This window comes from Ruficoccus amylovorans, from assembly GCF_014230085.1.
Classification (GTDB): Bacteria; Verrucomicrobiota; Verrucomicrobiia; order Opitutales; family Cerasicoccaceae; genus Ruficoccus; species Ruficoccus amylovorans.
On the sequence record NZ_JACHVB010000043.1, the window covers coordinates 1 to 56831 of the forward strand.

Annotated in this window: 53 protein-coding genes (1 of these 53 running past the window's edge); 29 read left to right on the plus strand and 24 right to left on the minus strand. The window is 61.9% G+C overall.

The features are described from left to right. Positions 1 to 48: 48 nt before the first annotated feature. From H5P28_RS14590 to H5P28_RS14610, 5 genes are all read right to left on the minus strand, one after another. Complete coding sequence (locus H5P28_RS14590; RefSeq protein ID WP_281398168.1) at positions 49 to 1005, minus strand: IS30 family transposase; 957 nt, start codon at positions 1003 to 1005, stop codon at positions 49 to 51. A 99-nt stretch (positions 1006 to 1104) separates the two neighbouring features. Continuing rightward, positions 1105 to 1914, minus strand: a complete 810-nt coding sequence (locus H5P28_RS14595; protein WP_185676447.1) for a rhomboid family protein — start codon at positions 1912 to 1914, stop codon at positions 1105 to 1107. Between the two features lie 173 nt (positions 1915 to 2087). Further along, a complete protein-coding gene (locus H5P28_RS14600; protein WP_185676448.1) occupies positions 2088 to 3347 on the minus strand; it encodes a diphosphate--fructose-6-phosphate 1-phosphotransferase in 1260 nt (419 codons plus the stop codon). A gap of 99 nt (positions 3348 to 3446) precedes the next feature. Continuing rightward, complete coding sequence (locus tag H5P28_RS14605) at positions 3447 to 5075, minus strand: Na/Pi symporter (protein WP_185676449.1); 1629 nt, start codon at positions 5073 to 5075, stop codon at positions 3447 to 3449. Between the two features lie 140 nt (positions 5076 to 5215). Continuing rightward, the gene (locus H5P28_RS14610) at positions 5216 to 6562 is read right to left on the minus strand and encodes an FAD-dependent oxidoreductase (RefSeq protein ID WP_185676450.1); all 1347 of its coding nucleotides are present in this window, start codon (positions 6560 to 6562) and stop codon (positions 5216 to 5218) included. A 108-nt stretch (positions 6563 to 6670) separates the two neighbouring features. Here H5P28_RS14610 and H5P28_RS14615 point away from each other — a divergent pair, with 108 nt between their 5' ends. Then, entirely contained in the window at positions 6671 to 7549 is an 879-nt protein-coding gene (locus H5P28_RS14615; protein WP_185676451.1) for an AraC family transcriptional regulator, read from the plus strand. Positions 7550 to 7589: 40 nt separating this feature from the next. On the opposite strand, the gene H5P28_RS14620 is transcribed toward H5P28_RS14615, so the two are convergent. After that, positions 7590 to 7763 carry a hypothetical protein gene (locus H5P28_RS14620; RefSeq protein ID WP_185676452.1) on the minus strand — a complete coding sequence of 58 codons (174 nt, stop codon included), beginning with the start codon at positions 7761 to 7763 and terminating at the stop codon, positions 7590 to 7592. Between the two features lie 419 nt (positions 7764 to 8182). Further along, on the minus strand, positions 8183 to 9607 hold the full coding sequence (purB, locus tag H5P28_RS14625) for an adenylosuccinate lyase (protein ID WP_185676453.1): 1425 nt from the start codon (positions 9605 to 9607) through the stop codon (positions 8183 to 8185). Between the two features lie 132 nt (positions 9608 to 9739). Here purB and H5P28_RS14630 point away from each other — a divergent pair, with 132 nt between their 5' ends. Beyond that, positions 9740 to 10243 carry a hypothetical protein gene (locus tag H5P28_RS14630; RefSeq protein ID WP_185676454.1) on the plus strand — a complete coding sequence of 168 codons (504 nt, stop codon included), beginning with the start codon at positions 9740 to 9742 and terminating at the stop codon, positions 10241 to 10243. A gap of 259 nt (positions 10244 to 10502) precedes the next feature. Here the strand turns inward: H5P28_RS14630 and H5P28_RS14635 are convergent, their stop codons facing one another. After that, positions 10503 to 11465, minus strand: coding sequence for an endonuclease/exonuclease/phosphatase family protein (locus H5P28_RS14635; RefSeq protein WP_185676455.1), 963 nt, complete (start codon positions 11463 to 11465; stop codon positions 10503 to 10505). A gap of 137 nt (positions 11466 to 11602) precedes the next feature. On the opposite strand from H5P28_RS14635, the gene H5P28_RS14640 reads away from it, so the two are divergent. The 4 genes from H5P28_RS14640 to H5P28_RS14655 all read left to right on the plus strand — a co-directional run bounded on the left by H5P28_RS14640 (position 11603) and on the right by H5P28_RS14655 (position 18941). Continuing rightward, positions 11603 to 12013, plus strand: coding sequence for an OsmC family protein (locus H5P28_RS14640; RefSeq protein WP_185676540.1), 411 nt, complete (start codon positions 11603 to 11605; stop codon positions 12011 to 12013). 226 nt (positions 12014 to 12239) lie between these two features. After that, entirely contained in the window at positions 12240 to 15116 is a 2877-nt protein-coding gene (locus H5P28_RS14645) for a PD-(D/E)XK nuclease family protein (RefSeq protein WP_185676456.1), read from the plus strand. Beyond that, entirely contained in the window at positions 15113 to 18226 is a 3114-nt protein-coding gene (locus H5P28_RS14650; RefSeq protein WP_185676457.1) for a UvrD-helicase domain-containing protein, read from the plus strand. Before H5P28_RS14645 ends, H5P28_RS14650 begins: the two co-directional genes overlap by 4 nt. A gap of 76 nt (positions 18227 to 18302) precedes the next feature. Beyond that, on the plus strand, positions 18303 to 18941 hold the full coding sequence (locus H5P28_RS14655) for an HAD family hydrolase (protein ID WP_185676458.1): 639 nt from the start codon (positions 18303 to 18305) through the stop codon (positions 18939 to 18941). Between the two features lie 37 nt (positions 18942 to 18978). Here H5P28_RS14655 and H5P28_RS14660 read toward each other — a convergent pair whose 3' ends face one another. Continuing rightward, a complete protein-coding gene (locus H5P28_RS14660) occupies positions 18979 to 19614 on the minus strand; it encodes an HAD family hydrolase (RefSeq protein ID WP_185676459.1) in 636 nt (211 codons plus the stop codon). A 164-nt stretch (positions 19615 to 19778) separates the two neighbouring features. On the opposite strand from H5P28_RS14660, the gene recA reads away from it, so the two are divergent. The 6 genes from recA to trmB all read left to right on the plus strand — a co-directional run bounded on the left by recA (position 19779) and on the right by trmB (position 27604). Continuing rightward, positions 19779 to 20840, plus strand: coding sequence for a recombinase RecA (recA, locus tag H5P28_RS14665; RefSeq protein WP_185676460.1), 1062 nt, complete (start codon positions 19779 to 19781; stop codon positions 20838 to 20840). A gap of 207 nt (positions 20841 to 21047) precedes the next feature. Then, complete coding sequence (gene mnmE / locus H5P28_RS14670; RefSeq protein ID WP_185676461.1) at positions 21048 to 22406, plus strand: tRNA uridine-5-carboxymethylaminomethyl(34) synthesis GTPase MnmE; 1359 nt, start codon at positions 21048 to 21050, stop codon at positions 22404 to 22406. Beyond that, positions 22403 to 24340: a tRNA uridine-5-carboxymethylaminomethyl modification enzyme MnmG/GidA gene (locus H5P28_RS14675; protein ID WP_185676462.1), complete on the plus strand. Its 1938-nt coding sequence runs from the start codon at positions 22403 to 22405 to the stop codon at positions 24338 to 24340. Before mnmE ends, H5P28_RS14675 begins: the two co-directional genes overlap by 4 nt. Positions 24341 to 24899: 559 nt before the next feature. After that, a complete protein-coding gene (locus H5P28_RS20030; RefSeq protein ID WP_343075483.1) occupies positions 24900 to 25595 on the plus strand; it encodes a response regulator in 696 nt (231 codons plus the stop codon). 34 nt (positions 25596 to 25629) lie between these two features. Further along, positions 25630 to 26943, plus strand: a complete 1314-nt coding sequence (locus H5P28_RS14685) for an ATP-binding protein (protein WP_185676463.1) — start codon at positions 25630 to 25632, stop codon at positions 26941 to 26943. A 4-nt stretch (positions 26944 to 26947) separates the two neighbouring features. Continuing rightward, positions 26948 to 27604, plus strand: coding sequence for a tRNA (guanosine(46)-N7)-methyltransferase TrmB (gene trmB / locus H5P28_RS14690; protein ID WP_185676464.1), 657 nt, complete (start codon positions 26948 to 26950; stop codon positions 27602 to 27604). A 307-nt stretch (positions 27605 to 27911) separates the two neighbouring features. Here trmB and H5P28_RS14695 read toward each other — a convergent pair whose 3' ends face one another. Next, positions 27912 to 28412: a methylated-DNA--[protein]-cysteine S-methyltransferase gene (locus tag H5P28_RS14695; RefSeq protein ID WP_185676465.1), complete on the minus strand. Its 501-nt coding sequence runs from the start codon at positions 28410 to 28412 to the stop codon at positions 27912 to 27914. Beyond that, positions 28409 to 28690, minus strand: a complete 282-nt coding sequence (locus H5P28_RS14700; protein ID WP_185676466.1) for a hypothetical protein — start codon at positions 28688 to 28690, stop codon at positions 28409 to 28411. The genes H5P28_RS14695 and H5P28_RS14700 overlap by 4 nt, the downstream gene beginning before the upstream one ends. Before the next feature lie 165 nt (positions 28691 to 28855). Here H5P28_RS14700 and H5P28_RS14705 point away from each other — a divergent pair, with 165 nt between their 5' ends. The 11 genes from H5P28_RS14705 to H5P28_RS14755 all read left to right on the plus strand — a co-directional run bounded on the left by H5P28_RS14705 (position 28856) and on the right by H5P28_RS14755 (position 37773). After that, positions 28856 to 29806 (plus strand): F0F1 ATP synthase subunit A, encoded by a 951-nt coding sequence (locus H5P28_RS14705; protein ID WP_221773437.1) that lies wholly within the window; start codon positions 28856 to 28858, stop codon positions 29804 to 29806. An 88-nt stretch (positions 29807 to 29894) separates the two neighbouring features. After that, on the plus strand, positions 29895 to 30113 hold the full coding sequence (locus tag H5P28_RS14710) for an ATP synthase F0 subunit C (RefSeq protein ID WP_185676467.1): 219 nt from the start codon (positions 29895 to 29897) through the stop codon (positions 30111 to 30113). A gap of 55 nt (positions 30114 to 30168) precedes the next feature. Next, a complete protein-coding gene (gene atpF, locus H5P28_RS14715; RefSeq protein WP_185676468.1) occupies positions 30169 to 30750 on the plus strand; it encodes a F0F1 ATP synthase subunit B in 582 nt (193 codons plus the stop codon). 17 nt (positions 30751 to 30767) lie between these two features. Further along, a complete protein-coding gene (locus H5P28_RS14720; protein WP_185676469.1) occupies positions 30768 to 31181 on the plus strand; it encodes a F0F1 ATP synthase subunit delta in 414 nt (137 codons plus the stop codon). A 48-nt stretch (positions 31182 to 31229) separates the two neighbouring features. Continuing rightward, on the plus strand, positions 31230 to 32774 hold the full coding sequence (gene atpA / locus H5P28_RS14725) for a F0F1 ATP synthase subunit alpha (RefSeq protein ID WP_185676470.1): 1545 nt from the start codon (positions 31230 to 31232) through the stop codon (positions 32772 to 32774). 4 nt (positions 32775 to 32778) lie between these two features. Continuing rightward, positions 32779 to 33654: an ATP synthase F1 subunit gamma gene (gene atpG, locus H5P28_RS14730; protein ID WP_185676471.1), complete on the plus strand. Its 876-nt coding sequence runs from the start codon at positions 32779 to 32781 to the stop codon at positions 33652 to 33654. A gap of 27 nt (positions 33655 to 33681) precedes the next feature. Beyond that, the gene (gene atpD / locus H5P28_RS14735) at positions 33682 to 35100 is read left to right on the plus strand and encodes a F0F1 ATP synthase subunit beta (protein ID WP_185676472.1); all 1419 of its coding nucleotides are present in this window, start codon (positions 33682 to 33684) and stop codon (positions 35098 to 35100) included. 12 nt (positions 35101 to 35112) lie between these two features. Continuing rightward, positions 35113 to 35526, plus strand: coding sequence for an ATP synthase F1 subunit epsilon (atpC, locus tag H5P28_RS14740; RefSeq protein ID WP_185676473.1), 414 nt, complete (start codon positions 35113 to 35115; stop codon positions 35524 to 35526). 356 nt (positions 35527 to 35882) lie between these two features. After that, entirely contained in the window at positions 35883 to 36452 is a 570-nt protein-coding gene (locus H5P28_RS14745; protein WP_221773438.1) for a hypothetical protein, read from the plus strand. Positions 36453 to 36465: 13 nt separating this feature from the next. Then, a complete protein-coding gene (gene gmk, locus H5P28_RS14750; protein ID WP_185676474.1) occupies positions 36466 to 37074 on the plus strand; it encodes a guanylate kinase in 609 nt (202 codons plus the stop codon). Between the two features lie 84 nt (positions 37075 to 37158). Next, a complete protein-coding gene (locus H5P28_RS14755; RefSeq protein WP_185676475.1) occupies positions 37159 to 37773 on the plus strand; it encodes a hypothetical protein in 615 nt (204 codons plus the stop codon). 110 nt (positions 37774 to 37883) lie between these two features. Here H5P28_RS14755 and scpB read toward each other — a convergent pair whose 3' ends face one another. The 4 genes from scpB to gnd form a co-directional block, all read right to left on the minus strand. Continuing rightward, positions 37884 to 38663 carry a methylmalonyl-CoA decarboxylase gene (gene scpB / locus H5P28_RS14760; protein ID WP_185676476.1) on the minus strand — a complete coding sequence of 260 codons (780 nt, stop codon included), beginning with the start codon at positions 38661 to 38663 and terminating at the stop codon, positions 37884 to 37886. 335 nt (positions 38664 to 38998) lie between these two features. Then, positions 38999 to 40501, minus strand: a complete 1503-nt coding sequence (gene gndA, locus H5P28_RS14765; RefSeq protein ID WP_185676477.1) for an NADP-dependent phosphogluconate dehydrogenase — start codon at positions 40499 to 40501, stop codon at positions 38999 to 39001. A gap of 137 nt (positions 40502 to 40638) precedes the next feature. Next, the gene (locus H5P28_RS14770) at positions 40639 to 41151 is read right to left on the minus strand and encodes a hypothetical protein (protein WP_185676478.1); all 513 of its coding nucleotides are present in this window, start codon (positions 41149 to 41151) and stop codon (positions 40639 to 40641) included. A gap of 146 nt (positions 41152 to 41297) precedes the next feature. After that, complete coding sequence (gene gnd / locus H5P28_RS14775) at positions 41298 to 42323, minus strand: phosphogluconate dehydrogenase (NAD(+)-dependent, decarboxylating) (protein ID WP_185676479.1); 1026 nt, start codon at positions 42321 to 42323, stop codon at positions 41298 to 41300. Positions 42324 to 42645: 322 nt separating this feature from the next. Here gnd and H5P28_RS14780 point away from each other — a divergent pair, with 322 nt between their 5' ends. Then, positions 42646 to 43296 (plus strand): GOLPH3/VPS74 family protein, encoded by a 651-nt coding sequence (locus H5P28_RS14780; protein ID WP_185676480.1) that lies wholly within the window; start codon positions 42646 to 42648, stop codon positions 43294 to 43296. Positions 43297 to 43354: 58 nt separating this feature from the next. On the opposite strand, the gene H5P28_RS14785 is transcribed toward H5P28_RS14780, so the two are convergent. From H5P28_RS14785 to dnaN, 4 genes are all read right to left on the minus strand, one after another. Beyond that, on the minus strand, positions 43355 to 43657 hold the full coding sequence (locus H5P28_RS14785) for a hypothetical protein (protein WP_185676481.1): 303 nt from the start codon (positions 43655 to 43657) through the stop codon (positions 43355 to 43357). Continuing rightward, complete coding sequence (locus H5P28_RS14790) at positions 43650 to 44018, minus strand: cupin domain-containing protein (protein ID WP_185676482.1); 369 nt, start codon at positions 44016 to 44018, stop codon at positions 43650 to 43652. Before H5P28_RS14790 ends, H5P28_RS14785 begins: the two co-directional genes overlap by 8 nt. Before the next feature lie 73 nt (positions 44019 to 44091). Then, positions 44092 to 44988: a hypothetical protein gene (locus tag H5P28_RS14795; RefSeq protein WP_185676483.1), complete on the minus strand. Its 897-nt coding sequence runs from the start codon at positions 44986 to 44988 to the stop codon at positions 44092 to 44094. 64 nt (positions 44989 to 45052) lie between these two features. Then, positions 45053 to 46192, minus strand: coding sequence for a DNA polymerase III subunit beta (dnaN, locus tag H5P28_RS14800; RefSeq protein ID WP_185676484.1), 1140 nt, complete (start codon positions 46190 to 46192; stop codon positions 45053 to 45055). Positions 46193 to 46561: 369 nt separating this feature from the next. Between dnaN and H5P28_RS14805 the strand changes: the two genes are divergently transcribed. Beyond that, complete coding sequence (locus H5P28_RS14805) at positions 46562 to 48019, plus strand: hypothetical protein (protein ID WP_185676485.1); 1458 nt, start codon at positions 46562 to 46564, stop codon at positions 48017 to 48019. 132 nt (positions 48020 to 48151) lie between these two features. On the opposite strand, the gene H5P28_RS14810 is transcribed toward H5P28_RS14805, so the two are convergent. Next, positions 48152 to 49438: a competence/damage-inducible protein A gene (locus H5P28_RS14810; RefSeq protein ID WP_185676486.1), complete on the minus strand. Its 1287-nt coding sequence runs from the start codon at positions 49436 to 49438 to the stop codon at positions 48152 to 48154. Positions 49439 to 49669: 231 nt separating this feature from the next. Between H5P28_RS14810 and H5P28_RS14815 the strand changes: the two genes are divergently transcribed. Next, positions 49670 to 51202 (plus strand): helix-hairpin-helix domain-containing protein, encoded by a 1533-nt coding sequence (locus H5P28_RS14815; protein ID WP_185676487.1) that lies wholly within the window; start codon positions 49670 to 49672, stop codon positions 51200 to 51202. A 21-nt stretch (positions 51203 to 51223) separates the two neighbouring features. Here the strand turns inward: H5P28_RS14815 and H5P28_RS14820 are convergent, their stop codons facing one another. Continuing rightward, positions 51224 to 51952 carry a hypothetical protein gene (locus H5P28_RS14820; RefSeq protein WP_185676488.1) on the minus strand — a complete coding sequence of 243 codons (729 nt, stop codon included), beginning with the start codon at positions 51950 to 51952 and terminating at the stop codon, positions 51224 to 51226. Positions 51953 to 52366: 414 nt separating this feature from the next. Between H5P28_RS14820 and H5P28_RS14825 the strand changes: the two genes are divergently transcribed. Next, complete coding sequence (locus H5P28_RS14825) at positions 52367 to 52558, plus strand: hypothetical protein (RefSeq protein ID WP_185676489.1); 192 nt, start codon at positions 52367 to 52369, stop codon at positions 52556 to 52558. A 169-nt stretch (positions 52559 to 52727) separates the two neighbouring features. Next, positions 52728 to 53234: a peroxiredoxin gene (locus H5P28_RS14830; RefSeq protein ID WP_185676490.1), complete on the plus strand. Its 507-nt coding sequence runs from the start codon at positions 52728 to 52730 to the stop codon at positions 53232 to 53234. A gap of 126 nt (positions 53235 to 53360) precedes the next feature. On the opposite strand, the gene H5P28_RS14835 is transcribed toward H5P28_RS14830, so the two are convergent. The 3 genes from H5P28_RS14835 to H5P28_RS14845 all read right to left on the minus strand — a co-directional run bounded on the left by H5P28_RS14835 (position 53361) and on the right by H5P28_RS14845 (position 55627). Continuing rightward, entirely contained in the window at positions 53361 to 53639 is a 279-nt protein-coding gene (locus H5P28_RS14835) for a hypothetical protein (RefSeq protein ID WP_185676491.1), read from the minus strand. 171 nt (positions 53640 to 53810) lie between these two features. Continuing rightward, on the minus strand, positions 53811 to 54062 hold the full coding sequence (locus tag H5P28_RS14840) for a hypothetical protein (RefSeq protein WP_185676492.1): 252 nt from the start codon (positions 54060 to 54062) through the stop codon (positions 53811 to 53813). 569 nt (positions 54063 to 54631) lie between these two features. Beyond that, a complete protein-coding gene (locus H5P28_RS14845) occupies positions 54632 to 55627 on the minus strand; it encodes a DnaJ C-terminal domain-containing protein (RefSeq protein ID WP_185676493.1) in 996 nt (331 codons plus the stop codon). Positions 55628 to 55914: 287 nt separating this feature from the next. Between H5P28_RS14845 and holA the strand changes: the two genes are divergently transcribed. Next, positions 55915 to 56831: the 5' portion of a DNA polymerase III subunit delta gene (gene holA / locus H5P28_RS14850; RefSeq protein ID WP_185676494.1), read on the plus strand. Its footprint extends 178 nt past the window's final position; only the first 917 of its 1095 coding nucleotides appear in the window; it begins with the start codon at positions 55915 to 55917; its stop codon lies off the right edge, out of view.

Genomic DNA, 56831 nt, shown 5'->3' on the forward strand with positions numbered 1-56831 from the left:
CGCGGATTCCAACTTCTAAGGAATCATTTTTGTGCTGGGTTGAGGTGGTCAAGCGGCGAAGTGTAGTTTGAGGTTGTTGGGAGAAAGGAAGTGTAGGGTTTTGCGTGGGCGTTGGTTGAGTTGGGCTTCGATGTGGGCGAGCCTAGGCTCGCCCACATCGAGGAAGTTTGTGCCCTTGGGGAAGTATTGTCGGACGAGTCCGTTGAAGTTCTCGACGCCGCCTTTTTCCCATGAGTGGTAGGGCTTGCAAAAGAATCCGGCTGCGCCGAGGGCCTCACTGACGCGCCGGTGTCCGGCGAACTCCAGCCCGTTGTCATAGGTGATGGTGTGCACGCGGTAGCCTTGCAGGACGCCGATAATGGCCTCAGCGGTCTCGTTGGCATCTTTGCTTTGCAGCAGCGCCAGCCGCCCATAGCGGCTCTTGCGCTCGTAAAGACTCAGCAGGTAGCCTCCACCCCGGCAACCGGCGATGAGGTCCGCCTCCCAGTCGCCGTAACGCTCGCGCCGCTGCACGATCGCAGGCCGCAGCTCAATGTCCACGCGGGCCGGGAGCTTGTGGCGGCTGGCTTTGTTCTTGTGCCGGTAGCGGCGTTTGCCGTTGATGCGCAGGTGCCGGTAAAGCGTGCCCCCGCGATCACGGTCAGCCTGGATAAACGTGTAGATGCTCGTACGCGAAGGCGCCGGACGCCCCTGCCGCCGCAGAGCTCCGCTGATCTGCTCGGGGCTGTGCTTGCACTCAATCCGCTCCCGCACGAGGGCCTCCAACTCTCCCTCGATCACGCGGTGACGACGACGCTTGCACTGCTGACGCCCAAGCGCCTTGGCATGCGCTTGTCCAGGACGATACCCGCGCAGCCCCCGATTACGACTCAGCTCCTTGCTGATGCTCGATTGAGAAAACCCCAGAAAATGGGCGATCTCGCGCTGACTCTTTCCGGCTTTACGCATGCGATAAATAATGGGACGATCCTCCACGCGGAGGCGACGGTAGCTTCTTGTTGACATGTTGGTTCTCGCAAACCGCCATGCTTAAGCACCCTCTCGCGCTCTCCCCAAAAAACTTTTGAGACGGAACTTCGTTCCTTCGCAAGAACGTGGCCTAGGCTATTCCTTAAAGGTTCCGCCGGCGGCGGAGAGCTGGTCGGCTTCGGGCTGGTCCATGAGGGTGACGTGGGATTCGCAGTAGCCGCGCCCGTCACGGTAGTAGAACTGGTCGTCGGGCTTGGTCTTGTCCGTCGCACCGCAGATGCAGCACAGGTGGAAGGGCTTCTCGGCCTCGACGCGCTGCTTTTGCTCATAGACCTGGCGGCGTTTGGCCGCCTTGCCCCGGCGCAGGATTTCGCCGCCGAAGAAGAGGAAGAAGTTCGCCGTGGCCGCAAGCACCATCAGGCGGTTGGAGGCGGTGCCCCCGATGAACTCAAACGCGTAGAGCGCCCAGGTCAGCGCCGCCAGCCACTTGACCTTCACCGGCAGGACAAAAAAGAGCAGGAACTCGAAGTTCGGAAACAGGTAAGCGAAGGCGAGAAAGACCGAGGTGGCCAGAAAGGCGTTGGTCGCGACCTGATCGGGGGCGGCGAAGGAGGCCGCGATGGTGGCCAGCGCCCCGACGAAAATGAAAAGGTTGAACCGAAACTCCCCCCAAGTCCCCTCCAGCGCGCGCCCGAGCATGAAAAACACGTACCAGGCGATGAGCAGGAAGATCGGGCTGCTTGAGGGCGGGAAAAACAGGAACGTAAACACCCGCCAGACCTCGCCCTGGAGCACGAGTCCGGGGATGAGCGTCAACCGCTCCGGGGGAAAGTTGCCCAGCGAGATCAGTCCATAGACCACGACCTGCCCGATGATAATCCACAGGGTGAGGTTTTTGATGGCCAGTCCGCCAAAGCGGCGTTCCAGCCTGTCCAGTACGGTCATGTGTGTCGGGTCTCCTGAAAAAAATGCCGTCCGGTTCGGGGCGGCGGGCGTAAATGCGGCTCCCCGTACCTTGGGGATACGGGGAGCACAGCGGTGTTGAAAAAGAGTCAGTCAGGCGTTGGCGGCCTGAGTTCCCTTGGAATCAGTCAAGGCGGGCGAAACGCCCACCCGGCTCAGGCCATGGAATAGGCTTCCAGGTGCTTGTCCACGCGGTTGGCGGCCAGCGCGAAAAACACCGGGGTGCCGTTTTCGTAGGGCACGGAGACCTCACCGGCGGCCAGCGGGCTGGCGTACTTGTAGTACTGGTAGCTGATGCTCAGGCCGTCTTCGTTGATCCAGTTGGCGGGGAAAGCCTTGGTGCTGTCGGCGATGTCGGCCAGCGAAGCCAGGCCGGTTTCGCAGCTGTAGGTGTCGGTATCGCCACGGGACAGGGTGATGACCTTGCCGGACTGGCCGTCCACCACGGCCTCGACGGCAGCCTGGCCGCACAGGAACGCCTCGTTCGAGTCGGCCTGGGAGGCGGCGCGGGCGCCACAGCGCTGGGTCGCCCCGAGGACGGAGCACTGGACCTTGACCGCGAGGTGCTGCTCCAGCAACTGGCGCAGGAAAAGCGACGGCGAGCTGATGTTCGGCAGCGAGGCCATTTCCGCCGGGATGGAGGTGGCCAGGTAATTGCCGTCCGAGTCAACCAGCCCCTGCCCGACCACGATCTGGCAGTAGGTATGGGTCTTGAGCACGTTGCTCACCTGCTCGACAAAGGCGTCGGCGCTGAAGGCAACCTCGGGCATCAGAATGAGGTGGGGCGGGTCGGAGGGCTCGTTGCGGCGCTTGGCCAGCGAGGAGGCCGCCGCCAGCCAGCCGGTGTGGCCGCCGCCGACTTCGAGGATGGAGACGAGGTCGTGGTTGCCCTGGCAGCACGCGTCCACGGCCAGTTCCTTGACGGTGGAGGCGATCTGCTTGACCACGCTGCCGTAGCCGGGGCAATGGTCGGTGAGGGAAAGCTCGTTCGTCAGGGACTTGGGCAGGCCGATCACGCGCAGGCTGACACCCTTGGCCTCGGCCAGCTCGCTCAGGCGGGCACCGGCCTCCAGGGTCTCACGGTCGCCGATGAGCAGGAAAAAGCGGACGTTGTGGGCTTCGAGGACGGCGAGCACGCGCTCCAGCTCCTCGGGGCGGCGGACAGAGCCGCGGCTGATTCCCAGAGCGGCACCGGGGGTGACGCGTAGCCCGCGAATGACTTGCTGGGACTCCTCGGCCAGGTCGATGATGTCCTCGTTCATGAGGCCGCGCAGGCCGTTGAGCCCACCGTAGATCTCCTCGATGCAGTCGTGGTTCAGTGCTTCAGTGACAGCGCCCGCCAGCGTGGAGTTTACAGTGGGGGTAGGTTCGCCGTCCTGGACGATCAAAATGTTACCGGTGAGTTCTTCGGACATGTCTGTCTGGGTGTTTGGATGTTTAAAAGAGGACAAAATTTGAGGATGGGCACTGGGCTTGGCAATGAAAAACGCGCTCCCCGGCCCCAGCGGGCGGCATCAATCGTCCGCCTCCCGGTCCACAGGGCGGGCCGAGGCGTGCTCCAGCGAACGCGCCAGCGAGTTGAGCAGCCAGATCAGGCGCTCGACGGCGGCCACCACCTGAAGCAGCTCAGCCTGCTCGCGGGGGGCGGCTTCGCGGGCCGTCTCGATGAAGCCCTGCCGAAGCCGCGAAAGCGTCTCGCTGCCGTCACCGGTGATGAGCAGCGCCAGCGCGATGTCGTCGGGCTCCCCCGTTTCCACCGCGTCGAGCACGGTCAGGGCCGCCGCCTCGAAGCCCTCGTAGAGCCGCCCCGCGCTGGTGTCGCGACGGCGGGCGAGCAGTTTGGCCCGGGGGATGTTTTTATAAAACTCCTCCTCCAGCGAGGCGTAGATGTCGAGCCGCTCGCTGAGAGTTCCAACGCGATGCGTGGTGTCCGCGGCAAGCGATTGGTGGACAAGTAGTTCAAGATACCCGTCAATCGCCCGGCGCAGCCCCTGCGAACTCTCGTGGATGCCCCGGGCCTCCTCGGCGAGGAAGTTCGAGTGCGGGTCCATCCGCAGGTAGCGGGCCAGTTGCTCGCCGAGGCGGGTCTGTTCCATCCCGATCAGGTCGAGGCAGGTTTCCGGCTGCGCCTCGCAGCGCGGGTAAAGGAACTTCGGGCGGCTGGCGTCCTCGTCCAGCGGCGGCGGGTAAGCGCGGTTGAGCCAACGGGCCAGCGGCCCCTCCAGCGGCATGATAACCGCCGTCGTGACCACGCAGTACAGCAGGTTGGCCACTGCCATTTCGGTTGAAAGCGAGGTCGAAAGCGTTTCCAGGAACGCCGCCACCAACGGCACCCCGCCCCAGACTTCCACGAAAAACAGCGGCACCAGAATGGCCGTCCCGATCCACCCGTAGTAAACCTGGAACATCGCCATCTGCTTGGGCGTGCCCTTGAGCCGGAGCGTCAGCAGGTGCGTAATCAGGCTCGCCCCGAGGTTGACGCCGTAGATCGCCATGAGCGCTTCCAGCCGCCCCATCAGCCCGGCCTGCGCCAGCACGATGGTGACGAGGATCACGGCGTTGCCGGACTGGGCCACCACCGTCAGCAGGCACCCGGCGATGAACACCAGCAGGTATTGTCCGGCGGTCGCCTCCATGATGTGCCGGAACCAGGTGAAATTCTGAAAATCCTCCCCATAGTCCTGCAAGGTCAGCAGCCCCGTGAACAACAACCCCATCCCGAACAGAAACCCGAGCAGGTCTCGCCCCCGGCGCGGCACCCCGAAAGCGTAGAGGATGCCCGCCACCCCCACGAGGTAGGCGATGAAGAGGTTCAGCGGCAGGACGAGGAAAAAAATCAGCAGGCAAGTGCCGGGGTTGGACCAGTTGAGCAGGGAAATCGCCCGCTGGCGCTTCATCAGGCCGCTGGAGACCACGCTGATGGTCAGAAAGGTGATGGCGGCGGCGGTCTGCGTGATCGCCCCGATCCAGAACCCCCACCAGGCGGCCCGCCAGCGGGTCGAAGTCAGCCGCAGAAAAATCCCGTGCAGGCGGCAGCCGGTCAGGCGCTTGAGGTGCTGGTCGATAATCTGGATACCGACGAAAAACAGCCCCAGTCCGGCCAGGATGTATCCGATGATGAAAAATAGGCTGTCGGCTTCCACGTGTGCGGGTATCTACTAGCCAGCCCCAGCGGCCAGACTCAAGCCTGCATTCTGCCCATCGGTAATGACTGACGACCGGCAATGAACCGGCAGCCCCCCCTTTCTTTCCGCGAAGGAGCAGTTCCCCGACGATCCCCCCCTTACAAAATAACCGACCCGCCTTCGCGCAGCGTTGCCCGCAATTGGCGCGGATCGACGGCGGCGGCGGCCACCCCTCCCCGCAGGGCCAGCGCGGCGGCGACCCCGGCGGCTTCGCCGGTCTGGTTCATGTTGACCATGACCCGGATGGCGGCGTGGGCCTGCTCGTCGGCATCGATGAAGCGACCCGCTGCCAGCAGGTTTCCATATGGCCCCTGCGGAATCAGACAGCGGTACGGAATCTGGTAATAAGTCGGGTCCACCGCCTGCGCGGCCCGCCAGCGCCCCTCGACCGGGGGCTGGTCGTGCCGGGTATAGGTCTCGCGTCCGTCCAGGTAGCGGAAGGTGATCCCGGGCTTGTCCCGGTGGTGGATGTCCACCCGGTACGAGCCGTTGGCGATGGCGTCGTCGAAGCGTTTGCCGTGGAGGACTTCCTCGCCGCTGAGCCGGTGCAGGCAGTCGATGTGCCGCGTCTCGCGAATCCCGATCCGGGCCGGAAGCCCGGCCAGCCCCACCCGCGAACCGGGCACGTGCTCCCTTAAAATATCCTGAATGGCGCGGATCTGGCGGCGGCCCTCGATCTCGGCCCGGGTCAGGCCGCGCGCGTCGGAGCAATCCTCCCCCACCCGCGTCCCGGCCAGCATCCGCAGGTCCGTCCCCGGCACCGGAGCCGACCAGATAAAGCCCTTGGGCATGCGGTGCGCGTCGGCCTGACGGGCGACGATCTCCCGCCACGGTGCCTGCCCGACACTTTCCCAGCCACTCACCAGCGCGCAGGCCGTGCCCGGCTGGAAATGCGCGGCCACGCGCCCCGCCAGCCCGAGCCGGTGGCAGAGGTCGCCGTCGCCGGTGGCGTCGATAAAGAACCGGGCCCGCAAGGCGCAGCGGCCGGATTTGTTCTCGACGATGACAGCGGCCAGCCGCCCGTCCTCGACCCACGGCGCGCAAAAAGCCGTGTGCAGCCACGGGTCGATCCCCGCCTCAGTCACAACCTCGTCCAGCTCGATCTGCATTTCTGCGCTGTTAAAAATCCACCGCGCCGCGCCACTGCGCAAGCTGTCCTGCACCGCGTCGCGCCGGCGCAGACGCTCGACCATTTCCAGCGAAAGCCCGGCGAAGATGCGTTTTTCAAAAGCCTCGTCCAGGTCGCTGTGCCAGATATTGACCAGCGAGAGCGTGGCCACCCCGCCAAAGCTCCCCATGCGCTCGACCAGCGCGACGGACAAGCCGAGCCGGGCCGCCCGGATCGCGGCGAAGACGCCCGTGCAGGAGCCCCCGAGGACGCAAAGGTCGTAGTCGCCCGCCACCGGAAGCTCCCGGGCAGGCTCGCGGATCGTTTTTTCTGCCATGCGCCAATCCTCCGTCACCCCCACCGGCAACACCAGTCCGGACCGATGGTCACCGCCCCCAATAACATGGACAAAACATCTGATTTTTACATAAATATCCAAACAAACATGAATCTCCCCCAACGGCAGACAGCGGAAAACCTGCTGGCCCGCGTCCTGCGCTCACCGGTCGCGGTCACGCGGGTCGGGCAGCGCCACTACACCGCCGGGCCGGGTGCGCACGACGAGGTTGTCACCACCTGCCGCCTGATCCTGCTCCTGGCCGGAAGCATGCGCTACACGGTCGAGGGGCGTTCGTTTGTGCTGGAGGCCGGGACGCAGATTTTCGTGCCCGCGTGGACCCGGCGCATGTGGTCTACCCCGCTGGAGCACGGGTGCGAAATCGCCTGGTGCGAGTTTGACGACGATCCGGTTGAGTTCGGCCCCGGCCACTGCTTCTGCCGCACGCCGGGACGGGCCGCCTTCGCCCGCGAGAAACGCGCCCTGGCCGAGCTGGCCCGACTCTGGCAGGCCCACACGCGTTCCGCGGACGACCCACTCCTGCGTCTTGGGCTGGAAGCCGCGCTCAAGCCGATGCTGGCCCGTTTCTGGCAAGAGGCCGCGCCAGTCCTCGCCCAAGACGGGATCGAACAAGCCCGTCCCCCGCATCCGCAGGTACGCCAGGCCCTGCGCTGGCTGGAGGAGCATTTTTGCGAGCCCGACGCGCTCGCCCGCCTGGAAGCCGCCTGCGGCCTGACCCCGAACTACTTCCGCGAACGCTTTCGCGAAGCCATGATGTGCACGCCCGGCGAGTACCTGCAACGCCTCCGCCTGCGCCGCGCCCGCTATCTGATCCACGCCACCGGCTGGCAGCACAAACGCATCGCCGCCGAGGTCGGTTACGCCGATCCGCTGTATTTTTCCCGACTCTATCGACGTTTTTGGGGACACCCGCCCAGCGCGGAGCTTTCCGCTAAAGACAGCCCACCCACGAGCGGCCCGGACTGACACCGGACCGTTTCCATGCAAGCCCGCGGACGGGCGGACCTCAGAAGCCGACGGCTACGATGATGAAGAGAAACAGCAGGGCGAGCCCCGCGAGCATCCCGATCAGGACCATTTTGTCCTTCTTCGAGGGCTTGGGGTAATCGTCGTAATCTTCGCGCTCGTAAACACCGGGGCCAGCCGAGTGGTCCTGAGGCTTCACAGTTTCGTCGCTCATACAGAGATCCTTGGGTTGGGGTTACACCATAATGTAAGCTTATTCCCTAAATAAACTCAACCCGAAACCACAGCAGGGCATGCCCTGCACCCTCGGTGCTTCGCACCGTGATGGGGCTCTGCCCCATCGGAGCCAGAAAGGCTCCTGCCCCGTAAGCGTACTGACCGCCCCGGCAGGGAGCGAGTGCCAGCTCATCCACGCGCCCCCCGTCCGGCAACCGCGCAGGATGCCGTCATGTGCAGCTTCCCGCATCGTCCAGCTCCGCCACGCCCTCCCCGCGACAGGGGGAGGGCAGCGACCATTCTGGCCGTGCAGGGGAGCAGTTCCTCAGAGTCCAGCCCGCCAACGCACAGGGGGTAGGAGCCTTTCTGGCTCCGTAGGGGGATTTATCCCCCTCAATGCCAGCGGGGGCACCCCGCCTAGAGGATGTCTTCGGGGATGTACTCGACGGCGGTGCGAAAGAGTTCGGCGATAGGGACGACCTTTTCGGCGAAGCGGCCCACCTGCTTGACGGCGGAGCCGGTTTCCTCCTTCGCCTTGTCGATAATGGCCTTGATCTTGTCCTCCCCGAGCTTGAGTCGCGAGTCGGCGCCGAGGCGCTCGGCCAGGTCGTTGCGGGAAATCTTTCCGGCCTTGAGGTCGCGGGCGGTGGCCAGCGCGTGCTCCTTGATCACCTCGTGGGCCTCTTCGCGCCCGACCCCGGCCTTAACCGCTTCCATCAGGACGGCGGTGGTCGAAAGGAAGGGCAGGTAATGGGCGTTTTCCTTGGCCGTCATTTCCGGGTAAACCTCCATCTGGCGCAGCACGGTGAGGAAGGTCTCCAGCAGCCCGTCGAGCGCGAAGAACGCGTCCGGCAGGACCACCCGGCGCACGACCGAGCAGGAGACATCGCCCTCGTTCCACTGGTCGCCGCCCAGCTCCGAGGCCATGGTGACGTGGCCGCGCAGGATGTGGTGGAAGCCGTTGATGCGCTCGCAACTGCGGGAGTTCATCTTGTGCGGCATGGCGGAGGAGCCGGTCTGCCCCGGCGCGAAGCCCTCCGAGGCCAGTTCGTGCCCGGCCATCAGGCGCAGGGTCTTGGCCAGCGAAGCCGGGCCGCAGGCGAGCTGGTAGAGCGCGCTCACCACGTCGAAGTCCAGGCTGCGCGGGTAAACCTGCCCCACGCAGTCGAAGGCGGCGGGCAGGCCCAGGTGCTTGCCCACGGCCTGATCGAGTGCGGCGGCCTTGTCGGTGTCGCCGTCGAAGAGGCGGAGCTGGTCGGTCTGGGTGCCGACAGCGCCCTTGAGCCCGCGGACCGGGTAGCCCTTCATCAGGCTGTCGAGGCGGTTAAAGGCCAGCAGCAAGTCCTCGCCGAACATGGTCAGGCGCTTGCCGAAAGTGGTCAATTGCGCGGCCACATTGTGAGTGCGCGCGGTGATGGGGAGCTCCTGCGTCTCAACCGCCTTGCGGCTCAGGGCGATGAGGGCGGCAGCGACTTTTCCGCGCACCAGTTCCAGCGAACGGTAAACCTGGAGCTGCTCGACGTTTTCAGTTAAGTCGCGGCTGGTCAGTCCCTTGTGAAGCTGCTGGTGTCCAGCCAGATCGCAAAATTCCTCCAGCCGCGCCTTCACGTCGTGCCGGGTGATCTTTTCGCGCTTTTTGATCGCTTCGAGGTTCACCTGGTCGCGGACGGCCTCGTAGGCTTCGACCGCGCCGGCGGGCACGCTCAGCCCGAGGTCGGCCTGCGCCTTGAGCACGGCGATCCAGAACTCGCGCTCCAGCACAATACGGCCGCTGGGCGACCAGATTTTCTTCATCGGCCCGCTGGCGTAACGGTCGGCCAGGACATTGGGAATGCTCTCCATCCCCAACGATAAAAAGGGGATTCGCGCGAATTGCACGGATAATCCTCACCCGGTTTTCGGGCGCGTGCCCGAAGGAGAAAAATCCTGAGACCCACTTGCATAAAACCTGCCTTGGGGGCACATTATGGTGCGATGGCAAAACCACGTCCGCAACTGATCCGCGCCCTGCGGGAAACCGCCCGGCAGATCGAGGAAGGGGCGGATTACCACTGGGCGCACGCGGGCAAATGCAACTGCGGCCACCTCGCCCGGGTAATCACCGGCCTGTCCCCGACCGAGATTTTCCAGCGTGCGCAAAAGCACGAGCTATCCGAGTGGTCGGAGTACGCCAATGACTACTGCCCGGCCAGCGGGCTGCCCATCGACGACATCATCGAGCACATGATGCAGGCCGGGCTGGAACGCCGCGACCTGCACCGGCTCGAATACCTCAGCGACGTGCGCATCCTCATGGCCCTGCCCGGCGGCATGCGCTACCTGCGCCGCAACCAGCCCGCCGACGTGGCGCTCTACCTGCGCACCTGGGCCGGGCTGCTCGAAGCCGAGGCCAAAGCCAAGACCGCCCGCAGCCACGGCCGCTCACGGCCCACGCCGTGCGATTGCCCCTCCCCGTTTCAGGGGTACTACTTGGCGTAGCGCACAGTAGCAGCGGTTCGGGGGAGAGGGTTTTCACCGCAGAGGCGCAAAGACGCAGAGGTTTTTCAAGGGGTAAGCCTCGCCGTATTTACTCTATTCGGAGGAGTCTATGCCCCTGCCATCAGCGCCCGCCAACAGCGCCCATTGACCCAAAAACTCCCTCTCTCTCCCTCTGCGTCTTTGCGCCTCTGCGGTGAATAAAAAAACGACCCCCCCCAAGCGCACACTCCGCCGCACCGTCAACCCACGATCCCCGCGCTCACGGCTCGAACTGAAAAGTCATCACGATCGGGTAGTGGTCTGAGCCCAGTTCGGGGCCGGTCCATTCGGCCACCGGGCGGATCTGCGCCGAGACGAAAAACTGGTCGATCTGCGTCCAGATGAGCGGCATCCCGGCGGGCCAGGTCCGGCGCGGCAGCCAGCGCACATTGGGCGAGCGCAGGCCGCTTTCCCGCTCGAATTTCTGGAAAAACGGCGACCACGGGGAGCAATTCATGTCCCCCAACGCGATGACGGCACCGGTTTGCGAGGCGCAGAGCTTGGCCAGGTCGCCCAGTGCGTGGTTGCGCCAGCCCCAGGCGTCCTTGCTGTCGGGAGCGGGCGGGTGCATCACCACCAGCGTCACCGTCCCCTCCGGCAGTTCCACCCGCGCGGGCACTGTCCCCACGCCGCCCCAGGCGAATTTCTCGTCGACCACCGGGTAGCGGCTGTAAATAACCGCCCCCAGCCCGCTGCGGCCCATGCTGCGACGCTTTTTCTGCGGGTAGAGCCGGTCCAGCTCGTTGTAAAGCGGCAGCATCGAGTCCGTCGCCTCGACCATGACAAAGATGTCGGGGTCTTCCTGTTTCACCCACTCCACGATCCGGTCGAAGTCCCGGTTCTGCGTGTGGATGTTGAACGACGCGGCCTTATAGACCGAGCGCCCCGGCGCGGCCCCGCCCTTGGGAATCCTAAAAACCTCCACCCCGTTCCAACCGAGGAAGACCAGCGTCAGCACCAGCAGGACGGGGCGGCGCGTGACCAGTAAAAACAGCCCCAGCAGCCCGAGCCCGGCGAAGTACTCCATCCGGAAATGGCTCAGCCCGTCGAGCCGCCAGTCCTTCTGCGCCCAGAGCGGGGCCACCGTCGCCGCCGCCAGCAACACCAGCAGCACAAAGCAAAAGACCGTGACGAGCGTGCGCACGGAGAGCAGTCCGGGGGAATGATGAGAGGCCCTGTCCATACCTGAAAAAAGTGTCGCCTGAACTGCCTCGGAGGACGGGCGCGAACCGACGAATCCAAACTACTTTGGCGGACTCGGACGAGGTTTCAAGGCAGGAAAGGGTTGTCTTGCGCCGGGGAGGCGTTTTCATCGGCGGCATGGTCCAGCTCACCGCTTCCTACGAAGGCGACCTGCACTGCACGGTCACCCACGGCCCCTCGGGCCAAACGCTCGCCACCGACGCGCCGGTGGACAACCAGGGACGGGGCGAGACGTTTTCGCCCACCGACCTGTGCGCTTCCGCTCTGGCCACCTGCGTGGCCACCATCATGGGCATCAAGGCCCGCTCGCTCGGCCTCGACCTCAAGGGCATGACCCTGACGGTGGAAAAACACATGTCCTCCAACAGCCCGCGCCGCATCGCCGCCCTGCCGCTGACGATCGACGTTCCCACGCCGACCACCCCCGAGCAACGCGCCGCCCTCGAACGCGCCGCCTACGGCTGCCCCGTCCACAACAGCCTTCACCCCGACATCGAAAAACCCATCACTTTCACCTGGCAGGACTAGTCCTGCACCTGTGATCCTCCGGATCACTGACACCCGCGCCAACGCGCGGGTGTGGCCTCCCCCCAGAGCCTGTTTTGAAATATCCTTGGGCCCCGTTGTCCGCGTCAATTTCAATGCATTGCTCTTCAACACGATGCAAAGGCATCGAAAGTGCAGGGTCCGGTTGGACCAGCAATCCACCAGCTTCAGGGTCCGGGGGCGCACAACCTCCGGTTAAGCAATCTCCATGACCACCGTTCGCCATCTGACCTGTTCCCGCCCCGGCGCCGCCTGGGAGGAGGCCGCGCGTCCGTGGTTCGAGCTGTTAGGGAAGACCGCCTGGCAGGCGGAGAGGCCCGTGGCCGCGCTGGTGCCGGACGGGGTGGCCGCCTCTGTCCTCAAGCGCCAACTGGCCGAGGCCGGGGTGCCGCTGGTCGGGATCGACATCTTTACTCCCGGTCGTCTGCGCCACCGGTTGACCGCCAGCACCGAGCAGGACAAGCCCGTCGCCGTGCGCGAGGAGCTGATCCTTTTCCTCCGGCTGGCCGCCCGCAGCCTGCCCGACAACGTCTTCGCCCGCGCCGTGTTGGCCGACCCGCAGCCCTTTTTGCGCGACTTCGACGCGCTCGACGCCGCCGGGTGGACCGACAACGTCTTCCGCTTCGAACCCGCCAACGAGCTTTTAGCCGCACTGCGCCACCAACTCGACCAGGCCGGGATGCAGACCGCCAACGCCGCCGCCCGCCCGCAGGATCGCCCCGAACCGGTTTTTTCCCACCTGCTCGTGCTGGGCTTCGGACCGGGGCAAATGGGGCACTTTTTTCTTCTCCGGTCCGCTCTCGCAGCCAGTGAAGCGGCCACCGTGGTCTTCAGCCAGCCCATCTCGGACTCGCCGCTGGACTTCGCCTTCACCGAGGTCTGGGAGAGCATCCTCGGGCCAACCGCCCCCGCCCCCGGCATGATGGAGTTCCCGCCCGCTGAAGGCCCGGAGGCGGACTTCCTGCTCGCCCCCGATCCCTGCGTGGAGGCGCAACTTATCACCGACCAGGCCGAGCGTTGGCTGGCCGATTCCGACGCCCCGCGCATCGGGATCGTCTTCCCGCACGGCGGGCTTTCCCTGCTGCGCGAAACCGCCCTCGCCCTCGAAGCCGCCCGCCTCCCCCACTACGACGCCGGAGGCCACGCCGCTGCCCGGCCCGCCGGCTTCCAACTGCTGGAAGCCTGGCGCGCCATGCAGGAGAGCCAGCGCCTGCCCGAGGCGGTGGACTTCATCAACGCCCTGCGCGCCCACCGCGAACTCGCCCCCGAACCAGCCGAGAAGCTTTTAAAAGCCCTGCGCGAAACCTTCTCCGAGGCCATGACCGACGACCTCGCCGTACTCCGGGCCGCCGGTTCACACCGCCCGGAGGCAGCTGACTTTTTCACCCAATGGCCCACCCTGCCCGCGCAGGCAACTCTGAGCGGGTTCACCGAGGCCGCGCGGCCCGTGCTGGAACGTTTCGCCTGGCCCGAGCGCCTGGACTTCCTCACCGACCGCGTCGCCCTGCTGGCTCCCCGCATCGGCGAGGAGCTTGACCGCGCCGCCTTCCTCGGCTGGCTGGCCAAGATGGTGGACCGCCCGGGCCGCGCCCGCAGCGAGACCGGACGCCACCCTCTGGCCCGTGTCGCGCTTGTCACCGTGCAGGAAGCCCTCACCGGCGACTGGACGCACCTGATTTTTGCCGGGCTCAACGGACGGCAATGGGAGCCGCCCATCTCCGCCTCCGGCCTGCTGGACGAAAGCCTCATCCGCCATCTCAACGAACGGGCCGGGTACAGCGTCGAGGGCGCGGCTGACTTCGACGGCGAACACGGACGACTCCTCGCCCCCGCCGAGCAGGCCGCACTGCTGGAGTCGGCCTTCTGGCACCTGTTTTCCCAGACCGGAGCCGTCATCGCCTGCACCGCCTCGCGCCGGGAAAACCCCGCCGCTACCCGCGCCAGCCCCCTGAACGACCTATTCCTCAAAGCCTGGCACCTCACCCACGGCGACCTCCCCGACGAGGCCGCCTGCGACCGACTCGAAGCCGCCAGCCGCGCCCGCCTGCCCGCGCCCGAGACCGACCGGGACTTCGACGGGCGGGCCGGGTTCATCGGCGTACACCAGAACCGCCGCAATGCCGCCCTCCCCTTTGACGGGTACTTTTTCGGCTTCGATGTGCCCCCGCCCGGCGGGCTGGATTTTTCCTTTTCCCAATGGGAGGAGGCTTTCAAAAACCCCGGCTACACCTGGATCAAACAGGCTATCCGGGCCGACATCGCCTGGCAACCGGAGGCCGAGCGTTCGCTGGCGCAGGCGGTCGGGCTCTGGGTCCACGACTGGGTCAGCCCGCTGGCCAACGACGGCCACTGGCTCCCCCTACCCGAACGCACCCTGTGGCCCAAGATCGCCCGCGACAAGGCCGCCCGGGTCGAAAACCGCCTCGCCGCCGCCTACGAAGCCGCCGGTCGTCGCCTGCCCGACTGGTGGAGCGAGTCCCATGCGGGAGCGCTTCTCATGGCCGAGTCCCTCATCGGGGCCGTGCTCGACACCGCCCTCGACGCCCTCCCCCGCGGGCAGATGGCCAGCGAGTTCACGCTCCCCGAGGGAGAACTGGAACTTTACCCCGGCGGGGCGCGGCTGCGCATGCGCGGGCGCATCGACCTGATCCTTCACGACGGTGCCGACCCCGACAACACACCCGGCCCGGCCTGGCTGGTGGACTTTAAAACCAGCGCCAGCCGCAAGCCCCTGACCACTAAGCGCTTCGCCGAGGGCGACGGACTCCAGCTCGGGCTTTACGCCTTGGCCCTGCGCCAACTGGGCTTCTCGCCCGTCACCCTGAGCCTGCTCATGCCCGGCGGCGCGTTAAAAGCCCAGCTCACCGACACCGACGTGCGCGAGCAGACCGCGCTGCTCGGGGCCGTCTCGGCCATCCATACCACCGGCACACTCGGGCACTGGGGGGCGTTCCGCGACCGCTTTACCTTCAGCGGCCATTACCCGCTGGCCACGCTCGTGATCGGCCCGGCCACACTCAAAGGCAAGTGGCTGCTCACCCACCCCGGGCTCGACCCCGACAACAACGAGGAGGCCGACGCATGAGCAACGCCTTCCCCCCCCTCCCCGATCAGGCCGACCGCGACCAGTTCCTCAACGAGACGGAAAAAAACTTCTCCGTCATCGCCCCGGCGGGTGTGGGCAAGACCACCTCCATCGTCGGACGCATTGCCCGGATCGGCCTAGGCGACGCCAACCGCGCCGAGCCGCTGCTCCCGCACCTGGCCGTCGTCACCTACACAAACAAGGCGGCGGAGGAACTTCAGGAGCGCGCCCGCCGCAAGCTCCTCGAACACGCCGCTGGCAACGAGCACCTGCTGAAACTTTTCGGACGGGCCTTTTTCGGGACCATTCACAGCTTTTGCCTGGAGTTGCTGCGCCGTCACGGCCACCACCTCGGCCTGCCCCCCGCGCTCGAACTGGTCGAGGACGAGGAAGCTCTCTGGCTGCGTTTTCTGCGTTCGCAGGACCGCCTGAGCGAACTGATCCCCGAACCGCTCCGGGGTGACTTCTTAAAAATCGCCCCGCTGGGAAAAATGCTCGAACTGGCCCGCAAGCTGCCCGGCGACACTTTTCCCGAGCCCGGTCCCCTGCCCTCTCCCGACGCCGCCGAAGTCCTTAGCTGGGAAGCCAAAGGCCGCTCCGCCGCGACCATCACCCGCTCGCAACAGACCCTGCGCGACTGGCTCGACGCCCTGGCCGATCCCGCCGCACGCGGACTCGGCCTGCCCGAGCCCGCGACCACGGCCAAAGAATTTGTCGCCGCCTGGAGCAACGCCCTCCAACCCGTACAGGACTGGCTCGCCGAGACCGGGCTGGGCTTCGCCTCCGCCGTGGCGCGGCGCTACCGCGCCTTCCGACTGGAGGCCGGGCAGCTCACCTACGACGACATGATTTTTCTCGCGGACCAGTTGCTCGCCCAACCGCAGGCGCTGGCCGAAATCCGCGCCCACCGTTGGCGGGTCATCCTCGACGAGGCTCAGGACACCGACCCGGTGCAGTTCCGCGTGCTCACCGCTGTCGCCCGTGAGCGCGGCGCCCCCGCCGACTGGCCCGGCTTCGGTGAACCGCCCCCCGGTGGGCACTTCTGCATGGTGGGCGACCCGCAGCAGTCCATTTACAGCGACCGCGCCGACCTGAAAACCTATCTCGCGCTGCACGCGGCGCTCTCAAGCGCTCCCGACGGCGGCGAGCTGACCTTCCGCGTGACCATGCGCTGTGACCACGCCGTGGTGGCGGCGGTCAATACTGCCTTTCCCGCCGTGCTCGACGGCTCCGGCGGGCAGGTCAACCTCGTACCGCTGGAGGCCCGGCCCGGCGTCCTCCCCGGCCACGTGGAACGGCTCACCCTGCGCCCCGAGGCCGAGAGCAAACGCAAGCGCGATCGGCTTGACGCCGAGGCCGAAGCCCTCGCCCGCTGGCTCAAGGCCCGCGGCCCGGCCGAACTCGGCGCGCACGGCTGGGGCGAAGTCGCCCTGCTGTGCCCCCGGCGCGACGGGCTGGAGGCGCTCGCCTTCCAACTCGAACGCATCGGCCTGCCCGTCCAGAACCACTCCCGCCTCGACCTCCTCGGCGACGACCCGGCCTTCGCCTGGACCGCCGGGCTCATGCAGGTCATGGCCAGCCCGGGTGACAGCTTTGAACTCTTCGGCGTGCTGCGGGAGGTTTTCGCTGTGGCCGACGGAGAAATGGCCGCACTCGTCCAGTCCGCCCGCCAGGCTGGCCAACCCTCCCCGCTCAGCCTGGAGACGCGCCCGGATGCCGTCCCCGGCCTTTGCGGGGAAACGCTGGCCCTGCTCCACGCTGCCCGCCGCAAGTGTATCCATCTTCCACTACGTGAGGCGCTGGAGCACCTGCTCGCCGTCACCGCGCTGCCCGCTCGGCTGGCCTGCCTGCCCGGCGCTTCCCCGGAGCGGACAGCCCGCACGCTCGACGCCCTGCGTGTCGAAGCAGACGCCGCTGAGGCCCGGGGCGGCACGCTGGCCGACTTTGCCAAAACATTGCGCCGCCGCTACACCGAGGCCCCCGGCGAGGCTCCCGCCGCCCCCGACCGCATCCAGCTTTTGACCTGCCACAAGTCCAAGGGGCTGGAATGGCCCGTGGTCATCCTTCCGCTGTTTTTCTCCCCCATCACCGAGGCGAACGCGAACTACCCGCAACTGCTGGGCGGTCCCGGCGAGCGTCCCGTGCTGGCTGTATCCAAAAACCATGACAAATCCACCGCCAAGGCCGCGCTGGCCCGCCGCAACGCGCAGACCTATGAGCGGCTGCTCTACGTCAGCGCCACCCGTGCCCGGCACAGCCTGATCGTGGTCGAGGACGAATCGCTTTTCGACCGCCCGGAGGGCTCCTTTGCCGGGGGGCTGCGCGTGCTCGCCAACGACGGCAACCGCTCCTGGTGGGACGGGCTCCCGGCCTTCGCGCCCAAGTCCGAGCTTTTCCCCGCCCGCCACGCGCCCGGCGAAACGGATGGCCCCGAGACGACTCCCACTTCGCTCGCGGAGGACACCGCCACAGAACGCACTCGCCGCGCCCAACTCGCCCGCGAGCACGCCGGGGACTTCGCCGAGCGCGTGCTGCCCAGTTCGCTGGCGCGGCATGAGGGCTTCGAGGGGCATCACCGCGACGAACGCGACCTCGAGGCCGAACCGCTTTTCCCTGAGCTGGCCGCCGCTGCCGCCGCCAAAAAAGGGGCCGACTACGGCAACTGGTGGCACCTGACGATGGAAACCCTCCCCTGGGCCGCCGGTCCCGACGCCTGGCGCGAACACGCCGAAGCCCGCCTCGCTCACTGCACGGATCGCCCGCGCGGGCAGGACGAGTTGGACCGTTTTTTCCGCTCCGAGGCCGCCCAACGCCTGTCCGCTCCCGGCCTGCTGGTCCGCGCCGAAGTGCCGGTCTTCTGGCCCGAGGACACGGGCCGCGTTTACGACGGCACCATCGACCTGGCCGCACGCACCGACACCGGCTGGCTCGTGATCGACTGGAAAACCGACCGCCTTTCCTCCGGCGGGCTTGACGCCCTCGCCCTGACCTACGGCCCCCAGCTAGACTGCTACCGCCGCGCCCTCGGGAGCATTTTTGATGTGCCCGTCGAGGTCTATCTCTATAGTACCCGTTTGGGCCAATGGCTGGAACTGTCCCCGCAGGGCTGAGAGTGCACTCCTTGCGATCTCTTTCCTCCGGGAACATATCCTTCACACTTTTGTTATTAACAATTTAGCTACTACCATGAAAAACTTCCTTTTCGATTTCGACGGCACACTGGCCGACACGCTGCCGCTGTGCATTTCCGCCTTTCGCGAGGCCATCGAGCCGCTGGCCGGGCGCAAGCTCAGCGACGCCGACATCATCGAGACCTTTGGCCCCTCCGAGGAAGGCACCATCGCCGCGCTCATCCCCGACCATCAGGAGCAGGGCCTCCGGGGCTACCTCAACAGTTACGAAACACTGCACCACAAGTGGCCCGCTCCTTTCCCCGGCATGGTCGAGATCCTGCGCTTCCTGCGCGAAAAGGGAGCCTTCGTCGGTATGGTCACCGGTAAGGGGGCCAAAAGCGCTGCCCTCAGCCTCGAACGCTTCGGCATCAGCGACCTTTTCCAGGCGATCGAGACCGGCTCCCCACGCGGCCCGGTCAAGGACGAGAAAATCGCCCACCTGCTGAAGACCTTTAACCTCGACCGCGCCGAAACCCTCTACATCGGCGATGTCGTCAGCGACATCACCGCCTCGCACGCCTGCGGGATCAAGGCCACCGCCGCTGCCTGGGCAGCAACCGCCGACCTCGAAGCCCTCCGCGCCGCGCAGCCGGATTTTCTCTTTACCAGTATCGCGGATTTCGACGCGTTCATTCGCGGGTTCTTTCAATAAGCCGAAGGGTACTCGGCTGGCTCGCCCATTCCCACCCTTACAGCAGCGCCAGCACCTCAATGTGCGAACGCAACACCGGCACCCCGCAAGCCTCCAGCCGGGCGCGGCTCTGATGCCCGCCTTCAAGCAGCACGCAGTCGGCCCCGATCTCGCGGGCGACCTCGTAGTCGTGCGTCGTGTCGCCCACGAGCAGTACCTCGTGGGGCGCGTGAGGCAGGCTCGCCATGTGGGCGCGGCCATTGGCGGCCTTGCCGGCGGCGTAGATATTATCCAGCCCGATCAGTTGGGAAAAATACCCGTCCAGCCCGAGCAGGCCGACCAGTTCCACCAGCGTCCGGTGCTCGTGGGCGGAGAGAATGACCTGCCCCACCCCCTGCGCCCGCACTGCCTCGACCGTGGCGCGAACCTCCGGATACAGGCTGCACTCCAGCCGACGCCGGTTATAGCCGTCGATAAACTCCCGACTGACCGCCTCGAAGGAATCCCGCTCCAGGTCGAAGCCGAGCTTGCGGTAGTACTCCACCACCGGGAACCCAAACTCCTCCTGGTAAAACCGCGCCGTCACGGGCCGCATCGACCGCCGCGTCATCAGGCCGTTCATCACCTCCAGGCACAGCCAGGCATCGTCCAGCAGCGTGCCGTTCCAGTCCCAAATCAGATGTCGGTATGCCATTGCTCTATCTATTAAATAGCCCTGCCGCCCCAGCGCCAGCCAACAGCGGGATTTTCCCATCATTAACAGAGGAATCGGAAATTTTCAAGAATAGTGAACAAAATAACACATTGGGCTTGCACTCGCGATCCAAGTCCGCACGCTGACATAAAAACCACCTCACCATGGCAGCTCCCAAGAAAAACACTTCCGACACCAAGGGCACCGAAGCCCTCGACCTGGCCATTTCCGCCATTAACAAGCAGTTCGGCGAAGGCTCAATCATGCGCCTGGGCGACAGCACGAAACTGAACGTCGAAACCGTTTCGACCGGCTCGGTCGCTATCGACCTCGCCCTCGGCGTTGGCGGGCTACCCCGCGGCCGTATCTGCGAAATCTACGGCCCCGAGTCTTCCGGTAAGACCACCCTGTGTCTCTCCATCATCGCCGAGGCCCAGCGCCAGGGCGGTAACGCCGTCTTTGTCGATGTCGAGCACGCCCTCGACCCCCGCTACGCCAAGGTCGTCGGTGTCGATCTGGACAATCTCATGGTTTCCCAGCCCGAGTCGGGCGAAGACGCCCTCAACATCACCGAGACGCTGATCCGCTCCGGCGCGGTCGATGTCGTCGTGGTGGACTCCGTGGCCGCGCTCGTCTCCCGCACCGAACTCGACGGCCAGATGGGCGACACCACCGTCGGCCTCCAGGCCCGCATGATGAGCCAGGCCATGCGACGCCTCACCGGCGCGATTAACAAGTCCAAGTGCATCTGTATCTTTACCAACCAGATCCGTGAAAAGATCGGGGTCATGTTCGGCAACCCGGAAACTACCCCTGGCGGTCGCGCGCTGAAGTTCTTCGCCTCCGTCCGCATCGACATCCGACGCATCGGCGCGATCAAGGACACCTCCGGCGCTGTCAAGGGTAACCGGACCCGCATCAAGGTGGTCAAAAACAAGGTCGCCCCACCCTTCACCGAGTGCGAGTTCGACATCATGTACAGCGAGGGCATCTCCCGCACCGGCTCCCTCCTCGACCTCGGCGTCGAACACAAGCTGCTCGAAAAGAAAGGCGCGTGGTTCGGCTACAACGGGGACCTCATCGGCCAGGGGCGCGAAGCCTCCAAGGCTTATCTGGCCGAACATCCCGACGTAATGAAAGACCTCCAGGCCAAAATTCTCGAAAAAGTTCAGGTCGTCGGCGGGACCGCGCTGGCCGAGTCCAAGGGTGCGCAGGACGAGGAATAGTCCTCCCCTCTCTTCTTACCTTTTACCGAAAGGCCGCCGGGCAAGTCTTGCCCGGCGGCCTTTGCTGTATCCCTCACGCAGACGTATCCCAACCGTAAAAGCACGAGAACAGCCCCTCACCCTTGGCTTCCCGCCACATCTGGCAGGGGATTGGGGGTATTTTCTGCGTGACGCCAACGCCCCTCCGGCTGACAATCGTCCGCACATATGCCTTTTGGAGAAACCATAGCCGCCCTGTCCACCCCGACAGGCGAAGCCGCGCTCGCCGTCATTCGCCTTTCCGGTCCCGACTGCGAACGTATCGGCCGTGACTCCTTCGGTTCCACGTGGAACGCCGAGCCCCGGATCGCAGCACTATCGACATACAAGTCACTCTCAGGAAACACCTTAGATAGATGCATAAGCCTCTATTTTGAGGACGGCCACAGCTATACCGGCGAGCCCATGCTCGAGCTCAGCCTCCACGGGAGCCCGCTCGTCGTTCAACTCGTACTGGAAGACCTCCTGGCCCGCGGCTGCCGCCTGGCTGAGCCGGGTGAGTTCACCAAGACCGCATTCCTCAACGGCAAGCTCGACTTGAGCCAGGCCGAGGCCGTGGCCGACCTCATCCACGCCCGCAGCACACGGGCCCTGCGTGTCGCCCAGCGCCAGCTTGCCGGTTCCATCGGTAAACGCATGGACGCCTACACCCAACGCCTGCTCCGCGTCCAGGCTGAGCTGGAGGCGTATATTGACTTTCCGGAAGAAGACTTGCCGGAAGAGGACCAGTCCGGCCCGATCAAGGCCATCTCCGGCCTAAGTCGGGACATTTCACAACTCATTGATACGCAACACTATTCTTCCCTGCTCCACGATGGCGTCCAAACCGTCATCCTCGGTGCCCCCAATGCAGGAAAAAGCAGCTTGCTCAACTGGCTGGCCGGGCAGGATCGCGTCATCGTGAGCGATACCCCCGGTACCACGCGCGATGTGGTGGCCGAAAGGGTGGTCGTGGGTGACTACGTGCTTCAGCTCATGGATACCGCCGGGCTGCATGCCTCCGAGGATGCACTGGAACGGCTTGGGATGCAAAAAACCCTGGAATGGCTCGATCGGGCAGATTTCATTCTGGTCGTGGTGGATAGCGCGGCCCCCTCCCCTACCCTGCCTGACGCCGCCCTGGAAAAAATTCAGGCCGGTAACGCACTCGTAATCGAAAACAAATGTGATCTCCCCTCTAGCTCCTCCAGAGCCGACTTCCTCCCCGCCTGCCCGCACATCCGACTCTCGCTAAAGACCGGCGAGAACTGCGATCAACTCAAAAGTCGGTTGATCGAGACTCTTTCCGCCGGGCACCACATCCCTCACGAGGACGAACTCATCGTCAGCACACGCCACGCCGCCGCCCTCACCCGCGCTGTCGATGCTCTGGAGACCACCTTGACGCGCCTGAACGAAGGTGCTCCGCCCGAATTGGCCGCCTCCGACCTGCGCCTAGCCGTCGAGGCCTTCGGCGAAGTTGTCGGTAAAATCGACAACGAGGCCATGCTCGACCAACTTTTTGCCACTTTTTGCATCGGAAAATGAAGTTCCCGCTTAAATACGGTCCCAATCAGCCTTACGATGTCATCGTCTGCGGCGCAGGCCACGCCGGCTGTGAAGCTGCCATGGCCGCGGCCCGCATGGGCGCGGACACGCTCCTGCTGACGGGCAATATCGACACCATCGCCCAAATGAGCTGTAATCCAGCCATCGGCGGGCAGGCCAAAGGGCACATGGTCCGCGAAATCGACGCCCTCGGCGGTGTCATGGGGCTGAACACCGACACCACAGCCATCCAGTTCCGTCTGCTAAACGCCTCCAAAGGCCCGGCGGTACAAGCTCCACGCGCACAGTGCGACAAAAAGGCCTACCAGTACCGAATGAAGCATCAGATAGAACTTCAGCCGAACCTGACGCTCTTTCAGGCCATGGTTGAGGGCCTGATCTTCAGCGGTGACTCTGTAGCAGGAGTCAAAACCAGCATGGATGTCTCTTTTTATGGCAAAACGGTTATTGTGACGACGGGCACCTTCCTGCGCGGACTCATGCATATCGGCAGCAATCGCAACGAAGGCGGCAGGCTGGGCGATTTTACGGCCAAAGGACTCTCTGGCAGTTTCCTGGAGGCTGGGATCGCTCTGGAACGGCTAAAAACAGGCACTCCGCCCCGTATTTTGGGCTCCAGCATCGATTTCTCGGTCTGTGAGGAGCAAAAAGGCGACACCGAGCCGACGTTCTTTGCTTTTTACGACACCCGTTTCGGGGAAGAAATGTTCCACGTGGAACATTCACCGGAAGCATTCGAGTGGGACCGCCGATTGTTCCACGTGGAACAATCCGGCCAACGACTCCAGGGCTGGATGCCGGGCAGCGACCAGGTTTCCTGCTGGGAAACCACCACCACGGAGCAAACCGCCGAAATCATCCGCGACAACCTGCACCTGTCCCCGCTCTACGGCGGAATGATCGAGGGGGTAGGGCCGCGCTACTGTCCGAGCATTGAGGACAAAATCGTCCGCTTCGCCGACAAGCCCACCCACAAGCTATTCCTGGAACCGGAAGGCCGACACACGGACGAGTGGTACATCAACGGCCTTTCCAGCAGCCTGCCGTTTGAAGTCCAGCTTCAAATACTCCACAGCGTGCGGGGCCTGGAACAGGCGGTCATGTTACGCCCTGCCTACGCGGTGGAGTATGATTTTGCCCCGCCGACTCAGCTTTACCCGTCGCTGGAATCAAAAAAGGTAGAAAATCTCTTCTTCGCGGGTCAGATCAACGGCACCTCCGGCTATGAGGAGGCAGCAGGGCAAGGGCTTCTGGCAGGGGTCAACGCCGTCCAGAAGGTGAGGGGAGGGGAGCCGCTGATCCTCGGTCGCCACGAGGCCTACCTCGGCGTGCTCATTGACGATCTGGTGACCAAAGGGACCAAGGAACCCTACCGGATGTTCACCAGCCGGGCGGAGTATCGCCTGATCTTTAACCACGGCAGCGCCGAGGTTCGACTCGGGCAGCATGCCATCGACCACGGCCTGGTTCCCGAGGAAAGGGCAGGGCGCATAACAGACAAGCTGAGCGAGATTGAACATTGGGAAAACAAACTGGAGACAACGACCACACGAGGCGGCTCGTTCGGAGACCTGCTCCGGCGAGACCGGGCGGGCACGGAACCCTTGCTGCCTGAGCAATTCCAGAGCCTCACGCACTCAATCAGGGAGGAAGTCCTGTATCGCATTTGCTACCGAGGCTACCGTGAACGTGAATTACGGCACATCGAGAAACTCAAGGGCATAGCGAACGTAAAGCTCCCCAAGAACATCAATTTCCTCGAAATCAAAGGCTTGCGCAAGGAAAGCGCACTAAAACTAGAGGAGATACGCCCGCTGGACCTGGGGCAGGCCAGCCGCATCAGCGGTGTTAACCCCGCCGACATCAGCCTGATCCTCGTCGCCCTCAAAGCACGTCGAAACCAGACCGAGTAGCCCGATGCCGAGGGGTATGCTGTACCCAGTCCTTGCTGCAGCCCTGATGAAGAGACTCCACAGTCTGCTGGAAAATGGCATCAACCAAGGGTTCGGGCGTGCCCCCGCCTATCGACCGTCATCATGTCCTACCATGCGTATATCAAGTGAGCAACCTGTGCCTACCCCTACCTCCCCCTATATACCTTCTCCCGATCACAGCGAGCTAGATGCCTATCGGGGATGAATTCATCGGGACTATCCCGATAAATAACCAAATAAGCGGGCCAAAAAGATCGCGTCCAAAAAACCTGCGCGTGGGCGCACTGCCATCAATCGTGCGAAGCACTGATAAGCGCAGAGTAGCCAGGAACTGCTTTCGGTTTGTGATAATATCGCAACAGACAGGTAACGAACACGTGACAGCCCCCGAATCCAATCCCCAAGACACTGACCAATAACACGTTGCGATTCCACAAAAAGCCAATAGGTTTTTATTTACAATATTTTTACAAAATGTTTTCAATGTTGGCAAATAGAATAGAGTGAGGCATAAGAGAGTGATACTATTTTCAGAACTGTGAACAAAGATAAGAAGATCCTCGTTGTTGACGACGAACCGGACGTAACCGAACTGCTTGACTATAAACTGAGGCAGGATGGTTACCGCGTGTCCGTTATCAACGACCCACTGATGATCATGGGGACGGCGCGCTCGTTTCAACCCGACCTTGTCATTCTGGACATCATGATGCCGGACCTGAACGGTATCCAAATCTGCCGCATGCTCCGGGCCGACCCGGTCATGAAAGCGGTGCCGGTTATTTTCCTGACCGCGCGGGGCGAGGCCGACGACCGGATCAAGGGCTTCGAGACCGGCGCGGACGACTACATCAGCAAACCGTTCGATACACGGGAACTATTACTGCGTATCAAGGCACTTTTCAAACGCCTCGGGCAGACCGCCGAAGCTGGCGGACAGAAGGAAATCACCATTGGCAAGGTGGCGATTGACATCGAAAAGCACCGGCTGAGTGTCGAAGGACGAGACATCGACCTGACGGCAACCGAATTCAAGCTCCTGCGCCTCCTGATGGAGCGCAAGGGACGGGTGCAAAGCCGGGAGAACCTGCTCGTCAACGTTTGGAACTACGAGGCCGACATCGAAACACGCACCGTGGACACGCACATCCGCCGCTTGCGCGAAAAGCTCGAAGACCACGCGGGCATCATTGAAACCGTGCGCGGCGTCGGCTACCGGGCGGTTGACAAGTGAGCCCCGCTGCGGCCAGCATTCTTACCCTATGGGCGTGATCGTATTCATCCTGGCCGTGTGGGTCCTGTACCTGCTGTTGCGGCTGCGACGACTGCGCGCGGTGATGAAGAAGGCAGCCGACGCACTTGAATCCCGCAAGTCTTTCCTTTTAAATGAGAAAGGAAATTGGCCCAAGCGGTATTTTCTCGACCGCATGGCTCGCGAGATCAATACCCTGACCGACATTCGCCGCCACAGCGAGCGTCGCGAAGAGGGCTATTTCCAGCAAGTTGAAACGGCACTGGAGAACCTGATCGAGGCCGTTCTCATCGTCAACGACGAGAACCAACTCGTCATGGCCAATCCCGCCGCCCGGCGCCTGCTCCGCATCGAAGGGCGCACGGAGGGCAAGCGGGTTGAGCAGTACTTGCAGAGCCCGCAGTTTCTGGAGTTGATGAAGCGCATTCGGGCGGGCGAGTACAGCGGTTTTCAGGAGATTGAGCTGGTCCGTGGCAAGACATCCCACACCTTTGAAGTCACCGGTGCTCCCATCCCGAACGCCGATCCGCACGCCCCGGACATGACACTGTTTGTGCTGCACGACATCACGCGCCTGAAAATCCTCGAAGGCGTGCGCAAGGAGTTCGTGGCCAATGTCTCCCACGAGCTGCGCACGCCGGTCACGATTATCAAGGGCTACGCCGACACCCTGGTCGAGGACCAGGACAGCCTGGAGCCCGAGGACCGCGCCCGCTTCCTGGCCAAAATCCAGAAAAGTGTAAACCGGCTGCACCTGTTGCTGGAGGACTTGCTGGTGCTGTCGCGGCTGGAGTGGGGGACCGAGTCCGTCTCACGCGAGGCCTATCCGCTGCCGCAGATCATCCGCGAGCTACAGGAGAACATCCAGCCGCGCCTGGAAGAGAACGGCAAAAAGCTGCTCGTCGAGCTCGACCCGATGATTGACCGGCTAATGCTCGATCCGATCAAGATTTCGCGTGTCTTTCAGAATGTTTGCGACAATATCACCCGCTATGCCAAAGGGTTTACCACTATCCAGATACGCGCCCGCTACGAGGACGGCAAGGTCCGGGTGTCGATTGAGGACGACGGCTGCGGGATTCCCGCCGCTGACGTGCCGCACATTTTCGAGCGTTTCTACCGCGTGGACAAAGGCCGTTCACGCGAACTGGGGGGGACGGGCCTGGGCTTGAGCATCGTGAAGCACATCATCCAGCTCCACGGGGGCGAAGTCGCCGCGCACAGCGTGGAAGGCGAGGGCACCCGGATAGAGTTCACCCTGCCCGACACCAGCGCCGAGGCCGCCGCCCGTGTCGCGGCCGAACGCCGTCGCAGCGCCCAGGCCGGTTAACGCCATGCCAGCAGACACCCACTCCGACAGCTACGCGGCTGCCCGGGAGCGTTCCCGGCTGCGCCGACTCGAGCTCTCCCGCTGGTGCCAGGCCCACCTCGACCCGCGCGAACCCTTTGTGCTGGAGTTCGGTTGCGGGCACGGACACTTTTTGACCGCCTACGCCGAGGCCAACCCGCGCCGCAACTGTGTCGGCATCGACATCATGACCAAGCGGATCGAAAAAGCCTCCGCCAAGGCCGCCAAGCGCGGACTTAACCGCCTGCACTTCCTCAAGGCCGAGGCGGACGAATTCCTCGACGCCCTCCGCGGCCACGCCCGGGCGAGCCTTGTTTTCATGCTCTTTCCCGACCCGTGGCCGAAAAAGCGTCATCACAAGCACCGCATGGTGCAGGACGAATTCCTCAACGAGCTGGCGGAGGTCACCACACCGGAAGCACGGTTCTGTTTCCGCAGCGACCACGAGGGCTACCACCGCTGGAGCGCCGACCACCTTTACCGGCACCCGCGCTGGGAGATCCGGGCCGACGAGCACTGGCCCTTTGAGCACGAGACCTATTTCCAGGGGCATATGGAGAGCTTCCGCTCCATCGTGTCCGCTCGCACCGGCCCCGCAGATACGGCCACCAAGCCACAGCCGACACAGCTCTCGTTCTTGTAAGAGGGAACTTGTTTTTGGAATCACGGATGACACCGACGGGCACGATCAGGGCGTTTTTAAACGGCAATGAGACCCGGCCTGCCAATCGGCATCGATTCATCAAGATGATTTAACAGGAAGGGCGGGAAGTTAAGAAGGGGATACCCTTGGCCTGACTTGGCGTTCTTTCCGACCTTCCTGTTAAATCTCTTAGGTCTCCAAAAGGTTAAGGAGCGCGATGCCCCAACCGACGAGCAGGCGCGTCTCCGTGCCTCTGTGCCTTCGTGTGAGTTCTTTTGCCGGGCCTGATCCGGAAATACCCCAGAGACTACTGCGGGCAGGGGACACCTTCCTCGCGCAGGAGGCGGCGCTTGAGCGGTAGCCCCCAGCGAAAGCCCCCGAGCGCGCCATCCCGGCGGATGACCCGGTGGCAGGGGATGAGCCAGGCGAGGGGGTTACGCCCGATGGCGGTCCCGACGGCCCGCGTGGCCAGTGGGCGGTCAACCGCATGGGCGATCTCGGAATAGGTGCGGGTTTGGCCACGGGGGATGGCCTTGAGGGCGTCCCAGACCGCAAGTTGAAAAGACGTGCCGCGAGGGGCGATCGGGACCGCCTCCCCGGAGAAAACGCGACCGGCCCAGCAACGGGTAGATTTGTCGTCGCGGGTCAGGGCCGGGCCCAGCCCGGCAGCGGTCAGGACGGGTACGGCTTGCTCGCCGGGCAGCAGAAATCCGAGGTAAACCAGCCGGTCTTCCGATACGGCCAGCAGGCAGGGGCCGTAGGGGGAATCGGTGGACCCGTAGTTCACCGTAGGAGAAGCCAAGCTCATAGGATGTCCAGAGCCACGAGCATGCCGAGTTGCCCCAGCAGGGTCAGGAAGAGAAGGATATAGACCCAGATGCCGAAGAGGTCGGGATTAAGGCGGCGTTCAACAGGGGCCGATGTCTTCTTAACCGTTTGATAGACGGCAGGTTCCGGCTCCGGGCGAACGGGCTTACGCTTTTCCCAATCACTGAGGGCTCTGGTAATATCCTTGGGACTGGGCATGGGAGCAGTCACGCAGAGCGGACAGGCTTCGTCAAGCCGGGAGCGCGGAGCGCAAAGCATAACGATTCCTAATTAATGCCACGTATGCTTGCCACGGAGGGCTTGAGCGAGAATAGAGAGTTGACGATATTTCCTGTGGATTCGAGTGTTGACGCGTCCTGCAGGATACGTCAATGCGTATGCCCTTTATTCAAAAATCTCTCCAGACCCATTAGGACAATTATCATGTCTGTGCCCCGCAAAACGGCGCTTACCACCGGATTCCTTTCACTATTAACGACAAGCACCTTCGCCAGCGACGGTGCTGCTGTCAGCCCCTACGCCTACGAACTCACGAAGTTCCTCGGCTTGCCCGTGACGAACGCGATGTTCACAGGCTGGGCGCTTTCGCTGCTGCTGATCGTAGTGGTGCGCCTCATGGTAGGCCGGCCGCAACTGGTACCCGCCCGCGGGCAGGCCATGGTGGAAGGGCTAATCCAATGGGTCTATGACATCATGGCCCCGATTGTGGGCAAAAAGGTGATCAAGCCTGTCTTCCCGCTCCTGCTTTGCCTGTTCACCTATATCCTGATCATGAACTGGAGCGGGCTTCTGCCCGGCGTGGGCACCTTCGGCCACTTCGTGCCGGAGCACGAGATCACGATGGAGCAGGCCACTGACATGCAGCACTCCGGGGCGATTGTCCGCGAGATTGACGGTAAATACTACGATGGGCACTTCCACTACTTCTTCCGCCCGGTCAACTCCGACCTGAACACGACCCTGGCGCTGGCCATCATCTCGTTCCTGGCCTGGATCTGGTTCGTGCTCAAGTATGCCGGGGTCAAGCTCCTGCTCTTCGACCTCTTCGGCAACAAGGCGGACAAGAAGGAAGTCCCCGGCTATATCTACGTACCGCTTTTCGGCGTCTTCCTCGGCGTGGGCCTGATCGAAGTCATCTCGATCCTCTCCCGTCTGGTTTCGCTGCCCTTCCGTCTTTTCGGTAACGTCTTCGGGGGTGAAAACCTCCTCACCAGCATGCACGGGATGTTCGCCTGGGTGCTGCCGGTGCCGTTCTACTTCCTGGAAATCCTCATCGGCTTTGTCCAGGCCCTCGTTTTCACCCTGCTGACCGCCGTTTACATCGGCCTGATCTGCAACCACGACAGCGCGGACGAGCACGCCCACGCGCATTAATGACTTTCCCGGGCGGGACCGTCTGCCAACGAGTGACGGGCGTCCGGGTTTCCAACCAAGACCAAAACCAACTCACAAACCAAACATCATGTTCGACCTACTCGCACAAATCTCAGGTGATATCGGCCAGGGCCTGACTGCCGCCCTCGGCTGTCTCGGTGCTGCCCTCGGCGTCGGCTTTGTCGGCACCCGCGCGGTGGAAGCCGTCGGCCGCAACCCCGGCGCTTCCGGTAAGATCCTCGTCCAGAGCATCATCGGTATGGCCCTTTCCGAAGCCGTCGCGTTCTACGCGCTGTTCCTGTACTAAGGTAAAATCTTCCAATGGCGCAGGTCGCTGAACCGACCTGCGCCAACCCTTTCCCATGATCGATCTCCTGCCCAACCTTATCGCCGCCGCGGCTGAAGTCTCCCACGGAGCCGCCGAGTCAGGCACTGTTGTTGAAAAGCTCGCCTCGACCTTCCACGTCGAGTGGCACCTGCTGCTGGCCCAGGGCATCAACTTTATCGTGGTGGCCTTCGTGCTGTGGAAGTTCGCTTTCAAGCCGGTCGTCGCCACCCTGGAGACCCGCAAGAAAAAGATCGAGGACGGTCTCCAGTACGCCGAGGAGATGAAGGCCCGCCTGGCCGAAGCCGAAAAGCAGTACGCCGAGAAGATGAAAGAGGCCGCCATCGAAGGCGCGCAGATCATCGAAGAGGCCCGCGAGAACGCCAAGACCTACCTGGAAAAGCAGACCCAGGAAGCCGTCACCAAGGCTGAAGGCATCGTCGCCAAGGGCCGCGAGTCGGTCGAGCTTGAGCGCAAGCAGATGCTCTCCGAGCTTCGCCGCGAAGTCGCTCACCTCGTCGTGCAAACCTCCGGCAAGGTCCTCAACCGCGACCTCTCCGCCGAGGAAAAGAGCCGCTTCAACGAAACGGCCGCCAAAGAACTTTACGGCAAGAACTGATCCGGCCCGCCCGAGCAATGGACCGCAAAACCGAAGAACACCTGAAAACCCTCGCCCGCAAGCTGGTCGAGATTTCCCTCGATGAGTCAGGCCGCGTCAGCGCCGAGCGGGTAGGGGACGTGCTGAGCACCCTTGAGCAGCACCCGCCCTGCCACGCCCGCAACCTGCGCCCGCTGCTCAAGCACTACCTGGCCTACATCCGCCGCGAAGTCGCCCGCAGCCAGGCCCGGCTCGAATACGCCGGCCAGATGGGCGAATCCACGCTGGAGGAAGTCCGCGCCGAGCTGGCCGAGCACTATGGTCGCGCCATCGACATCGTAGCGAAGGAAAACGACGAGTTGATCGCCGGTTTCCGCGTGGCCATCGGGGACGACGTTTACGACGCCTCGCTCTCCGGTCGCCTGCACGCCCTTGAGACTTCCATTGCCTGAGCGCACCACCCACTTTAAACACCACCCTCTCATCCACTTCCGCATTTTATGAGCACCGTTCTTGAACAAATCCAGGCCGAGATAGCCAAGCTCGAAACCCAGGCTGTCAAAACCAACGTCGGCCGCATCGTACAGATCGCCGACGGCGTGGCCCGCCTCGACGGCCTCTCCGAGGTCATGTACAACGAGATGATCGAGTTCCCCGGCGGCGTGTACGGCATCGCCCTGAACCTCGAAGAGGACGAAGTCGGCGTCGTCATCCTCGGCGACCCCTCCGAGCTCAAGGAAGGCGACGAAGCCAAAACCACCGGTCGCCTGCTCTCCGTCCCCGTCGGCAAGGGCCTTCTGGGCCGCGTGGTGGACGCCCTCGGCGCTCCCATCGATGGCAAAGGCCCGATCGAGAGCGACGCGCTCTACCCGGTCGAAAAAATCGCCCCCGGCATCATCCCCCGCAAATCCGTGGACCAGCCGGTGCAGACCGGCATCATGGCCATTGACGCGATGATCCCCGTCGGCCGCGGTCAGCGCGAGCTGATCATCGGCGACCGCGCCACCGGTAAGACCACCGTGGCCATCGACACGATCATCAATCAGGCCCAGATCAACCAGCAGCACAAGAAGGAAGACGGCAGCTTTGAGGAAGGCTTCCGCCCGATGTACTCCATTTACGTGGCCATCGGCCAGAAGCAGTCCAACATCGCCCGTACGATCAAGTCCCTGGAGGCTGCCGGGGCCATGGAGTACTGCACGATCGTGGCCGCTCCCGCCGCCGAAAACCCGGCCAACCAATACATCGCCCCGTTCTCCGGCGCTGCCATGGGCGAGTTCTACATGCACAACGGCATGGACGCGCTCATCGTCTTCGATGACCTTTCCAAGCACGCCGTGGCCTACCGCCAGATTTCGCTCGTGCTCAAGCGTCCCGCCGGTCGCGAAGCCTACCCCGGTGACGTTTTCTACCTCCACAGCCGCCTGCTGGAGCGTTCCGCCCGCGTCAACGAGGAGAACGGTAACGGCTCCCTGACCGCGCTGCCGATCATTGAAACACAGGCTGGTGACGTTTCGGCGTACATTCCGACGAACGTTATTTCGATCACTGACGGGCAAATCTTCCTCGAAACTGACCTCTTCAACCAGGGTGTTCGCCCGGCTATTAACGTCGGTATCTCGGTCTCGCGAGTCGGTTCCGCCGCGCAGGTCAAGGCGATGAAGCAGGTCGCCGGCAAGGTGAAGGGCCAGTTGGCCCAGTACCGCGAACTGGCTGCCTTCGCGCAGTTCGGCTCCGACCTGGACGCCCGCACCAAGGCCACCCTCGACATGGGTGACCGCATGGTCGAGCTCTTCAAGCAGCCGCCCCTCTCCCCGAAGCGCACCGAAGTGCAGGTCGCCCTCATCTGGACCGTCCAGAACAACTACATGGCCGACATCGCGGCCAAGAAGGTGACCGCCGCCGTCAGTTCGCTGGAGCAGTACCTGATCGCCTCCAAGCACGCCCTGTTGGACAAGATCCGCACCGGCGGCAAGCTCACCGATGAGATCACGGCCGAGCTCAAGAGCGCCGTCGAGGAGTGGAAGAAGACCTTCGTCGCCTGATCCCATGCCCAGCACCAAGGAAATACGGGGCCGCATCAAGGCGGTCAAAAACACCGGGCAGATCACCCGGGCGATGCAGCTTGTGGCCGCTTCCAAGATGAAGCGCGCGCAGGATGACGCCATTTCCAGCCGTCCCTACGCAATGCTGCTGGCTGAGATTCTCGAATCGGTGGCCGACCAGGAGACGGAGTTTCACCACCCGCTGCTGGAGGGTCGCGAGGTCCGCAAGCGCGGCATCCTCGTCATTTCCAGCGACAAGGGCCTGTGCGGCGCGCTCAATGCCAACCTGTTCAAGGAGATCATCAAGATCAAGGATCCGGTCGCGTACATCTCGATCGGGCGCAAGGCCACGCAGTTCCTCAGCCGTACCCGGCGCGAGCTCAAGGCCGACTTCGTTCTCTCGGACAAGGTCGCCTACCACGAGATCCGCGCCGTGGTCGAGTATATGCTCAACCTCTACTACGAGGAGGAGATCGACACCATCGAGGTCCTGCACAACCGCTTCGTCAACACCCTCCAGCAGGAGCCGGCCCTCGTTCGCCTGGCCCCGATGGACCAGTTGCGCGAGCAGCTCGACCGCCTGCGCAAGCGCGAAAAGCTTGAGCTGGCCGAGACCACCGGAGACGAGCGCGAGTTCCTCTTCGAGCCCAGTGCGGCCACCATCCTGCACGAGCTTCCCAACCTCTTTATCAAGGAAGAGATCAACCACATGGCCTTTGAGGCCAAAGCCTCCGAGCACAGCGCGCGGATGGTGGCCATGAAGTCCGCCACCGACAACGCCAAGAACCTCGTCGGCGATCTCACCCTCGAATACAACAAGGCCCGCCAGGCGGCCATCACTCAGGAAATCATCGAAATCGCGGCCGCCGCCGCCAACTAATCCCCTAGCTTTAAACGCACATTCAAGATGAGCAATATCGGTAAAATCATTCAGGTCATCGGCGCCGTGGTGGACGTCAAGTTCAGCGAAGAGAGCGTGCCCAAGATTTACAACGCCCTTCACGTCTCCTTCAAGCTCGGTGGCGAAGACAAGATGATCGTGCTGGAAATCCAGCAGCACCTCGGCGACGGCATGGTCCGCGCCGTGGCCATGTCCTCCACCGAAGGTCTTGTGCGCGGCCTCGACGTGATCGACACGGGTGCCCCGATCTCAGTCCCGGTGGGCGAGCAGGTGCTCGGCCGCATCTTCAACGTCATCGGGGAGCCGGTGGACGAGCGCGGCCCGGTCGTGACCGAGAAGCGCTACCCGATCCACCGCAACCCGCCCACGCTGCTGGAGCAGGACACCGAGGCCCAAATCCTCGAAACCGGCATCAAGGTCATCGACTTGATCTGCCCCTTCATCAAGGGCGGTAAGGTCGGTGCGTTCGGGGGTGCCGGTGTCGGCAAGACCGTCGTCATCATGGAGCTCATCAACAACATCGCCAAGGCGCACGGCGGTTACTCCGTCTTCGCCGGGGTGGGTGAGCGCTCCCGCGAAGGTAACGACCTTTACTGGGAAATGAGCGAGTCCGGCGTCATCGATCAGAAGAATATCGCCAACTCCAAGGTGGCCCTCGTTTACGGCCAGATGAACGAGCCGCCCGGCGCCCGTATGCGCGTGGCTCTGTCCGGCCTGGCCATGGCCGAGTACTTCCGTGACGAAAAGAACCAGGACGTGCTCCTGTTCGTCGATAACATTTTCCGCTTCTCCCAGGCCGGTTCCGAAGTGTCCGCGCTGCTCGGCCGCTCGCCCTCCGCGGTGGGTTACCAGCCGACCCTGGCCCAGGAAATGGGCATCCTGCAGGAGCGCATCACCTCGACCAAGAAGGGCTCCATCACGTCCTTCCAGGCCGTCTACGTCCCGGCGGACGACTTGACCGACCCGGCCCCGGCCAACACCTTCGCGCACCTCGACTCGACCATCGTGCTTGAGCGCCGCATCGCCGAGCTGGGCATTTACCCGGCGGTTGACCCGCTGGCCTCGGTCTCGAACGCCCTCTCCCCCGAAATCGTGGGCGAGGAGCACTTCCAGGTCGCCCGCGGCGTGCAGAACGTCCTCCAGCGCTACAAGGACCTGCAGGACATCATCGCGATTCTCGGTCTGGACGAACTCTCCGAAGAGGACCGCAAGACCGTTTACCGCGCCCGTAAGATCCAGAAGTTCCTTTCGCAGCCCTTCCACGTGGCCGAAGTCTTCACCGGCTTCCCCGGCGTGTACGTCCCCGTGGCCGACACCATCAAGGGCTTCAAGATGATCCTCGACGGCGAACTCGACGACGTGAACGAAAACGACTTCTACATGAAGGCCGGTATCGAATCCGTCCTCGAACCCGCCAAGGCCTAATCCCTTCCTCCCATGCCGCTGACACTTGAAATCGTCACCCCCGAGGGCAAAGCCTTCACCGGCCAGGTTGACGACGTGGTCCTGCCCACCGCCAACGGCGACGTGGACATCCTCCCCGGTCACCAGCCGCTGCTGACCATCGTCGAGCCTGGCGAAGTCCAGGCCACGATGGCCGGCGGGCGCGAATACCTCGCCGTGGACAAGGGCTTCGCCCGCGTCCAGAACGACGTGGTATCCGTGCTGTGCGAAGGGGCGATCAACATTCAGGAGATCGACCTGAACTTCGTCGAGGATGCCCGCCAGAAGGCTGAAGCCGCGCTGGAAAAGGCCCGTAAGGAAGGCCACGACCCGGCCCAGATCGAAAAGCTCGAGTCCGTCGCCCGCTTCGCCATGACCCAGCAACTGGTCAAGCGCAAGAAACATTGATCTCCACGACCTTTACACCAACAAAAGCACAGGCTTACCGACCTGTGCTTTTTTATTGGGCTGCCATCAGCTAAAGGCAATTTTAAGGCACGGCCTAGTGTCGTGTTAGCTAAGTTCTTAACAAATGTTAATGGCCACAAAAAGGCACAAGAAGCACAAAAAACTTCGTGGATACAGAGGTCGCTCTGCGTCTTTGCGCCTCTGCGGTGAAAATATTTTTATCAGGAACTAAGCTAACGGGACACTAGGATAGCCAACATGCAGCCTTTATTTGAACAGAACAAACCAAGTCAGGGTCTGCTCACTCCGGGTTGCGGAAAGCTCCTGACAGAAGGATTGACTTTAGGCTTTCCGCCATGCCCGCAGTCGGGCAAGCTGAGCGCTTCATGTCCCTGTTTCTGGCAACATTCCTGACTGGCATCGTCCTGCTTGCGCTCGGCGGCTGGTTCTTGTGGAACGGTCCGCGGGTCCGCCCGGCCACTTTCGGCTGGATGCGTTCCACCCCGGCGGCCGTGGTGCTTTTCGGCGGGGCTGCGGTGTGGTTCCTCTGGCACATCGCCCACCTGGGCAAGGCCGACTTCGGCGACTACAAGCAGCTCCTGCTTCTGGTCTTCGGTGTCACCGCGCTGGGTTCGTTTTTCTTTGTCCGGGACTTCCTGGCCGTGCGCGGCCTGGCCGTGCTCATGCTCCTGAGCGCCCGCCCGCTGCTGGATGCCGCCTATATGCAGTTCGACCACCCGCAGCGCCTGCTCATGGTGATCGCGGTTTACATCGGCATCGTCATCGCCCTGATTATCGGGGCCGCGCCCTACCGCCTGCGCAACTTCTTTACCTGGCTGTTCGCGAAAAATGCCCGCGTCCGTGCCTTGGGCCTCGTGCTGGTGGTCTATGGGGCGGCGGTGTTCATCACTTCCTTTACCTACTGAAGCCTGCCCGCGCATGAGCACACCTGATCCCGCCCCGGGCAAGCTGATCGTCATCGCCGGTCCCGCCGGCAGCGGCAAGACCACCCTGTGCGAGCGCATGCTGGCCGAACAGCCCGACGTGCGCCGCGTCATCACCTGCACAACCCGCGCCCCGCGCGAGGGCGAAGTCGATGGCCGCGATTACTATTTCCTGAGTCCGGAAGAGTTCGAACGCCGGATCGAGGCCGGGGACTTTTACGAATACGCCCGTGTGCATGGCCGCTACTACGGTACCCTCAAGTCAGAGATCGACCGCCACCTGAGCGCCGGTCGCAACGTCCTGCTCAACATCGACGTACAGGGCGCGGCCTCCTTCCGCCAGGCCGAACGGGAAAACCCCTCCCTGGCCGGCCGGCTGGTCACGGTTTTCATCACCATCACTCCCGGCCAGATGCGAGAGCGCATGCTGGGCCGGGGCGACAACGACGAGGCGGAAATCGCCCGCCGCCTCAAGAGCGCCGAGGACGAACTGGCCCGCGCCGGGGAATTCGATCACGTCATCGCCAGTACGGACCGGGAAAGCGACTATCAACGTCTGCTTATGCTCTACAGGCACTTAACAAGCCCCCTAACTGGTCGATAAATCGTCTCGACTTCATTAGGGGCTGGTTATTATGTACTAAAGACAACTCTCCACATCCTCTATTACTCAAAACGACTACGCGTTATGAAAAACCTGAGCAAACTGATCTCCACCACCACTCTTCTGCTTGGCGCCAGCGCCGCTTTTGCCATGCAGAGCGCTCCCACTTCCGAGGAAGCTGCGGCTCCCAGCTCGACTGAGTACGCCGAAACGCTGACCAAGACGGCCAAGTCTGTCGCCACGGAAAACACCCTCAGCGCCATTGACTCGCTGAAAAGCTCCTTCTCGGGCAACAAGGAAGCCAGCAGCCTGCTGAGCTCAGCCATCAACAGCTTCAAGGGCGGCGACACGCTCAAGTCGCTCGACACCCTGAACCAACTCAGCGAACTCGACCTGACCGACAAGCAGTCGCAACTCGTCGAAGAAGTCAAAGGCACCGTGTCGGCCTACAGCCTGAACCAGAATTTCGACACCTCCGACCCGAACCTGAGTGGCCCGGTCAACAACGCCATCGCCGCCATCAAGACCGGTGACAAGACTGCCGCCGCCAAGAGCCTCGGAGAAATCTACGAAATGGGCTCCCTCACCGACAAGCAGAAGGAAGTCCTCACCAGCGTCGCTTCTGACTACGCCGGCGTGGACCTGGGCAAGATCGGTGATGCCGTCAACGCGGCCAAGTCCGTCAAGGACATGTTCTAACCGGGAACCCCCGTTCCTTTCATCAAAAAAACGCCCGGTCAAAAGCCGGGCGTTTTTTTTGCGGGTAGCACCCGCTGGCAGTGCGTGGATCACCCCTCTTTACGCTGTCCTCAGCGACCGGTGAAAACGGGCGGGCGCTTTTCCTTGAAGGACAGGACGCCCTCCTTGTAGTCGTCGCTGTCGTACACGCGGCGGCGCAGTCCCTGAATCTCCTCAAAGGTTTCGGCGGGCAGAGGCGTGCCCTTGAGCAGGAGCCGGAACTGATGCTTGATCACGCGGATGGCCAGCGGGGCGTTGGCGGTGATGCTGTCGGCCAGTGCCAGCGTGAAGCCCTCCAGCTCGGGCGCGGGCACCACATGATTGACCATGCTCACGTTGTGCGCCTGCCGGGCCGAGATCGGCTTGGCGGTGAAGAACATCTCCTTGGCGATTTTGGGGCCGAGCACATTGATGAAATGAACCACACCGGAGGCATTGTAGGGCAGCCCGAGCTTGGCCGGGGTGATGGCAAAGGTCGCGTTTTCCGCGCACACGATCATGTCGCAGGAAATACACAGGTCGCAGGCCCCGCCCCAGACCGTGCCCTCCACCATGGCGATAACCGGGTAAGGGAAGTCCTGCACGCGGCGCAGGAGCACGCCGAGGCTGTCGTAGTAGTTGAGCGGGTCGCGGCGGCCTTCGGGCAGCTCCTTGATGTTGTGTCCGGCGCTCCAGACCTTTACGCCCGGTTCAGCCCGCAGGATAACGGCATAGACCGCCTGTTTCTCCAGTTCGTCAAACGCACCCACGAGCGCCTCCACCATTTCACCGCTGAGGCAGTTGCGTGCCTCCGGATTGCTGAAAGTGATGATGCCGGTTTTACCCTGAATTGCTGTCGTAACGAGTGCCATACCGGGATTTTCCCCCTTTACGTCAAGGCGAGCAAGGCCGCAGTTGCGCCCGCGAACGCTTTGCGCAGGGAGTTGGGGGAAAGGGATTTGCCCGCGAAGGGGCGCGACGCCGGGTCCTTCTGTGTCCGGTCCGCTCAGGATATGGGGAAAGTGATCAACAGTTTCACCCACAGACATAAAAAACCCCGGACGAAAACTGTCCGGGGTTTTGAAAAAACAGGATCGGTTGACCCAAAGCTGCACCCTTCCCGTCTCCGGGGCAGGGGCCTTTTGGCCCCGATGGGGCAGAGCCCCATCACGGTGCGTCAGCACCGAGGGTGCAGGGCATGCCCTGCCTAGGATTTGATCTGGGGGCGCTTGGGGTCGGGCCAGTCGATGTGGAAGAACTCGCCACGCGGCTTGTCGGTGCGCTCGTAGGTGTGCGCGCCGAAGAAGTCCCGCTGGGCCTGGAGAAGGTTCTGCGGGAGGTTGGCCGTGCGGTAGCCGTCGAAGTAGGCCAGGGCGCTGCTGAAGCAGGGGACCGAGACGCCGCAGGTGACGGCGGTCGCGACGACCTTGCGCCAGCTGGCTTCGAGCTTGCCCACGGTTTCCTTGAAATACGGGTCGAGCAGGAGGTTGGCCAGGTCGGACTGGGCCGCGAAGGCGTCGGTGATTTTTTGCAGGAAGCCGGCACGGATGATGCAACCGCCGCGCCAGATCTGGGCGATTTCGCCGTAGTTAAGCTTCCAGCCGAACTCGACGGCGGCGGAACGCATGAGCTGGAAGCCCTGCGCGTAGGAGCAGATCTTCGAGCAGTAGAGGGCGTCATGGATGGCCTGGATCAGCTCGCCCTTGTCGCCTTCGTACTTGGCGGTGGGGGCGGCAATGAGCTTGGAGGCGGCGACGCGCTCTTCCTTGATCGCGCTCAGGCAGCGGGCAAAGACGGCCTCGGCCACAGTCGGGGCGGGCACGCCCAGGTCAAGCGCGCTGATCGAGGTCCACTTGCCGGTGCCCTTCTGGCCGGCGGTGTCGAGGACGATGTCCACAAAGGCCTTGCCGGTTTCAGGGTCGTTCTGGGCGAGGACTTCGCCGGTGATTTCGATCAGGAAGGAGTCGAGGATGCCGGTGTTCCACTTCTTGAAGATGTCGGCCATCTCGGCAGCGGACAGGCCGAGGAGGTTGCGCATCAGGTCGTAGGCTTCGCAGATCATTTGCATGTCGCCGTACTCGATGCCGTTGTGGACCATCTTGACGTAGTGGCCCGCGCCGTTCTCGCCGATGTAGGCGGTGCAGGGCACGCCGCCTTCAACGGGCTTGCCGGGGGCGGCGCCTTCGAGCGGCTTGCCGGTCTTGGCGTCCACCTTGGCGGAGACGGCTTCCCAGATCGGCTTCAGGTATTCCCAGGCCTCGGGGGTGCCGCCGGGCATGAGCGACGGGCCGAAGCGCGCGCCTTCCTCACCGCCGGAGACGCCGGAGCCGATGAAGCGCAGGCCCTTCGAGGTCAGGTCCTTCTCGCGGCGGATGGTGTCGTGCCAGTAGGCGTTACCACCGTCGATGATGATGTCGCCCTCTTCCAGGAGCGGAACGAGCCCGTCGATGACGGCGTCCGTGCCGCGACCGGCCTGGACGAGGATGATGATCTTGCGCGGGCGCTTGAGGCTGGCGACGAAGTCCTTCAGCTCGGCACAGCCGACGAGGCCGCCGGGCGTGTCGGGATGGGCCGCCACAAACTCCTCCATCTTGGAGGTCGTCCGGTTATAGACGGAAATCTTATAGCCGTGGTCGGCGATGTTGAGGGCGAGGTTCTGGCCCATGACGGCGAGGCCGACGAGCCCGATATCGGAGACTGCTTCTGACATATCTTACACGTGTTGGGTTTGGGTCACGTTGAACAATGCTCGACCGCTGGTCAAGCAGCAATGGGGGCAGTTTTCCCGCTTGGCCAGATCTTGCAACGAAAAAGCGCCCAAGCCCCCGACGGACAACAGACGGGGGCCTATTTATAGACGACCACCCAGCGGTTGCCGACTTGAGCCAGGACCACGTCGATACGCTTGGAGCTGTTACTGGCCATTTGCATTGCGACATCCTTGTCGTTGATGAACGTTTGCGTGCCATCCGAAGTGGTGCGTACTTCGACTGGAGCGCGATAAACCTTGTCGAGAAACTCACGCTCTCGGCCCACGCTAACGTAGATATAATCAATAACGACTCCGCCTTCCTTAGGGATCATTTTGGAGCGGGTGCTATCGATTTTCTTTTGTGTAAAAATGAGCGCAGTATCCTCCTGCGGCCACGTTCCCCAATAAACGACAAAGCCCTCTTTACGCTCATCGGGACGGAGCTTCTCATCATCGCTTTTGCTGGCATTCCCGAAGTCGATCACGATCTTCTTGCCGACCTCCAGATGCTCGTCACGGATCCAGTTGCCGATGCCATAGGCGTGCTCTTTGGCATGGGCCAGGATGGGTAAGCAGCAGCAGATAAACAATAGAGATAAGCTTTTCATGGGCGGGGAAGGTTCTGGCATCTTAAGGATACAGCGTAAGACAACTCAAGCCCGGACCGCCGCGCTTCCGCCCCCGAACCACAAAAAAAACGCCCGGCCAGAACAGCCGGGCGTTGATAAAGAATCGGGCGTGATTTGCGCTGGCGTTACGCCATCGGGGTGATGCCGGTCTTCTCCAGGTGGCCACCGAACTGGTAGCGCATGGCGGAGCAGACCTTGTCGGCGAAGGCGTGTTCCTCGCGCGAGCGGAAACGCGAGTACAGGGCGCTGGTCAGCACGGAGGCGGGCGTGGCTGAGTCGATGGCGGCCTCGATGGTCCAGCGGCCTTCGCCAGAGTCGGAGACGCGACCAGCGAACTTTTCCAGCTTCGGGTCGCCGACAAAGGAGGCGGCGGTCAGGTCGAGCAGCCAGGAAGCGATGACAGAGCCGCGACGCCAGACTTCGGAGATTTCACCCAGGTCGAGGTCGTAGTCGAGGTCGCCATGCATGGAGGGCGCGGTTTCGGCGTCCACTTCCTGCGCACGGGTGTCGCAGTTGGCGTTTTTCAGGATGTCGAGGCCTTCGGCGTAGGCGGCCATGATGCCGTACTCGATGCCGTTGTGGACCATCTTGACGAAGTGCCCGGCCCCGGCCTTGCCGCAGTGCAGATAGCCCTTTTGCGCGGTGCCTTTGCCGTCGGGACGGCCCGGGGTCTTGTCGATGTCGCCTTCGCCGGGAGCGATGGTAGCAAAAATCGGGTCGAGGTGCTGGACGGGGCCGTCTTCGCCGCCGATCATGAGGCAGTAGCCGCGTTCCAGGCCCCAGACGCCGCCGGAAGTGCCGCAGTCGATGTAGTGGATGCCCTTCGGCTCCAGCTCTTTCGCCCGGCGGCGGTCGTCGCGGAAGTAGGAGTTACCGCCGTCGATGATGATGTCGCCCTTGTCCATGAGCTCGGCGAGCTGGCCGATTACCTTGTCGGTGATGGCGGCCGGGATCATAACCCAGGCAGCCTTGGGGGCTTCGAGTTTGGAGACAAATTCTTCGAGGGTGCTGGCACCGACGGCACCGTCGGCCACCAGTTCGGCGACGCTGTCCGGGTTCGTATCATAAACGACGCAGGTATGTCCCGCCTTCATCAGGCGACGCACCATGTTAGCACCCATACGGCCGAGGCCGACCATTCCTAATTGCATGACAGATCCTTGTGTTGGAATTAAAGTGAGATGAGGAGACGCTTATACACCTATCCGCGGACACCGGCACTGCCAACCCTTTTCCTCACCGCCCGCGTATTTAGAGTCATGATGGTTAAATGGTTGAATGGCCAATTGTTAACTGTTGGATGCGGAACGTAGCAAACAACAATTAACCATTTAATCATTTAGCCATTCGGCCTTTTTTGGGGCGGCTACGACTTTATTTGGACTGCTCTAGATCTGTTATACGATAAACCCGGCGTGGCGGGCCTGGAGTATTCCCTTGCCGCCCGTAACCGGAGGCATCATAAGGTGTTGCATGCTCCGATTCGCTGAAGAAATTGTCCTGCTGGCCCTGAACGACGAAACCGGAAAAATCAGCCGCAATGTGCCCGAGCAATCGCTCGAATGCGCCATCGCCGGTGCGCTGCTGATGGAACTGGATTTCATGAAGCGGATCGAAGCGGACCCTCAGAACATCGTGCTGGCCAAGTCCGACCCGACCGGCGACCCGCTGCTGGACGAGACCGTTTCGCTCCTGGGCAAAGTCGGCCAGGCCACCCCCATCGTCAAGGTGCTGGCACGCCTCATGGTGAAAGCGGACGAATTCGAGAGCCGCCTGCTGGCCTCGCTCATCCACAAGGGCATTCTCAAAGAACAGAACAAGTCCTTCCTGTGGATGAAGGGCGAGCGGACCTACCCGATGATCGACGGGCGCGAGGAGTCCGAGGTACGGACCCGCATCCGCATGATTATCCTGACCAACACGCTCCCGGATCCGCGCGATGTGGCCATCATCTCGCTCATGGAGGCCTGCCGGCTCTACCGCACCGTCTTTTTGAACGAGGAACTGGGCCAGTGCCGCAAGCGCATCGCCCAGATCGCGAAAATGGACTTCATCGGGCAAGGCATCGCCCGCCTGCTTCAGCTCACCGATTCCAAGTCTCTCGAAGAAATCGCAGCCAGTTGAACGATTGTCCGTTGGTTAATGCGTTATGACTGCCTGCGCGAAGGATGCGCTATTTTTGTCACTCAATGGAGACCTCAGATATGTGGTCTTCGTCTGAGTCCCTGACTGGTGATTTTTCCACCGCGGGAACAGCGACCACATCCATCTGGGAAAAATCTGGCGGCTCCAGCAGATGATCGAAGGCGTGACGATTATTTTCAAACGCCGGATAAGGATCAGCTCCTTGTACTATGGCAGCGGGCGCGGTATCTTCGGGAACGGTCCAGTCGCTCTGATCGGAACGACACCCCGCCAGCAGTAAACTGCATAATATCAGTACGGGAGGAAGTTTCAGAAGTCCTCCGGTCCGTTTTCTACTCATCGAGAAAAACGGTATCGGTGATATCCCAAGCCGGGGCGGCCACTATCAAGAATACCAAGGGTTCGTCGCCCACGGTCCAGATTTGGTGATGTTGACCGGGACGGATAAGGGCGGCATCGCCCGGCTCCAGCAGCATGACTTCCCCATCCAGTTCGATCCGCGCTCGTCCCTCCAGCAGATAGTAACTTTCTTCGGCCATCGGATGATAATGCGGACGCGAATGACTGCCGGGCTTAATCGTCACGCGCATCAGGCTGTGAAGCGTGCTACCGGAGGACTTTCGGCCAATCAGTTCGTAAATCTCCTCCCCCCTCATCCAGTGGATTGGCTCGCCTTTATCGCCTTTGTATACTCGATTCATCCCTTAATTCGTGCCCTTGAATTATATCCCGAACAGCGTTGAAAAATCAAGCCATCGTGCAGGATTAGGGATATTATCCATAAGACACGGTAATTCCCAGATAATTCAGCAGCCAGACTTCTTTCCAGAGGCGATAGCGACCTTCCTTGGTCAAGTGCCCAAACTCCTCCTGAAGGTCTGTCGGCATGAGAAAACCGAGCTGCCGGTTCAGGCGTTCCAGCGACTGTTGCTCGCGATTAAGTTCTACTACCGGCTCCTCGTCCTGATCCCAGGGCTGGACCTCCACGCCGTTCAGTCTCAGCTCGTGCAGGCGACGACGATGGAAACGAAGAAGCGGCTGGAGGCGGCGCAAAAGCGGCTTGCGACGGATCTCCCAGTCCTCGGGATAGTAGCCTCCGAAGGGGAGAAACACGTTGTCGCTGATGATGCGGCGCCCGTCCGTGGTGTTAGTCGAAAGAATGTAGGCGACATTGACCGCCCCCGCCCGCTGCGGAAAAAACAGGATCTGGCAACGGGTTTCACCATTGCCCTCCTGATAGATGGTCGAGCGGATGGAGAGTGATTGGTCAAACTCCGCCTTGACCGCCTGGAGCTTTTTAAAACCTTGTCCGCGCAGCCAGTCACGCATGGCGATGAGCTTGCGCTGGGCCGGCCACTCGTCACCATCGCGGTTGGGCCCGAATTTCGGGAAAAGGGGGATCGGACTCCGGCTGATCGCTGCGATAACGAGCCAGTTGTACATCGTCTCGATCAGGAACCAGGCGATAAACGCCACCAGCGCCAGCATCCAGAAGGGGCGGTCACTCCAGCCAAACTCGTGCGCAAACACAGCCATCCCGACCGCGAAAAGCAGCCAGCGCAGCCAACGGTTGAGAATGCCGATCACGGGCAGACGCCAATTCAGGTTCCCGAAGCTGACCAACAGGGACACCAGCAGCAATCCGATCACGATCTGAACGGCTAATGACATGCTAATATAGTCAGGGACGCACGCGGTAATGTTCCCGTATGCCCGCGACGGGGCGAATACCGGCCTAGCTCAGGCGCAGCGGCATGATCACGCACAGGAAGTCCTCCAACGTCTTGAAAACGCCGGGGCTCAGCTCGTCCTTGAACTCGAAGTAGATCTCGTCGGCATTGAGGGCCTTGAGCGGGTCGAGCAGGAAATGCGGGTTAAAGGCGACCTGGACTTCTTTGCCTTCGTAGGCGATGGCCATGCGCTCGCGCGACTCACCGACTTCGGGGGACGAACCGCTGATTTCGAGCAGATTGTTGCCCAGCTTCAGCTTGACCGAGTTGTTCTTGTCGCTGGTGACGAGGGCAGCGCGTTGCACGCACTCGGCCATCAGCTCACGCTCGATCTTGATCCGGCTTTCGGTCTCCTTCGGGATGACCTGGCGGTAGTTCGGGTAATTGCCCTCGACGATCTTGGAAACGAGGTAAATCGAATCCACCAGCCCGGACGAGTCCGCCGAATCGGCGGCCATGCGGATTTCGAAGGCAACCTGGCGGTCGGTAAAGGTGATTTTCAGCTCCTGACCCTGGCCGAGCAGGCGCTCCAGCTCAGTCACAGTCTTGGCCGGGAGGATGAAGCTGCCCGCGTTGTCCTCGGTCACTTCGAGTTCCTTGCCGGTGAGGGCCAGGCGGCGGCCATCGGTGGCCACGAGGGTCAGCTTCTGGTCACCGAAAACGAAGTACACGCCGTTGAGGATGTAGCGGTTTTCGTCGGAGCTCATGGCGTAGGAAACGCTCTTGAGCATGCCGAGGATCTCGCCCTGCTGCATGTTGTAAACGTGTTGGTCGGCGAAAGAGGGCAGAGGCGGGAACTCCTCTTGGGCGATGCCCATGATGCGGAATTCCGAACCGCCGGAGGAGCAGGTGATCTTGGCCTGATTGCCGGAGGAAGCGTCGAGCTCGACGCCGGTGTCGGGCAGGGCACGGACGATGGTGGCGAGCTTGCGCACCGGCAGAGTGATCCCACCGGGCTGCTCGATCTCGGCCTTGATCTTACAGCGGATGCCAAGGTCAAGGTTCGTCGTGGTCAGCGAGAGCGTATCGCCCTCGGCCTGGATGAGCACATTGCTCAGAATCGGCATCGTAGCACGGGTGCCAACAACGTTGAGCACCTGTTGGAGTCCGTTCACGAAGTGGTCCCGGTGAATCTTAAACTTCATGTGACAGCGAGAGTGTGGAGTTTTGGTTTTGCTGACAACCTTGTAATATTAATGTATTAGATTTTTAAAAAGGGTATTACTCTTAATAAGGGCTGTCGGCGAGTGGAATAACCGGGTAAAGCCCATGCTATCCAGTCGCTTACCGAATAATTTGGCGGTGGATAACTCCGGGCGCAAGCCTCAATAACCCGGAATAAGATGCCCCCTTTTTTTACCGACAAAGTTATTCGCAACTTACTGGGGGCCTTATCCGTGGTTTGTTCGGGGCCGGGAAGCCCGGTTTTCCGCAAGCTGGGCAGCGGGCGGTTTGGCTCGCCTTGGAACCGGGTGGGTTGCAGGCTATAGAAACGTTTTTTGCCCCAATCCGCCATGACAAAATCCTCCCCCTCCAAATGGTCGCCCTGGGTCCTGCTCGTCTCAGTCGCCGTCCTCCTGCTTATGCTCCTGAGCAGTTTCTACCTCTGGCAACTGTTTAGCTCGCCAAGACTGGTCGAGGAGGCGCGGGAACGGCTGCGGGCAGAGGGGGCGCCGATGACTTTTAGAGAATTGGCGGTTGGCCCGCCCGTCCCTGACGAGGAAAACGCCGCGCTCGTGCTGATTGCGCTGGAGTCGTATTTTACCCGTACGGCTCTGGAGGAGTTTATCGATACTTTTTCGGATTGGGATTACGAGAACGAGAACCACCCCGGTATGCTCGCTCCCTGGACGGAACTTTCTGAGGAGGAGCGACAGCAGTTGACCCAACTGCTCGACAGCAAAGATGTCCGCCACATTCTGGCCGAGGTGCATCGGGCGTTGGCGCTGCCGGGGATGGACCGTCAGGTTGACCCCGAAAACTACGAGTTGAATCTCGGACCGATGTATTTCCAACGAGTGGTTTCGCTCTATCTATTAAAAGCCAATCAATCCCTGTTTCTGGCCGGGAAAGCCGATTCTGCTGAAGCCAGGGAGGCGCTGGTCAAACAGGGATATTCGTCTTTGCTTGAAGCGCTGGAACTGACTGACCGCGTGACGGAGGATTCCAGTTTTGTGACTTTTATCGATGCGCTGTCAAAAGTTGGATTTGGCCGGATGACACTCGAAGCCGTGCAGAATGCAGACCGTGGATTTCCGCTGCCTCGTGTCCTGTTTCCAAGGTTTGTTGCTCTGTTAACCGATTCTGAGATTAATAGCCTCTGGACGAGGATCCTGGATCAAGAGAGGTTTTTTATGGAAAAGGCCATTGATATATGTTCAGTACAGGAGAGGGTGGAACTTGCGGTCTCTTACCCTTTTGATTCCGATGCTCCGTGGGCGGAGTATGTGGAAAAAGCCTATGTTTATTGGGCACTCCCAAGTTTCTATCGATACTACGCGGCTTGGTATGATAGCCTCAGAGAATTGAGAAAGGCTAATTTGATGGATCCTGCCTGGGCCGATGAAAGTCAAACCATCCTCTGTCAGTATTTCGATAAGACCGCGGAAGATTTTGGGAGTGAAGATCTTGATGGACTTTTTTCCACGTACATGAAGGTCGGTAACCATCTGCAGGCAGACTGGTCTTTGCGTCAAGTCGTGGCCTGCGGGCTGGCCATTAATGCCTATGCTGATGATCGGGGACAACTCCCGTCTTCGCTGGAGGCGCTGGTGCCGGACTACCTGCCCGAAGTGCCGGTGGATCCTTTGTCACCAAAGGGTGGCACTATCCGCTACGAACCGCTGGGTGACCATTTCCGGCTTTGGGCCGTGGGGCTCAACGGCATCGATGATAGTGGCCTGCACGCAGAGAACTGGCAGGAGGGCGACCTGGTGTTTCGTGGACGCCGGGCGGTTTTTGATGAATTGTAGAGATCCGCACATTCATAAATCCGCAGATTAAACAACGGGAAGAAACAATTAAAGCCACGGCGATTGCTTTTGCAAATATCAACCCTTGAGAAACTTACGAACCTACAAATCCACGAATTTTACGAATTCCCCCTATCCGCCGGTGGCGAGGGCCTGGAGGGCGTCTTCGACCTTGTACTTGTTGAGCTTGCGGCGCATGACATCGAGGGCGCGCATGACGGCACGGACTTTGACGGTGGAGCGTTCGCCGGGGTAAACCATCCGCACGCACCAGGTGCCGCAGGGGGCGTGGTAGCCGATGTAGATGGTGCCGACCGGGTTCTCAGCGGTGCCGCCGCTGGGTCCGGCAAAGCCGGTCACGGAGAGGGCGTAATCGGTGGAGAGGCGTTCGGCTGCGCCAGTGGCCATGGCCACGGCAGTTTCCGCGCTGACGGCTCCGTGCTGGGCAATGATGCACTCGGGCACGCCGAGCAGTTCCATTTTGGCATCATTGTTATAGCAGACAATGCCGCCGGAAAAGACCTTGGAAGCGCCGGGAATGTCGGTAAAGGCGTTCGACAGCAGGCCGCCGGTGCAGGATTCGGCCACGGCGAGGGTTTTTTCGTCCGCCCGCAGGTGGTCGAAGATGACCTTGGCGATGGAGTCGTCGCCATAGCAGACAAAGTCCGCTCCAAGCGTTTCGCGGCACTCCTTGGCGATGTGCTGGATGGCGCAGCGGGAGTAGTCGCCCTTGCCACGGCTGAGGCGCACATCGACCATGCCCTGATGGGCGCAGTAGGCGACGCCAAGCCCCTCATGTTTGTCGAAAATCGGCATCAGGAGGTTTTCCAGTGCGCTCTCGCCGATGCCCATGGTGCGAATTTGCAGGTAGGCTTCGTCCAACCGGCAGTGGCCCTCCGAGCAGAGTCGGGGGATGACCTGGTCCGAGAGCATGGGGATCATCTCGTTGGATGGGCCGGGGAGCATCGCCAGGCACTTATCGTTGATTTTCAACCAGATACCGGGGGCGGTTCCGTTCGGATTGGGAAGGATTTCGGCACCTTCGGGCAGGTAGCACTGCTTGAGATTGTTCGGGGTGACGGTGCGCCCCAGCCGCTCGAAACGTGCCCGAATGGCCTGCTCGATCTCGTCGGAGTAGATCAGCTTGCGGCCGAGAACTTCGGCCACGGCCTCGCGGGTGTTGTCGTCGCTGGTCGGGCCGAGCCCGCCGGTCGTGATGACGATGTCGGACTGCTCCCAGCTCTCCTTGAAAAAGCGTCGGATGTCCTCGGGCGCGTCGTTGAAGCAGACGTTGCGCTGGAGGTGCAGGCCGTGGCGGGCCAGCTCGCGTCCGATGTGGGCGAGGTGGGAGTTTTCGCGGATGCCGAGCAGGAGCTCGTCACCGAGATTGAGAAGTTCTACACGCGGATTTGACGGCATGGGTAAAGTCGGGTTCACTCAGGACTGAATGGTACCGTTCCGGAATAGTCCGTCCCGCCTGCCCTTCCGCTTTCTGGCCCGCAACCCATGTTCCCGCAGCCACAGTCGATCAACCGCTTAGGCTTGAAGCTTGAATTTCGGGCCCCAAACCGGTTTGCCTGCCTGAGCCGTTTCCGGACGAGGTGACCTGAGGCCTGAGTATTGATGTACTATTAACGCACGAGTGCAAAAATGCCAACCCCGCAAACAAAGAAAAAATTGAACGAGGCCGTCCGGCGGCTGCCGCACACGCCCGGCGTGTACCTGATGAAAGACCGGGTCGGCACGGTCCTATACGTGGGCAAGGCCAAGGACCTGAAAAAGCGGGTCAGCACGTACTTCCAGCCCTCGCGCAAGCGCCAGATCGCCCAGCCCAAAGTCACCGCCATGATTGATCTGGTGCACGAGGTCGAGACTATCGACGTGCGGACCGAAACGGAGGCGCTCCTGCTCGAAGGCCGTCTGATCAAGGAGTACAAGCCCAAGTACAACACCGACTTCACCGACAACAAGCAGTTCCTGCTCGTGCGGGTGGACATAGGGGCGGAGTTGCCGCGCTTCCGACTGGCCCGCAACCGCAAGGACGACGGTGCCCGCTACTTCGGGCCCTTTGTCCACGCCGCGCTTTTACGCAAGACACTGGCTCAGATGCGGATAAAGTACGGCATCCTCCTCGGGGACGCCCATCCAGTGCGCCTGCCCGATGGTCGCTGGCTGCGCTATGACGATGCCCGCTCGGAGATCTACCACGCCACCGAGCCGGTCACGCCGGAGCAGTACCGGGTCTTTGTGGACGAGGCTTGCGCCTTTTTAGAGGGCAAATCCCGCGAATGGCTGGCCCGTCTGCGCGAAAAAATGGCCGCCGCCGCCGAAGCCCGCGAATACGAAAAAGCCGCGGAACTGCGCGACCAGGTCAAGGCGATGGAGGCGACGCTGGAACCGGCCCGGCGCTTTACCCGGACGACGCTGCCACTGCCGAACGCGCCGCAGGAGGCGATGGTCTCACTGCAAAAGTCGCTCGCCCTGCCCACGCTCCCGCGCCACATGGAGTGCTTTGACATCTCGCACATTTCCGGCTCCTTCGTGGTCGCCTCGATGGCGTACTTCGCCGAAGGCCGTCCCGACCGCGCCCAGAACCGCCGTTACCAGATCAAGAGTTTCGTCGGCAACGACGATTTCCGCGCCATGGAGGAAGTCGTCGGCCGCCGCTACTTGCGCCTGAAAAACGAGGGCCGTCCGATGCCTGATCTCGTGGTGATCGACGGAGGGCAGGGGCAGGTTCATGCCGCGATGAAGGCTTTCCTCTTTCACGGGTTGGAGATGCCGCCGCTCATCGGCCTGGCGAAAAAGGAGGAGACAGTCATCTTTTCCGACGGGCGGGACCCGCTCAACCTGCCTCATCACGACACGGGCCTGCGGCTGCTCCAGCGGCTGCGTGACGAGGCCCACCGCCTGGCCAACGGCTACAACGCCCAACTGCGCTCCCGGCGCATCCGCGAGACCGTGCTGGACGAGTTCGAGGGGCTTGGCCCGGTCCGCCGCAAGGCCCTGCTGGAGCACTTCGGTTCGCTGGAGCGCCTGCGTAAGGCCGGGGTGGACGACCTGCAACAAGTCGAGGGCATCGGCCCGAAACTGGCCGTCGCACTGCACGCTTTTCTGCGCCGTGAGCCGTCCCCCGCGCCCACGCAAAAGGGGAACCTTTCGGCTCCCCTTCGTTTGCGGTAGAAACAGATGCTGGGTAAAAACTCAGGCGGCCTTGCGCTCGCTGCGCAGGCGACGCCAGGCCAGTGCGCCCATCCCGGCCACGGCCATCAGCCAGATGCCGTCGGAGGGTTCGGGGACGGCAGTCAGGCTGCCGCGGATATAGTCTGTGCCATTGCCGGCGAAGCGGATGATGAAGTGGTACGGAGTGTTGGTTGACTCATTCGGGAAGAAGCTTTCGCCCAAAACGGGAAAAGCGATATTGGCGTCCGGGTAGGTGGCATCGTTGCCGAGAACCATGTCAAAGGGGGCGACATCCTGAGTGAAGTTGAACTCGATGCTGGAAACCTCATATGCTCCGACATCCGGCGCAGTCACGGAATCTGGTGAGATACCGTGGTTAAAACTCATGGTCACCTGATCGTAGCCGGAGAAGGCGTCTGTGTTGCTATTGGTGACAACGATCTCGCCGCTGAGGTTGGTGTCGCTTTCGAACTGGGCGTCGTACCAGCCGTCAACGGTTACGGAACCGTTACTGATGGCATCGCGGTATTGACCGCCGCTTTGGTCATATTGGAGGCGGGCCGGGTTGTACACGGCTACGCTCGTATCGACATCCATGCTGATATTGAGCGAATCTCCGACAGAAAAGTAGCTTCCCAGGCTGCTGGAAACATAGTTTAGCGCGCCGGTGAAACGCCAGGTCTGGGTTTCCGCCAGGGCGGACCCGAAGCTGGCGACGAAAAACAGGACGGATGCAGTAGCTTTATTCATAGTGCCTATAAGTATGTTTGAGGCCCAGACCCTAGGAATGAAACTACTCCTGTCAACCTAGAAAGGCCCGGAATAATACTAATAATGACGGAAATCCCGAGTGTGTAAAAAATCTGTAAAGTTTTCCAGTAAAAGGCTTTAAGACCCATCGGTTTTTTGAGATTGTCGTCTGTCAGGCCGCGAAGGGGACGAGTCTTGACATCCCAGTACGACCGGGTGCGTGATGCACATGAAACTGGCTCTCCAAACCGTCTCTGGGGCGTTAAGTTGTCAGCGGCGGCCGACCGGGAGTTATCCTGACTACGGGTACAGGGTTAGGCGGAGGAAGCTACGGGATTCGGCGGCTGACGGCATAAGGATTATTTGTGTAAACTATGGATTGAGAAAAATATGCTTATGCCCTGATATGGGAGGATGATACGTGCCACACCCCGTCGTAAGCCCGACCTCTCCATGCTCAACAACGTGTCGTGCGAGACCCGGACCGCCATCCCGCCCCGCTCCGCCGAACCGGAGAGCGTCGGGGGCAAGGGCTTGCTGGCCGAGGCCGCACGGAGCCGCAACAGCCGGGAAGAAAACCTTTTTCGGCGACTTTTCAGGCGTTGATGTTACTGGCTAGCGTTGTCGGCCAACGGCTGCGGGCTGTTTTGCCCCGGGCCGACTCACTCCGTAATTTGAAGACATGCTCCAAAGAAAGATCGTTTGTCTTCGCGTCCGCAGAAAAGAACGTGGGAGCGCTTGCACACCGCCGGGAAGCAAATACACTACGTGAGTTATGAAAAATCCGCTTTTGATTCTGGCTGGTGTCCTTGGACTGAGCGTGGCGCAGGCCGAACCCCTCAAAGTGGGCGATCCGGCCCCGGTGGTGACGGCGGTTGACCAAAACGGTAACGAGGTCGATCTGGCCAAAATTTACGCCGACGGCACGACGCTGGTGTATTTTTACCCGAAAGCGGACACGCCCGGCTGCACTGCTCAGGCCTGTAGTCTCCGCGACGCTTACACCGAGTTGACTGATGCCGGGGTGACAGTCATCGGAGTGAGCATGGACTCGGTCGGCTCCCAGAAAGCTTTTGCCGAAAAGTACAAGCTGCCTTTTATCCTCATCGCCGACCCTGACGGTAAGCTTGCCGACGCCTTCGGCGTGCCGCACAAGCTCGGTTTTGCCTCGCGTCAGGCTTACCTGATCCGGGACGGCAAAATCGTCTGGCTGGATTACAAAGCCTCGACCAAGCAGCAGGCACAGGATGCCCTGGCAGCCCTCAAGGCGCTTGGAGAGTAAATTCGCGAAGGAGCGGAGCGGATCGCCCTCTCATTATCGGTTTACCGTCCCGACTGTCATTTTGGCAGTGTACCGGGAGACGAACGCTTGCTCCGGCCAACTCTTAAGCCGGAAACTGACACAACTTCATGCGGTGCGTCCGAAAAAATAGTAGTAGCTCAGTGCTGCCATGCAGAGGCTGAAGACCAGGGCGAATATCCCGATCAAACGGCTGTAGCGGATGATAGCCTGATGATCTCCCTCTTCCTCAGGCTGCTCCTGAGTCAGATTATAGACCAGGCGCTGGTAGCGCTCGACCAGGATGTCACCGTTGCTCAGCAGCAGGTGCGCCCCGATAATAGCTGGAATTAAAACCAAGGCAGGCAGAACCAGATAAGGTAAAAGTGTCAGAACCCGTGCGATCATGTGTGCTGAGTGTTAAGGAAAACACCCTGATTATGTAATTCCGAAGGCCTCTTGGAAGCCAATTCTGTACGGAGGTATCGCTAAATAGGGGCTTTTCCGGACCGGGGGGATTTGCAGGCCTTGCGGTCTGCCCGATTATGATGGGCACAGCGAACAAAGTGATTCAGCAGATCACGTGGTTACGTAATAAACGACGCCTGCGCTGAACACTAAAAGCAGGACGCCAACGGCTTTCAGGAGCCAGATAATGCGGGGCATGTTGCTGAAGTCTTCATCCTTCAGCGGCTGCATGGTGCGTGCTAATTGATAATTCTGGTACTTGACCGTGAGCTTATCGGAGTTGGCCAATACCAGATAGCAACCGAGCGAGGCGGGAACCCCGATCAGCACAGCAATGAAAATCCAAAACAATCCCTCAAGCATACCCTGTGAATCTATCGTTTAAAGCATACACTGAAATTCAACTCGACACTAAGTATCGGTTTAGGCAGAAATTTAAACTGTTTTTTTGAAAAATTAACCAGATTGTGTATTATTATCGCATTTTTACATTTGCTTGATACACCGAACAATTTTAAAAAAATAAAAAGAAAATATTGACTTGGCCCAAAATAATGGTTCTATTGGCAACATAAACTTTTACGACTTCTCCTACGGGAGATGGGGTAACAAGCAACGAGATAAAGTAGAAAACAAATGGCGGAGCGTTTAGGGGTAGGCGCTCCGCCTTCATTTTATCTGGATGCCTGGAGCGTCCGGAAAAACCAAACACGCTGAAACGCACCCTTTCTCGCCTGTTTAAAGCTCAAAAGCCATAGATGGCAGGCGGGTAAAGACAGCAACCGTACCGGGTAATACCGATTCTCCCCGGGCTTGAAGGTTGCCGCTGTTGCAAAGGAACGACGTTCCGTTTCAAAAGGTTTTTGCGAGAGCCCCAGCGGGTGTTTTTTGATAAAAATACCCGCTCGCATAAGGGCCCATAACCCTCAAATCTATTTGGAATCGGTATAAGCCTGGCGCAGTTGCTCCCAGCGTTCTTTCTGCGTATCGGTCTTGGCGGGCGGAACGCTGACCATGATGACGACGTAGAGGTCGCCCCGGGTGCCATCCGCTTTTTTCATCCCAAGCCCTTTCAGCCGCAGGCGACGGCCCGAAGGAGAACCAGCGGGAACGGTGACCGAGACGCGCTCCTTCAGCGTAGGGACGGTGAACTTGCGGCCAAGGGCGGCGTCCCAGGGCATGACTTCGAGTTCGTACTCCAGGTCGGCCCCCTCGACCTGGAAATCCGGGTGTCGCTCCAGCTTGACCGTGAGCAGGAGGTCGCCGGCGGGTCCGCCGTTACGGCCTGCCTGGCCTTTACCCGCGAGGCGGATCTGCTGGCCCTCGCGTACCCCGGCGGGGACACGCACGCGGAGGGTTTCCACCCGGGTGCCGCCGCTGGCCTCGGGGCGCTTGAGACTGATCTCGCGGGTCGAGCCGTTGTTGGCCTCTTCGAGGGAGACGAGCAGGTCGGCTGTGAGGTCCGCGCCCCGGCGCGCGCGCGGCACGCCCGTGCCGAAACCCTCGTAGCCGTCTCCACCGCCGAAATCCTGATACTCGAAGCCGCCTCCGCGGCCGCCCTGGGAGCCGAAAATGTGCTCGAAAAAGTCGCTGAAGCCCGTCCCGCCGAAGTGGAAATCGCGGCCGCCGCCCCCGCTGGTATTGAAGCGCACGCCGCCGGGACCGCCCCAGCTCGGAGGCGGGGTGAAGTTCGCTCCGGCCTGCCAGTTGCTACCGAGGGCGTCGTATTTCTCGCGCTTTTCCGGGTCGCTGAGAACTTCGTAGGCTTCGTTGATCTCCTTGAACTTGGCCTCGGCGCTCGCCTTGTCAGCGTCCTTGGCGTGGTCGGGGTGGTATTCCCGGGCCAGCTTGCGGAAAGCCTTCTTGATCTCATCCTGGCTGGCCTCGCGGCTCACGCCCAGTACTTCGTAGTAGTCTCGGTATCTCACTGACACTCGCCTACATTGAAACAATTTTCCTGCAGAATCAAGGGGGTAGAGAAGGCAGAAATCCGGAAAAATCAGAAATCTTCCTCCGACTTCATTTGGGACTGTCCATCAGCGTTTGATGGCGTGGCTAAGGGGGATGCTGCTCCAGCATTCCGGACACTTGAGACTCTATGCGGGGTCTGGGGCGAGTAGCCGGAGGGCAACTGACGCATCGCCTGCTTCCTGTCGGGCGGTAACCCGGAAATTGAAGTTGCGCCCGGCGGCCCGGCCTTGGCATAGTCGGACGCATGTATGGACCGGCTTTCACCTTCATTTGCGGAGACGACGATTTCCTCGTCGCCCAGGAGGGGCGGGCGCTTTTTGCCGAAAAAACCCGCGAGTTGGCCGACGATTTTTCCAAGGAAACGGTCGAGGCCGCCGCCCAGAACATGAGCGAGGTCGAGGAGGTGGTGAACCGCTTTCGCGACTCGGTGCAGACGCTCTCCATGTTCGGGGACAAGAAGGTGGTCTGGCTCAAGGACGTGAATTTCCTGGCCGATTCGGTCACGGGCCGCGCCGAGGGCACGAAAAAGCTGGTCGAAGACCTGCAAGCCGTGCTCGAAACCCTTGACCCGGCCGCGGTCGAGGTGATCGTGACCGCCTTTCCGGTGGACCGCCGCCGCAAGGAGTTCAAGTGGTTCCAGAAGGCCGCCGATTTCCGCGACCTTAAGGGGGCCAACGACGAGGATTCCCTCATCGGGCTGGCCCGCGCCGAGGCCGAGCAGCTTCAGGCGCAGATGGGCATGCGTGCCGCCGCCGCCCTCGTGGCCAAGGTCCAGGGCAACACCCGGCTGATTCTGGAGGAGACGCGCAAGCTCGCCACCTACGTCGGCTCCGGCGGCGAGATCGTGGAGGGGCTGGTGGCTGAACTGGTCCCGGCCTTCGGCGAAGGGGATTTTTTCGAGGCGGCGGAGGCGTTTTTCTCACTCAACCTGCGCTGGACCCTCGACGCGCTCCGGCGGCACTTTTTCACCAACTCCGAGGCCCGCCCGCTGATCGCCTCCATGCAGAACCGCAACCGGCTCATGATCCAACTGCGGGTGATGATGGACGGGGGCGAGCTGCGGCTGAGCCCGCGCGGCTTCGCCAAGCCCGAGTTCGACCGCGCCGCCCGCACCTATGCGAAGCACTTCGGCGGCTTCGACGACAAGTCCTCCTTCAACGT

Coding starts and splice junctions, on each gene's coding strand:
- H5P28_RS14720 (WP_185676469.1), top strand. CDS start 30,768: ATGGACCGCAAAACCGAAGAACACCTGAAAACCCTCGCCCGCAAGCTG.
- H5P28_RS14805 (WP_185676485.1), top strand. CDS start 46,562: ATGACAAAATCCTCCCCCTCCAAATGGTCGCCCTGGGTCCTGCTCGTC.
- H5P28_RS14710 (WP_185676467.1), top strand. CDS start 29,895: ATGTTCGACCTACTCGCACAAATCTCAGGTGATATCGGCCAGGGCCTG.
- H5P28_RS14650 (WP_185676457.1), top strand. CDS start 15,113: ATGAGCAACGCCTTCCCCCCCCTCCCCGATCAGGCCGACCGCGACCAG.
- H5P28_RS14815 (WP_185676487.1), top strand. CDS start 49,670: ATGCCAACCCCGCAAACAAAGAAAAAATTGAACGAGGCCGTCCGGCGG.
- H5P28_RS14700 (WP_185676466.1), bottom strand. CDS start 28,690: ATGCTTTGCGCTCCGCGCTCCCGGCTTGACGAAGCCTGTCCGCTCTGC.
- H5P28_RS14825 (WP_185676489.1), top strand. CDS start 52,367: ATGATACGTGCCACACCCCGTCGTAAGCCCGACCTCTCCATGCTCAAC.
- gndA (WP_185676477.1), bottom strand. CDS start 40,501: ATGTCAGAAGCAGTCTCCGATATCGGGCTCGTCGGCCTCGCCGTCATG.
- H5P28_RS14820 (WP_185676488.1), bottom strand. CDS start 51,952: ATGAATAAAGCTACTGCATCCGTCCTGTTTTTCGTCGCCAGCTTCGGG.
- H5P28_RS14795 (WP_185676483.1), bottom strand. CDS start 44,988: ATGTCATTAGCCGTTCAGATCGTGATCGGATTGCTGCTGGTGTCCCTG.
- H5P28_RS14610 (WP_185676450.1), bottom strand. CDS start 6,562: ATGGCAGAAAAAACGATCCGCGAGCCTGCCCGGGAGCTTCCGGTGGCG.
- H5P28_RS14780 (WP_185676480.1), top strand. CDS start 42,646: ATGCTCCGATTCGCTGAAGAAATTGTCCTGCTGGCCCTGAACGACGAA.
- H5P28_RS14600 (WP_185676448.1), bottom strand. CDS start 3,347: ATGTCCGAAGAACTCACCGGTAACATTTTGATCGTCCAGGACGGCGAA.
- mnmE (WP_185676461.1), top strand. CDS start 21,048: ATGCCTTTTGGAGAAACCATAGCCGCCCTGTCCACCCCGACAGGCGAA.
- atpG (WP_185676471.1), top strand. CDS start 32,779: ATGCCCAGCACCAAGGAAATACGGGGCCGCATCAAGGCGGTCAAAAAC.
- H5P28_RS14620 (WP_185676452.1), bottom strand. CDS start 7,763: ATGAGCGACGAAACTGTGAAGCCTCAGGACCACTCGGCTGGCCCCGGT.
- atpD (WP_185676472.1), top strand. CDS start 33,682: ATGAGCAATATCGGTAAAATCATTCAGGTCATCGGCGCCGTGGTGGAC.
- H5P28_RS14705 (WP_221773437.1), top strand. CDS start 28,856: ATGTCTGTGCCCCGCAAAACGGCGCTTACCACCGGATTCCTTTCACTA.
- scpB (WP_185676476.1), bottom strand. CDS start 38,663: ATGGCACTCGTTACGACAGCAATTCAGGGTAAAACCGGCATCATCACT.
- H5P28_RS14655 (WP_185676458.1), top strand. CDS start 18,303: ATGAAAAACTTCCTTTTCGATTTCGACGGCACACTGGCCGACACGCTG.
- atpF (WP_185676468.1), top strand. CDS start 30,169: ATGATCGATCTCCTGCCCAACCTTATCGCCGCCGCGGCTGAAGTCTCC.
- H5P28_RS14695 (WP_185676465.1), bottom strand. CDS start 28,412: ATGAGCTTGGCTTCTCCTACGGTGAACTACGGGTCCACCGATTCCCCC.
- H5P28_RS14810 (WP_185676486.1), bottom strand. CDS start 49,438: ATGCCGTCAAATCCGCGTGTAGAACTTCTCAATCTCGGTGACGAGCTC.
- atpA (WP_185676470.1), top strand. CDS start 31,230: ATGAGCACCGTTCTTGAACAAATCCAGGCCGAGATAGCCAAGCTCGAA.
- purB (WP_185676453.1), bottom strand. CDS start 9,607: ATGGAGAGCATTCCCAATGTCCTGGCCGACCGTTACGCCAGCGGGCCG.
- H5P28_RS14790 (WP_185676482.1), bottom strand. CDS start 44,018: ATGAATCGAGTATACAAAGGCGATAAAGGCGAGCCAATCCACTGGATG.
- H5P28_RS14835 (WP_185676491.1), bottom strand. CDS start 53,639: ATGATCGCACGGGTTCTGACACTTTTACCTTATCTGGTTCTGCCTGCC.
- H5P28_RS14785 (WP_185676481.1), bottom strand. CDS start 43,657: ATGAGTAGAAAACGGACCGGAGGACTTCTGAAACTTCCTCCCGTACTG.
- H5P28_RS14660 (WP_185676459.1), bottom strand. CDS start 19,614: ATGGCATACCGACATCTGATTTGGGACTGGAACGGCACGCTGCTGGAC.
- atpC (WP_185676473.1), top strand. CDS start 35,113: ATGCCGCTGACACTTGAAATCGTCACCCCCGAGGGCAAAGCCTTCACC.
- dnaN (WP_185676484.1), bottom strand. CDS start 46,192: ATGAAGTTTAAGATTCACCGGGACCACTTCGTGAACGGACTCCAACAG.
- H5P28_RS14745 (WP_221773438.1), top strand. CDS start 35,883: ATGCCCGCAGTCGGGCAAGCTGAGCGCTTCATGTCCCTGTTTCTGGCA.
- H5P28_RS14640 (WP_185676540.1), top strand. CDS start 11,603: ATGGTCCAGCTCACCGCTTCCTACGAAGGCGACCTGCACTGCACGGTC.
- H5P28_RS14615 (WP_185676451.1), top strand. CDS start 6,671: ATGAATCTCCCCCAACGGCAGACAGCGGAAAACCTGCTGGCCCGCGTC.
- gnd (WP_185676479.1), bottom strand. CDS start 42,323: ATGCAATTAGGAATGGTCGGCCTCGGCCGTATGGGTGCTAACATGGTG.
- H5P28_RS14595 (WP_185676447.1), bottom strand. CDS start 1,914: ATGACCGTACTGGACAGGCTGGAACGCCGCTTTGGCGGACTGGCCATC.
- H5P28_RS14645 (WP_185676456.1), top strand. CDS start 12,240: ATGACCACCGTTCGCCATCTGACCTGTTCCCGCCCCGGCGCCGCCTGG.
- H5P28_RS14675 (WP_185676462.1), top strand. CDS start 22,403: ATGAAGTTCCCGCTTAAATACGGTCCCAATCAGCCTTACGATGTCATC.
- H5P28_RS14770 (WP_185676478.1), bottom strand. CDS start 41,151: ATGAAAAGCTTATCTCTATTGTTTATCTGCTGCTGCTTACCCATCCTG.
- H5P28_RS14630 (WP_185676454.1), top strand. CDS start 9,740: ATGGCAAAACCACGTCCGCAACTGATCCGCGCCCTGCGGGAAACCGCC.
- gmk (WP_185676474.1), top strand. CDS start 36,466: ATGAGCACACCTGATCCCGCCCCGGGCAAGCTGATCGTCATCGCCGGT.
- trmB (WP_185676464.1), top strand. CDS start 26,948: ATGCCAGCAGACACCCACTCCGACAGCTACGCGGCTGCCCGGGAGCGT.
- H5P28_RS14830 (WP_185676490.1), top strand. CDS start 52,728: ATGAAAAATCCGCTTTTGATTCTGGCTGGTGTCCTTGGACTGAGCGTG.
- H5P28_RS14840 (WP_185676492.1), bottom strand. CDS start 54,062: ATGCTTGAGGGATTGTTTTGGATTTTCATTGCTGTGCTGATCGGGGTT.
- H5P28_RS14755 (WP_185676475.1), top strand. CDS start 37,159: ATGAAAAACCTGAGCAAACTGATCTCCACCACCACTCTTCTGCTTGGC.
- H5P28_RS14590 (WP_281398168.1), bottom strand. CDS start 1,005: ATGTCAACAAGAAGCTACCGTCGCCTCCGCGTGGAGGATCGTCCCATT.
- recA (WP_185676460.1), top strand. CDS start 19,779: ATGGCAGCTCCCAAGAAAAACACTTCCGACACCAAGGGCACCGAAGCC.
- H5P28_RS14635 (WP_185676455.1), bottom strand. CDS start 11,465: ATGGACAGGGCCTCTCATCATTCCCCCGGACTGCTCTCCGTGCGCACG.